The 56552-nt window shown below is 59.4% G+C and carries 53 protein-coding genes and 1 pseudogene (1 of these 54 running past the window's edge); 27 read left to right on the top strand and 27 right to left on the bottom strand.

Annotation, left to right across the window (positions count from 1 at the left end):
• From ASD95_RS17565 to ASD95_RS17550, 3 genes are all read right to left on the bottom strand, one after another.
• Positions 1-1241, bottom strand: partial view of an MFS transporter gene (locus ASD95_RS17565; protein ID WP_056726166.1) — the 5' portion only. The gene continues 76 nt to the left of window position 1, outside the view; only the first 1241 of its 1317 coding nucleotides appear in the window; its start codon is at positions 1239-1241; the stop codon falls past the left edge of the window.
• A gap of 262 nt (positions 1242-1503) precedes the next feature.
• On the bottom strand, positions 1504-2736 hold the full coding sequence (locus ASD95_RS17555; RefSeq protein ID WP_056726164.1) for a transporter associated domain-containing protein: 1233 nt from the start codon (positions 2734-2736) through the stop codon (positions 1504-1506).
• A gap of 12 nt (positions 2737-2748) precedes the next feature.
• Positions 2749-3561, bottom strand: coding sequence for a cytochrome C assembly family protein (locus tag ASD95_RS17550; protein WP_056726163.1), 813 nt, complete (start codon positions 3559-3561; stop codon positions 2749-2751).
• Between the two features lie 210 nt (positions 3562-3771).
• Between ASD95_RS17550 and ffh the strand changes: the two genes are divergently transcribed.
• The 5 genes from ffh to rplS all read left to right on the top strand — a co-directional run bounded on the left by ffh (position 3772) and on the right by rplS (position 7343).
• Positions 3772-5148 (top strand): signal recognition particle protein, encoded by a 1377-nt coding sequence (gene ffh, locus ASD95_RS17545; protein WP_056726162.1) that lies wholly within the window; start codon positions 3772-3774, stop codon positions 5146-5148.
• Between the two features lie 250 nt (positions 5149-5398).
• On the top strand, positions 5399-5650 hold the full coding sequence (gene rpsP, locus ASD95_RS17540) for a 30S ribosomal protein S16 (protein WP_007972721.1): 252 nt from the start codon (positions 5399-5401) through the stop codon (positions 5648-5650).
• A gap of 5 nt (positions 5651-5655) precedes the next feature.
• Positions 5656-6192, top strand: a complete 537-nt coding sequence (rimM, locus tag ASD95_RS17535; protein ID WP_056726161.1) for a ribosome maturation factor RimM — start codon at positions 5656-5658, stop codon at positions 6190-6192.
• A gap of 2 nt (positions 6193-6194) precedes the next feature.
• On the top strand, positions 6195-6947 hold the full coding sequence (gene trmD / locus ASD95_RS17530) for a tRNA (guanosine(37)-N1)-methyltransferase TrmD (protein WP_007897583.1): 753 nt from the start codon (positions 6195-6197) through the stop codon (positions 6945-6947).
• Between the two features lie 45 nt (positions 6948-6992).
• Positions 6993-7343: a 50S ribosomal protein L19 gene (gene rplS / locus ASD95_RS17525; protein WP_003175895.1), complete on the top strand. Its 351-nt coding sequence runs from the start codon at positions 6993-6995 to the stop codon at positions 7341-7343.
• 203 nt (positions 7344-7546) lie between these two features.
• Here the strand turns inward: rplS and ASD95_RS17520 are convergent, their stop codons facing one another.
• Complete coding sequence (locus tag ASD95_RS17520; RefSeq protein ID WP_056726160.1) at positions 7547-9358, bottom strand: cation:proton antiporter; 1812 nt, start codon at positions 9356-9358, stop codon at positions 7547-7549.
• Positions 9359-9465: 107 nt separating this feature from the next.
• Between ASD95_RS17520 and xerD the strand changes: the two genes are divergently transcribed.
• The 6 genes from xerD to ASD95_RS17490 all read left to right on the top strand — a co-directional run bounded on the left by xerD (position 9466) and on the right by ASD95_RS17490 (position 16099).
• Positions 9466-10362 (top strand): site-specific tyrosine recombinase XerD, encoded by an 897-nt coding sequence (gene xerD / locus ASD95_RS17515; protein WP_056726159.1) that lies wholly within the window; start codon positions 9466-9468, stop codon positions 10360-10362.
• A 167-nt stretch (positions 10363-10529) separates the two neighbouring features.
• Complete coding sequence (gene dsbC / locus ASD95_RS17510; RefSeq protein ID WP_056726158.1) at positions 10530-11261, top strand: bifunctional protein-disulfide isomerase/oxidoreductase DsbC; 732 nt, start codon at positions 10530-10532, stop codon at positions 11259-11261.
• 133 nt (positions 11262-11394) lie between these two features.
• Positions 11395-12699, top strand: coding sequence for a homoserine dehydrogenase (locus tag ASD95_RS17505; RefSeq protein ID WP_007998527.1), 1305 nt, complete (start codon positions 11395-11397; stop codon positions 12697-12699).
• Between the two features lie 66 nt (positions 12700-12765).
• Positions 12766-14175, top strand: a complete 1410-nt coding sequence (gene thrC, locus ASD95_RS17500; RefSeq protein WP_056726157.1) for a threonine synthase — start codon at positions 12766-12768, stop codon at positions 14173-14175.
• Between the two features lie 119 nt (positions 14176-14294).
• Complete coding sequence (locus ASD95_RS17495) at positions 14295-15650, top strand: transporter substrate-binding domain-containing protein (RefSeq protein ID WP_056726156.1); 1356 nt, start codon at positions 14295-14297, stop codon at positions 15648-15650.
• A 161-nt stretch (positions 15651-15811) separates the two neighbouring features.
• Positions 15812-16099, top strand: a complete 288-nt coding sequence (locus ASD95_RS17490) for a DUF3509 domain-containing protein (RefSeq protein WP_056726155.1) — start codon at positions 15812-15814, stop codon at positions 16097-16099.
• A 169-nt stretch (positions 16100-16268) separates the two neighbouring features.
• On the opposite strand, the gene ASD95_RS17485 is transcribed toward ASD95_RS17490, so the two are convergent.
• A complete protein-coding gene (locus ASD95_RS17485) occupies positions 16269-17237 on the bottom strand; it encodes a TIGR02285 family protein (RefSeq protein ID WP_056726154.1) in 969 nt (322 codons plus the stop codon).
• Positions 17191-18390 (bottom strand): CaiB/BaiF CoA transferase family protein, encoded by a 1200-nt coding sequence (locus ASD95_RS17480; protein WP_056726153.1) that lies wholly within the window; start codon positions 18388-18390, stop codon positions 17191-17193. Before ASD95_RS17480 ends, ASD95_RS17485 begins: the two co-directional genes overlap by 47 nt.
• A gap of 147 nt (positions 18391-18537) precedes the next feature.
• On the opposite strand from ASD95_RS17480, the gene ASD95_RS17475 reads away from it, so the two are divergent.
• The 3 genes from ASD95_RS17475 (at position 18538) to ASD95_RS17465 (ending at position 22229) form a co-directional block, all read left to right on the top strand.
• Complete coding sequence (locus tag ASD95_RS17475; protein WP_007971297.1) at positions 18538-19080, top strand: YaeQ family protein; 543 nt, start codon at positions 18538-18540, stop codon at positions 19078-19080.
• 66 nt (positions 19081-19146) lie between these two features.
• Positions 19147-20856, top strand: a complete 1710-nt coding sequence (gene recJ, locus ASD95_RS17470; RefSeq protein ID WP_056726152.1) for a single-stranded-DNA-specific exonuclease RecJ — start codon at positions 19147-19149, stop codon at positions 20854-20856.
• Positions 20857-21122: 266 nt separating this feature from the next.
• The gene (locus ASD95_RS17465; RefSeq protein WP_056726151.1) at positions 21123-22229 is read left to right on the top strand and encodes an NADH:flavin oxidoreductase/NADH oxidase; all 1107 of its coding nucleotides are present in this window, start codon (positions 21123-21125) and stop codon (positions 22227-22229) included.
• A gap of 67 nt (positions 22230-22296) precedes the next feature.
• Here ASD95_RS17465 and glpD read toward each other — a convergent pair whose 3' ends face one another.
• The 4 genes from glpD to ASD95_RS17445 all read right to left on the bottom strand — a co-directional run bounded on the left by glpD (position 22297) and on the right by ASD95_RS17445 (position 27322).
• A complete protein-coding gene (gene glpD / locus ASD95_RS17460; RefSeq protein WP_056726330.1) occupies positions 22297-23835 on the bottom strand; it encodes a glycerol-3-phosphate dehydrogenase in 1539 nt (512 codons plus the stop codon).
• A 204-nt stretch (positions 23836-24039) separates the two neighbouring features.
• Positions 24040-24795: a DeoR/GlpR family transcriptional regulator gene (locus ASD95_RS17455; RefSeq protein ID WP_056726150.1), complete on the bottom strand. Its 756-nt coding sequence runs from the start codon at positions 24793-24795 to the stop codon at positions 24040-24042.
• Positions 24796-24890: 95 nt separating this feature from the next.
• Complete coding sequence (gene glpK, locus ASD95_RS17450) at positions 24891-26396, bottom strand: glycerol kinase GlpK (RefSeq protein WP_056726149.1); 1506 nt, start codon at positions 26394-26396, stop codon at positions 24891-24893.
• Positions 26397-26470: 74 nt separating this feature from the next.
• Positions 26471-27322 (bottom strand): MIP/aquaporin family protein, encoded by an 852-nt coding sequence (locus tag ASD95_RS17445; protein WP_056726148.1) that lies wholly within the window; start codon positions 27320-27322, stop codon positions 26471-26473.
• A gap of 347 nt (positions 27323-27669) precedes the next feature.
• Between ASD95_RS17445 and ybaK the strand changes: the two genes are divergently transcribed.
• Both ybaK and ASD95_RS17435 read left to right on the top strand, forming a co-directional pair.
• Entirely contained in the window at positions 27670-28140 is a 471-nt protein-coding gene (ybaK, locus tag ASD95_RS17440) for a Cys-tRNA(Pro) deacylase (RefSeq protein WP_007971306.1), read from the top strand.
• Positions 28141-28246: 106 nt separating this feature from the next.
• Positions 28247-29029 carry a PhzF family phenazine biosynthesis protein gene (locus ASD95_RS17435; protein WP_056726147.1) on the top strand — a complete coding sequence of 261 codons (783 nt, stop codon included), beginning with the start codon at positions 28247-28249 and terminating at the stop codon, positions 29027-29029.
• 116 nt (positions 29030-29145) lie between these two features.
• Here the strand turns inward: ASD95_RS17435 and ASD95_RS17430 are convergent, their stop codons facing one another.
• Entirely contained in the window at positions 29146-30255 is a 1110-nt protein-coding gene (locus tag ASD95_RS17430; protein WP_056726146.1) for an ABC transporter ATP-binding protein, read from the bottom strand.
• Entirely contained in the window at positions 30252-31172 is a 921-nt protein-coding gene (gene argF / locus ASD95_RS17425; RefSeq protein WP_032829900.1) for an ornithine carbamoyltransferase, read from the bottom strand. Before argF ends, ASD95_RS17430 begins: the two co-directional genes overlap by 4 nt.
• Before the next feature lie 574 nt (positions 31173-31746).
• Here argF and ASD95_RS17420 point away from each other — a divergent pair.
• Both ASD95_RS17420 and grxD read left to right on the top strand, forming a co-directional pair.
• Positions 31747-33855 carry a molybdopterin oxidoreductase family protein gene (locus tag ASD95_RS17420; RefSeq protein WP_056726145.1) on the top strand — a complete coding sequence of 703 codons (2109 nt, stop codon included), beginning with the start codon at positions 31747-31749 and terminating at the stop codon, positions 33853-33855.
• Positions 33856-33952: 97 nt separating this feature from the next.
• Positions 33953-34294 (top strand): Grx4 family monothiol glutaredoxin, encoded by a 342-nt coding sequence (gene grxD / locus ASD95_RS17415; protein WP_046042012.1) that lies wholly within the window; start codon positions 33953-33955, stop codon positions 34292-34294.
• A gap of 161 nt (positions 34295-34455) precedes the next feature.
• On the opposite strand, the gene bfr is transcribed toward grxD, so the two are convergent.
• Together bfr and ASD95_RS17405 are read right to left on the bottom strand one after the other, a co-directional pair.
• The gene (bfr, locus tag ASD95_RS17410) at positions 34456-34929 is read right to left on the bottom strand and encodes a bacterioferritin (protein WP_056726144.1); all 474 of its coding nucleotides are present in this window, start codon (positions 34927-34929) and stop codon (positions 34456-34458) included.
• A 198-nt stretch (positions 34930-35127) separates the two neighbouring features.
• Entirely contained in the window at positions 35128-35346 is a 219-nt protein-coding gene (locus tag ASD95_RS17405) for a bacterioferritin-associated ferredoxin (RefSeq protein ID WP_008053520.1), read from the bottom strand.
• Between the two features lie 310 nt (positions 35347-35656).
• Between ASD95_RS17405 and ASD95_RS17400 the strand changes: the two genes are divergently transcribed.
• Positions 35657-36259 (top strand): peroxiredoxin, encoded by a 603-nt coding sequence (locus ASD95_RS17400; protein WP_056726143.1) that lies wholly within the window; start codon positions 35657-35659, stop codon positions 36257-36259.
• A 119-nt stretch (positions 36260-36378) separates the two neighbouring features.
• Here the strand turns inward: ASD95_RS17400 and rnt are convergent, their stop codons facing one another.
• Together rnt and pyrC are read right to left on the bottom strand one after the other, a co-directional pair.
• A complete protein-coding gene (rnt, locus tag ASD95_RS17395) occupies positions 36379-37056 on the bottom strand; it encodes a ribonuclease T (protein ID WP_046043606.1) in 678 nt (225 codons plus the stop codon).
• Positions 37053-38099 (bottom strand): dihydroorotase, encoded by a 1047-nt coding sequence (pyrC, locus tag ASD95_RS17390; protein WP_056726142.1) that lies wholly within the window; start codon positions 38097-38099, stop codon positions 37053-37055. Before pyrC ends, rnt begins: the two co-directional genes overlap by 4 nt.
• A gap of 159 nt (positions 38100-38258) precedes the next feature.
• Here pyrC and ASD95_RS17385 point away from each other — a divergent pair, with 159 nt between their 5' ends.
• Both ASD95_RS17385 and ASD95_RS17380 read left to right on the top strand, forming a co-directional pair.
• Entirely contained in the window at positions 38259-39164 is a 906-nt protein-coding gene (locus ASD95_RS17385; protein ID WP_056726141.1) for a flagellar protein MotY, read from the top strand.
• 129 nt (positions 39165-39293) lie between these two features.
• Positions 39294-40511 (top strand): argininosuccinate synthase, encoded by a 1218-nt coding sequence (locus tag ASD95_RS17380; RefSeq protein WP_007985864.1) that lies wholly within the window; start codon positions 39294-39296, stop codon positions 40509-40511.
• Positions 40512-40661: 150 nt separating this feature from the next.
• Here ASD95_RS17380 and ASD95_RS17375 read toward each other — a convergent pair whose 3' ends face one another.
• Positions 40662-41360 (bottom strand): hypothetical protein, encoded by a 699-nt coding sequence (locus tag ASD95_RS17375; protein ID WP_056726140.1) that lies wholly within the window; start codon positions 41358-41360, stop codon positions 40662-40664.
• Positions 41361-41905: 545 nt separating this feature from the next.
• Here ASD95_RS17375 and ASD95_RS17370 point away from each other — a divergent pair.
• Positions 41906-42532, top strand: a complete 627-nt coding sequence (locus ASD95_RS17370; protein ID WP_056726139.1) for a response regulator transcription factor — start codon at positions 41906-41908, stop codon at positions 42530-42532.
• 81 nt (positions 42533-42613) lie between these two features.
• On the opposite strand, the gene ASD95_RS17365 is transcribed toward ASD95_RS17370, so the two are convergent.
• The 8 genes and pseudogenes from ASD95_RS17365 to metG form a co-directional block, all read right to left on the bottom strand.
• Positions 42614-42793 (bottom strand): PA3496 family putative envelope integrity protein, encoded by a 180-nt coding sequence (locus ASD95_RS17365; RefSeq protein WP_007972325.1) that lies wholly within the window; start codon positions 42791-42793, stop codon positions 42614-42616.
• A gap of 106 nt (positions 42794-42899) precedes the next feature.
• Positions 42900-43538: an endonuclease III gene (gene nth, locus ASD95_RS17360; protein ID WP_008053529.1), complete on the bottom strand. Its 639-nt coding sequence runs from the start codon at positions 43536-43538 to the stop codon at positions 42900-42902.
• Positions 43539-43563: 25 nt separating this feature from the next.
• Complete coding sequence (locus ASD95_RS17355) at positions 43564-44148, bottom strand: Rnf-Nqr domain containing protein (RefSeq protein WP_056726138.1); 585 nt, start codon at positions 44146-44148, stop codon at positions 43564-43566.
• Positions 44141-44752 carry an RnfABCDGE type electron transport complex subunit G gene (locus ASD95_RS17350; RefSeq protein ID WP_056726137.1) on the bottom strand — a complete coding sequence of 204 codons (612 nt, stop codon included), beginning with the start codon at positions 44750-44752 and terminating at the stop codon, positions 44141-44143. Before ASD95_RS17350 ends, ASD95_RS17355 begins: the two co-directional genes overlap by 8 nt.
• The gene (locus ASD95_RS17345; RefSeq protein WP_056726136.1) at positions 44749-45735 is read right to left on the bottom strand and encodes an RnfABCDGE type electron transport complex subunit D; all 987 of its coding nucleotides are present in this window, start codon (positions 45733-45735) and stop codon (positions 44749-44751) included. The genes ASD95_RS17350 and ASD95_RS17345 overlap by 4 nt, the downstream gene beginning before the upstream one ends.
• A 607-nt stretch (positions 45736-46342) precedes the next feature.
• Positions 46343-46714 (bottom strand): annotated as a pseudogene (rsxB, locus tag ASD95_RS30375) (electron transport complex subunit RsxB); the annotation flags it as partial.
• Between the two features lie 17 nt (positions 46715-46731).
• On the bottom strand, positions 46732-47301 hold the full coding sequence (locus ASD95_RS17335; RefSeq protein WP_056726134.1) for an electron transport complex protein RnfA: 570 nt from the start codon (positions 47299-47301) through the stop codon (positions 46732-46734).
• A 200-nt stretch (positions 47302-47501) separates the two neighbouring features.
• Complete coding sequence (gene metG, locus ASD95_RS17330; protein WP_056726133.1) at positions 47502-49553, bottom strand: methionine--tRNA ligase; 2052 nt, start codon at positions 49551-49553, stop codon at positions 47502-47504.
• Between the two features lie 175 nt (positions 49554-49728).
• Between metG and apbC the strand changes: the two genes are divergently transcribed.
• On the top strand, positions 49729-50823 hold the full coding sequence (gene apbC, locus ASD95_RS17325; RefSeq protein ID WP_056726132.1) for an iron-sulfur cluster carrier protein ApbC: 1095 nt from the start codon (positions 49729-49731) through the stop codon (positions 50821-50823).
• A 102-nt stretch (positions 50824-50925) separates the two neighbouring features.
• On the opposite strand, the gene ASD95_RS17320 is transcribed toward apbC, so the two are convergent.
• Complete coding sequence (locus ASD95_RS17320; RefSeq protein WP_056726131.1) at positions 50926-51684, bottom strand: SDR family oxidoreductase; 759 nt, start codon at positions 51682-51684, stop codon at positions 50926-50928.
• 163 nt (positions 51685-51847) lie between these two features.
• Here ASD95_RS17320 and ASD95_RS17315 point away from each other — a divergent pair, with 163 nt between their 5' ends.
• The 4 genes from ASD95_RS17315 to groL all read left to right on the top strand — a co-directional run bounded on the left by ASD95_RS17315 (position 51848) and on the right by groL (position 55360).
• Complete coding sequence (locus tag ASD95_RS17315) at positions 51848-52579, top strand: HugZ family pyridoxamine 5'-phosphate oxidase (RefSeq protein ID WP_056726130.1); 732 nt, start codon at positions 51848-51850, stop codon at positions 52577-52579.
• 66 nt (positions 52580-52645) lie between these two features.
• Positions 52646-53122: an FxsA family protein gene (locus ASD95_RS17310; RefSeq protein WP_056726129.1), complete on the top strand. Its 477-nt coding sequence runs from the start codon at positions 52646-52648 to the stop codon at positions 53120-53122.
• Between the two features lie 248 nt (positions 53123-53370).
• Entirely contained in the window at positions 53371-53664 is a 294-nt protein-coding gene (locus ASD95_RS17305; RefSeq protein ID WP_056726128.1) for a co-chaperone GroES, read from the top strand.
• Positions 53665-53713: 49 nt separating this feature from the next.
• Entirely contained in the window at positions 53714-55360 is a 1647-nt protein-coding gene (groL, locus tag ASD95_RS17300) for a chaperonin GroEL (protein WP_008053540.1), read from the top strand.
• Between the two features lie 230 nt (positions 55361-55590).
• Here groL and ASD95_RS17295 read toward each other — a convergent pair whose 3' ends face one another.
• Positions 55591-56334, bottom strand: coding sequence for a phosphatase PAP2 family protein (locus tag ASD95_RS17295; protein ID WP_056726127.1), 744 nt, complete (start codon positions 56332-56334; stop codon positions 55591-55593).
• Positions 56335-56552 lie beyond the last annotated feature (218 nt).

The raw sequence follows: 56552 nt of genomic DNA, 5'->3' as shown, positions 1-56552 counted from the left end.
CCGGACACGTAACCGCCGACGTAACTCAACCCGCCCATCGCCACCAGTTTCTGGGCGAAGAACGGTGCTGCGGACGCGCCGACGATACCGCCCAGGTTGTAGGCCGCTGAGGCGCCGGTGTAGCGCACGTGGGTGGGGAACAGCTCCGGCAGCAGCGCACCCATCGGTGCAAACGTCACGCCCATCAGAAACAGTTCGATGCACAGGAACAGCGCCACACCCCAGGTCGAGCCTTGGGTCAGCAGCGGCTCCATGAGGAAGCCGGACAGGATCGCCAGCACTCCGCCGATGATCAGCACCGGTTTGCGCCCGTAACGGTCGCTGGCCCAGGCCGACAGCGGGGTGGCGGCAGCCATGAACAGCACCGCGAAGCACAGCAGGCCGAGGAAGGTTTCGCGGCTGTAGCCGAGCGTTGCCACGCCGTAACTCAGGGAAAACACGGTGGAGATGTAAAACAGCGCATAGCACACCACCATCGCGCCGGCACCCAGCAATACGGGCATCCAGTATTGGCCGAACAGCTCGAACAGCGGGATCTTCACTCGTTCCTGGCGTGCCACGGCGTTGGCGAATACCGGGGTCTCATGCAGCTTGAGGCGCACATACAGGCCGACCATCACCAGTGCGGCGCTGAGCAGGAAGGGAATACGCCAGCCCCATGAGCGGAACTGTTCATCGTCCAGCACCACGGCCAAGGTCAGGAACAGGCCGTTGGCCGCCAGAAAGCCGATGGATGGACCCAGTTGCGGGAACATGCCGAACCACGCGCGCTTGCCTTTCGGCGCATTCTCCGTGGCCAGCAATGCCGCGCCACCCCATTCACCGCCCAACCCAAGGCCTTGGCCGAAGCGCAGGACGCAAAGCAGGATCGGTGCCCAGGCGCCAATGCTGTCGTATCCCGGCAGCACGCCGATCAACGTGGTGCACACGCCCATCAGCAGCAGCGAGGCGACCAGGGTCGACTTGCGGCCGATACGGTCGCCGAAGTGGCCGAACAGGGCAGAACCCAAGGGGCGCGCAAGGAAGGCGATGCCGAACGTGAGAAACGCCGAAAGCATCTGGGCGGTGCCGGATGTCTGCGGAAAGAACACCGGGCCGATCACCAGCGCGGCGGCGGTGGCATAGACGTAGAAGTCGTAGAACTCGATGGCGGTACCGATGAAGCTCGCGGTGGCCACGCGGGTGGCGGAGTTCGTCGGTTGTGCAGGTGTGGAGTCGCTGTAAGTCGTGCTGGTCGTCATGCGGTTATCCCTGACTGTCATGTGCTCCAGTGGAGCGAATTATTATGGTCGAGAACCCAGGGATGTGGGTGGAGGCACGGTCGCTGTTCAAGGTAGGAACAGTCGGCGGTCTGTTGCGGGCTTTGCTGATGGACGGGCCGGAAGCTGCGAAGTGCGGGGTAAGCACGGGGGCCGGCGAGGCTTGGGTAAGCGCTTCGATTATAGAAAGGTGGCTAACGATCGAACAAGTGGCTTGAGTGGCCACGAAAGATTTGCCTGGCAGTTAGATAACAACCGGCATCGAGCTGGTCTGCCAGATCAGCACCCGCGTGACCCGGTTGTCTTCGGTCTCGAGAATTTCCAGGCGATACCGGCCGATCTTCAGGCACACCGCGCTTTCGGGAATGGTTTCCAGGGCCTCGGTAACCAGGCCATTCAGGGTTTTCGGGCCATCGCTGGGCAGGTGCCAGCCGAGGCTCTTGTTCAGTTCGCGAATGGACGCGGCACCGTCGATCACCAGGCGTCCGTCGGCTTGCGGATGAATGTGCGGATTGTCCAGGCTCTGCTGGCTTTCGAACTCGCCGACGATTTCTTCGAGAATGTCTTCCAGGGTGACGATGCCCAGCACTTCGCCGTATTCGTCGACCACCATGCCCAGGCGCCGCTGCTGCTTGTGGAAGTTGAGCAGTTGCAGCTGCAGCGGGGTGCTTTCCGGCACGAAGTACGGTTCGTGGCTGGCCGCCAGCAACGCTTCCCTGGTCAGGCTGGCATCGGGCAGCAAGTGAAGGATGTGCCGGGTGTTGAGGACGGCTTCGACCTGGTTGATATCGCTGTGGAACACCGGCAGGCGAGTACGCCTGTTGTGGCGCAACTGTTCGATGATTTCTTCGATGGAGTCATCGAGATTGATGCCGTCCACGTCACTGCGCGGTACCAGGATGTCATTGACGGTGATGTTGTCCAGCGCGTGGATGCCTGGCAGCGGGTGAGGGCGGCTGACGGTTTCGGAGGGCGCATGCCGTTCCGTCAGCGTTTCGTCCTCACTCTGTTGCACCACTTTGGCTTTACGGGCGAATGGCCGCGTCAGCAAATGGCTGATGCTATTGAGCAGCCATGCCGCGGGATAGATGATTTTCAGCGGTAGCCGCAGCAGGTTGTTGCCCTGGGCCAGGATCGCATCCGGATAGCGAGCGGCCAGGGCGCGTGGCAAGTAGTCGGAAAACACCAGCAACATGGTGCCCGCCCCGAGGCAGGCGACCCACGGACCGTTCTCCGCCCAAGTGAAAATGGCCAGCAAGGTGCTGATGACCACCACGAGTGCGCGGCACAGGGTGTTGCAAAAAATCAGGCTGGCCAGGGGGAAGTTGAGTTTCGCCACCGGTTTGTCGCTGGAGCGCGTTGCGGTGCGCTGGGCCAGCAAATGCTGATGCGCCGCTTCGATGGCGGTAAACAGCCCCGACCATAAAACCAGCAGGGTCACTACCGCGAGCATCGGCCCTATGGGCAAGTCGTCCATTAATGCCGCCCGTCAGATATGCAGGATGTATTCACGAACCAGCTTGCTGCCGAAATACGCCAGCATCAGCAGGCAAAAACCGGCCAGGGTCCAGCGAATGGCTTTGTGCCCGCGCCAGCCGAGGCGATTGCGTCCCCACAGCAGTACGCTGAAAACGATCCAGGCCAGGCAGGCCAGCAGGGTTTTGTGCACCAGATGCTGGGCGAACAGATTCTCGACGAACAACCATCCGGAAATCAGCGACAGCGACAACAGCGTCCAGCCGGCCCAGAGGAAGCCGAACAGCAGGCTTTCCATGGTTTGCAGCGGCGGGAAGTTCTTGATCAGCCCGGAGGGGTGCTTGTGCTTGAGCTGGTGGTCCTGGATCAGCAGCAGCAAGGACTGGAACACCGCGATGGTGAACATGCCGTAGGCCAGGATCGAAAGCAGGATGTGGGCGAGGATGCCCGGCTCCTCATCGATGACCTGTACCGTGCCGGCAGGGGCAAAATGCGCCAGCATCACGGTCAGGGCTCCAAGCGGGAGCAGCAGGACCAGCAGGTTCTCCACCGGAATCCGCGAGCAGGCCAGCAGGGTCAGCGCGATGACCGCCACGGCAATGAGGCTGGCGGCACTGAAGAAGTCCAGGGCCAGGCCGGTCGGGGTCAGCAGGTGGGTGAGCAGGCTGACGCTGTGGGCCAATACGGCGAGCACGCCGAGCATGACCAGCAGGCGTTTGTTGACCTTGGCGCCGGACGCCAGGCGAGTGCCCTGGTAAATGGTCGCAGCGGCATACAAGCAGGCGGCGGCGAGGGTAGTTAGCAAGCTGGGTGACAAGGGGAGCATAAATCCTGTTAGGCAAGCCCGAAAGTCGCTGAGTTTGGCATAGAACCCCCGCCGCACGAAAGACTGCGCAACCTGACAGCGAGGTGTCCGCCGGCCACAGTCTTCGCTATAATCCGCGACCTGCCCACGCCGCAGGCTCGCCGAGCACACGTTTAGTCCGGTCCGGGCCGCCATTATCCCGGTCTACACAGGGCCTGAAAGGATCGCGCAATGTTTGAAAACTTAACCGACCGTCTCTCGCAGACGCTGCGCCATGTCACCGGCAAGGCCAAGCTGACCGAAGACAACATCAAAGACACCCTGCGTGAAGTGCGCATGGCGTTGCTCGAAGCCGACGTCGCCCTGCCGGTGGTCAAGGACTTCGTCAATTCGGTCAAGGAACGCGCCGTAGGCACCGAGGTATCTCGCAGCCTGACGCCGGGCCAGGCCTTCGTGAAGATCGTCCAGGCCGAACTCGAAAGCCTGATGGGCGCGGCCAACGAAGATTTGAACCTGAGCGCCGTTCCGCCCGCCGTCATCCTCATGGCCGGTTTGCAGGGCGCGGGTAAGACCACCACCGCCGGCAAGCTCGCGCGCTTCCTTAAAGAGCGCAAGAAGAAGTCGGTCATGGTTGTGTCCGCGGACGTTTATCGTCCAGCGGCGATCAAGCAGCTGGAAATGCTCGCCGGTGAAGTCGGCGTTACCTTCTTCCCGTCCGACCTGAGCCAGAAGCCGGTCGAGATCGCGCAAGCGGCTATTAAAGAAGCGAAACTCAAATTCATCGACGTGGTCATCGTCGATACCGCCGGTCGCCTGCACATCGATGAAGAGATGATGGGCGAGATCAAGGCCCTGCATGCGGCGATCAACCCGGTCGAAACCCTGTTCGTGGTCGACGCCATGACCGGCCAGGACGCCGCCAACACGGCCAAGGCCTTCGGCGATGCATTGCCGCTGACCGGTGTGATCCTGACCAAGGTCGACGGCGACGCCCGTGGCGGTGCCGCCCTGTCGGTGCGCGCCATCACCGGCAAGCCGATCAAGTTCATCGGTATGGGCGAGAAGAGCGAAGCGCTCGATCCGTTCCACCCTGAGCGTATCGCCTCGCGCATCCTCGGCATGGGCGACGTGCTCAGCCTCATCGAGCAGGCGGAAGCGACCCTCGACAAGGACAAGGCCGACAAGCTTGCAAAGAAATTAAAGAAGGGCAAGGGCTTCGATCTCGAAGACTTCCGCGATCAGTTGCAACAGATGAAGAACATGGGCGGCCTCGGCGGGCTCATGGACAAGCTGCCGAACATGGGTGGCGTGAACCTGGCTCAAATGGGCAATGCCCAGGGCGCGGCAGAGAAACAATTCAAACAGATGGAAGCCATCATCAACTCCATGACCCCGGCCGAGCGCCGCGACCCTGAGATGATCAGCGGTTCGCGCAAGCGCCGGATCGCCATGGGGTCCGGCACCCAAGTGCAGGACATCGGCCGCTTGATCAAGCAGCACAAGCAGATGCAGAAGATGATGAAGAAGTTCTCTGCAAAAGGCGGAATGGCCAAGATGATGCGCGGCATGGGCGGAATGTTGCCCGGCGGCGGCATGCCAAAGATGTAAAGAATCCGCGCCGGTCATCGCACCGGCGCAGACCCGCAAGGAAGCGGGATCTCCAGCAAACCCGCACTTGGCGGGAGCTGACCGGCCGTTTTCAACGACGGCTCTATAGCAAATCTGCATGGCGGCCGATAGACCGCCGGAAAAAGTCATTTGCAAAAGTCCGGATATTCCTTAGAATATGCGGCCTTTCGGGCACCTATGCCCGCTGTGCCTTTAGATTTGCAGCACCGACTACAGGAACGATGTTCACATGCTAACAATCCGTCTTGCCCTTGGCGGCTCCAAAAAGCGCCCGTTTTACCACTTGACCGTAACCGACAGCCGCAACCCGCGCGACGGTTCGCACAAGGAACAGGTTGGCTACTTCAACCCTGTTGCCCGTGGTCAGGAAGTTCGTCTGTCCGTGAACCAAGAGCGCGTAGCCTACTGGCTGAGCGTTGGTGCACAACCTTCTGAGCGCGTTGCTCAGTTGTTGAAGGAATCTGCTAAGGCTGCGGCCTGAGCAATATGAACGCGACGCCAGCCATTGCTGATGATTTGATCGTTATCGGCAAGATTTATTCTGTTCACGGCGTTCGCGGCGAAGTAAAGGTGTACTCCTTTACTGATCCGATCAAAAACCTGCTGGAATACAAGACCTGGACGCTCAAGCGTGACGGTAATGTAAAGCAGGTAGAGCTGGTCAGCGGACGCGGGAACGACAAGTTCCTGGTCGCAAAGCTCAAGGGTCTTGATGATCGCGAAGAAGCTCGTCTTCTGGCCGGTTATGAGATCTGCGTGCCGCGCAACCTGTTCCCTGAACTCACCGACGGCGAGTACTACTGGTACCAGCTGGAAGGTCTCAAGGTCATCGACACCCTCGGACAACTGTTCGGGAAAATCGATCACCTGCTGGAGACCGGCTCGAACGATGTCATGGTGGTCAAGCCTTGCGCTGGCAGCCTGGATGATCGCGAACGCCTGTTGCCCTATACGGAGCAATGCGTGTTGGCCGTCGACCTGGCAGCGGGCGAGATGAAGGTGGATTGGGACGCGGATTTCTAAGCGTGGCTAACTTGCGCGTAGAAGTGATCAGTCTGTTTCCCGAGATGTTTTCCGCCATCAGCGAGTACGGCATCACCAGTCGGGCGGTGAAACAGGGGCTCTTGCAGCTCACCTGTTGGAATCCGCGAGACTACACGACGGATCGACATCACACTGTGGACGATCGCCCGTTTGGCGGTGGTCCGGGCATGGTGATGAAGATCAAGCCCCTGGAAGATGCTCTGGTTCAGGCCAAGGCAGCAGCCGGGGAGGCGGCGAAGGTAATTTACCTGTCCCCCCAAGGCCGTCAACTGACTCAGTCGGCGGTACGCGAGTTGGCGAATCTGGATGCATTGATCCTGATTGCCGGCCGCTATGAAGGCATTGACGAGCGTTTTATTGATGCTCATGTCGATGAAGAGTGGTCGATTGGCGACTATGTACTGTCTGGCGGCGAGCTGCCGGCGATGGTCCTGATCGATGCGGTTACACGACTGCTGCCTGGAGCTTTAGGGCATGCGGACTCCGCCGAGGAAGATTCCTTTACGGATGGTTTGCTGGATTGCCCGCACTACACCCGACCGGAGGTGTATGCGGATCAGCGTGTTCCCGACGTATTGCTAAGTGGCAATCACGCGCACATCCGGCGTTGGCGTTTACAGCAGTCCCTTGGTCGGACCTTTGAACGACGCGCCGATCTTCTGGAAAGCCGCTCGCTTTCTGGAGAAGAGAAGAAGCTGCTCGAGGAATACATCCGCGAGCGGGACGATAGTTAACAACGTATCGATGGTAGATCCGACGATTTACCTTAGGAGCACAGCATGACTAACAAAATCATCCTTGCACTCGAAGCAGAGCAGATGACCAAAGAGATCCCTACCTTTGCCCCGGGCGACACCATTGTCGTTCAGGTGAAAGTGAAGGAAGGCGACCGTTCGCGTCTGCAAGCGTTCGAAGGTGTTGTTATCGCCAAGCGTAACCGCGGCGTAAACAGTGCATTCACCGTTCGTAAAATCTCCAACGGTGTTGGCGTAGAGCGTACTTTCCAGACTTACTCCCCGCAAATCGACAGCATGGCTGTCAAGCGTCGCGGTGACGTACGTAAAGCCAAGCTGTACTACCTGCGTGACCTGTCGGGTAAAGCAGCTCGCATCAAGGAAAAACTGGCTTAAGTCCAGCTTCCGATGCAAAAAAAAGCAGCCTGCGGGCTGCTTTTTTGTTGTCTTCGATTTAATGAGTTCTCCGGTTCGCGGCCTGGCGCAAGACCGAGTCGCGGCCATCGCGAGCAGGCTCGCTCCCACAGTGGATCCTCAGTGGATGCAATATCTGTGAGCACCAAAGATCATTGTGGGAGCGAGCTTGCTCGCGATGCGTTTTAGCCGGCGCCAACAGTCTCCGGCTGAATCAACGCCAACAACGTCCACCCCGCCGCAGGCTTGATCGTGCTTTCCGGTGTCACTACATGCACCCAACCGCTGCCGTCGCGCACGAACAGCAAGGTCGCACGCTCGCCATGCAACGCACGGTAGTCGTCCCAGCTGAAACCATCCGTCAACGTTGTGCTGTACAACTCGGCGCCCTGGCTCAGTTGACTGGCGAGCTTGGCGTAGGTCAGCGCTTCGCTGCCCAGTTGATTGCCGCGATGTTCCAGGCTGGTGCGGTGCTTGTCGGTGCGGCGGTTTTCCTGGCCGCTGGCCAGGCCGAACATGCGCTGATGGCCCAGCTCATGACGAAAGCGCATCAGCGCCAGGGTGTTCATCTCGCCGGAGGGCGACAACGCCAGCAAATGCCCGAGGCCGACCAGGTCCAGGTGCGCATCGGCATGTTGCGACGCCGGGTTGCCAAAATAGGTCGGCAAGCCTTCCATCCGCGCTGCGCGAATGTTTTCCCAGCTCGAATCCGTCAGCAGTACGCGACTGCCCAATTGTTGCAGGGCCTTGCCCAGCGTGCGCGCAGGTCCGTTGGCGCCGATGATCAGGAAGCCGCTCGGTGCCGGTTCCGCCACCTTTAGCAGGCGAGCCAGCGGTCGTGCCGTCGCGCTTTGCAACACCACCGTGCCGATGATCACCGCAAAGGTGAGCGGCACCAGCAGCAATGCTCCCTGGTGACCTGCCTCATGCAGGCGAATGGCGAAGATCGCCGACACTGCCGCTGCCACGATGCCCCTTGGGGCAATCCACGCCAGCAACGCTCGCTCGCGCCAACCCAGGCTGGAGCCCGCCGTGCTCAGTAGCACATTCAATGGTCGGGCGATGAACTGAATGACCAGCAGCAAAATCAGCACCAGAGGCCCGAGGCCGATCATGGCGTTCAGGTCCAGCCGGGCCGCCAGCAGAATGAACAGGCCGGAGATCAGCAGTACGCTGAGGTTCTCCTTGAAGTGCAGGATGTGCCGCACGTCCACGCCTTTCATGTTAGCCAGCCACATGCCCATCAAGGTCACGGCCAGCAACCCGGATTCGTTGGTGACTTCATTGGAGCCAATGAAAATACCCAGGACTGCCGCGAGCGCTGCCAGGTTGTGCAGGTATTCCGGCAGCCACTGGCGGCGAATCAGTGTACCGAGCAACCAGCCACCCAAAACACCGAACAGGCTGCCGCACAAAATCACGCCGCCGAAGGTCAGCAGGCTTTCCTCGAGACCGTTACCTTTGGAGCTGGCGATGATGAAGCTATAGACGACCACCGCCAGCAGGGCACCGATGGGGTCGATGGCAATGCCTTCCCAGCGCAGGATGTTGGCAATCGACGCTTTCGGGCGCACGACGCGCAGCATCGGTACGATCACGGTCGGCCCGGTCACCAGGGTCAGGCTGCCGAACAGGATGGCCAGCATCCAGTCGAAATCCAGCAGCCAGTGAGTGGCGACAGCAATGACCACCCAGGTAGAGAGGGCGCCAATGGTGACCAGCCGATGGACAACGCTGCCGATTTCGCGCCATTCGGACAGATGCAGGGTCAGGCTGCCCTCGAACAGGATCAGCGCCACCGCCAGGGACACCAGCGGCATCAACAGTGGGCCGAACATTTCCTGCGGGTCGAGCAAGTGCAGCACGGGGCCGGCCAGGATGCCGGCCAACAGCAGAAAAAGAATCGCCGGCAGTTTCAAGCGCCAGGCCAGCCATTGGCAAAGCAGCGCCGCCGCGCCTATCCCGCCAAATGCCAATAAAATCTGCTGCTCGCTCATTGCTGCTCCCTGTTCCTTGAAATGGCGGCCTATGAAAGACTAGCGGCCGTTTCCATGTCCAATTTTAATTTTGCGCGCGGCCTCAAGGTTGCGTGATTCGAGTGCCCATGCCTGCCATCGATCACCCGCTGATAGACCAATTCCTCGATGCCCTGTGGCTGGAGAAAGGCCTTTCCGATAACACCCGCGATGCCTATCGCAGTGACCTGGCGCTGTTCAACGGCTGGCTGCAGGACAAAGGGCTGGAGCTGGTCAATGCCGGGCGCGAGTTGATACTCGACCACCTGGCCTGGCGTCTGGAGCAAAACTACAAGCCTCGTTCCACTGCGCGCTTTCTCTCGGGGGTGCGTGGCTTTTATCGTTACCTGCTGCGGGAAAAGATGATCTCGGTCGATCCGACATTGCGCGTTGATATGCCGCAACTCGGCAGGCCGCTGCCAAAGTCCTTGTCCGAGGCGGATGTGGAAGCCTTGCTGAAGGCGCCCGATTTGAGCGAGGCCATCGGCCAGCGCGACCGGGCCATGCTTGAAGTGCTGTATGCCTGTGGTTTGCGGGTGACCGAGCTGATCAGCCTCACCCTGGAGCAAGTCAATTTGCGTCAAGGCGTGTTGCGAGTGATGGGCAAGGGCAGCAAGGAGCGGCTGGTGCCGATGGGCGAGGAGGCGATTGTCTGGGTCGAGCGCTATATGCGTGATGCCCGCAGCGAACTGCTTGGCGGGCGTCCCAGCGATGTGTTGTTCCCGAGCCAGCGTGGCGAGCAGATGACCCGCCAGACCTTCTGGCACCGGATCAAGCACCAGGCCAAGGTGGCGGGGATCGGCAAGTCGCTGTCGCCACACACCTTGCGCCATGCCTTCGCCACGCACCTGCTCAACCACGGCGCAGACCTGCGGGTGGTGCAGATGCTGCTGGGGCACAGCGATTTATCGACGACGCAGATCTACACCCATGTTGCCCGAGCGCGTTTGCAGGATCTGCATGCCAGGCATCACCCCCGGGGTTGACCGAAAAACCTGTGGGATTGTGCAGCCACAAATGTCTTGCATCAGGTGCATTCGGCCCTGCGGACCTTATGTGATAGGCTGGGCCGGTTTGCACGATGGGCGGTTATGACCCGGTGTTTCGGCACGGGCGTTCTGATCGTCCCATATGTTCGCCTTCAGGAGTTCTCATGCGTCTGACCCAGATTTTCGCCGCCGCAGCCATTGCGTTGGTCAGCACCTTTGCCGTCGCCGATGACGCGGCCGACAAAGCCATTCGTAAAAGCCTGGAAAACCTCCAGCTCGAAGTGCCGGTAGAGACCATCACCGCCAGCCCGTTGCCAGGCCTGTACGAAGTCAAGCTCAAGGGCAGCCGTGTGCTGTACGCCAGCGCCGACGGCCAGTACGTGGTCCAGGGCTACCTGTTCGATCTCAAGGACGGCAAGCCGGTCAACCTGACCGAGAAGACCGAGCGCCTGGGCATCTCCAAACTGATCAACAACATTCCGGTTGCCGAAACCGTTGTCTACCCGGCCATTGGCGAAACCAAGTCGCACATCACCGTATTCACCGACACCACCTGCCCGTACTGCCACAAGCTGCACGCCGAAGTGCCTGAGCTGAACAAGCGCGGCATCGAAGTGCGTTACGTCGCGTTCCCGCGCCAGGGCCTGGGCTCGCCGGGTGACGAGCAACTGCAAGCGGTGTGGTGCTCGAAAGACAAGAAAGCGGCCATGGACAAAATGGTCGACGGAAAGGAAATCAAGGCCGCCAAGTGCGATAACCCGGTTTCCAAACAGTTCGCACTCGGCCAGTCGATCGGCGTGAATGGCACACCGGCCATCGTTTTGGCCGACGGTCAGGTCATTCCGGGCTACCAGCCTGCGCCACAAGTCGCCAAACTGGCGCTGGGCGCGAAGTAAATTCGCATCGTCACGGCGAGCCTTGACGATCATGGTCCGGCAGCGACATTCGCCGGGCCATCAATAGAGAGCCGCGAGCATGCGGTTGTTTTCACGGCCGGCCTCGAGTCGGCCGTTTTATGGGGAGTTCACAGTGAAACCGGTCAAAGTAGGCATCTGTGGGTTAGGAACCGTCGGTGGCGGTACCTTCAACGTACTTCAGCGCAACGCCGAGGAAATTGCTCGTCGTGCCGGGCGTGGGATCGAAGTGGCACAAATTGCCATGCGCACGCCAAAGCCTCAGTTCCAAACGACCGGTATTGCGATTACCAACGATGTCTTCGAAGTGGCCACGAACCCTGAGATCGACATCGTTATAGAGCTGATGGGCGGCTACACCGTTGCCCGCGAGCTGGTACTCAAGGCCATCGAGAATGGCAAGCATGTGGTCACCGCGAACAAGGCGCTTATCGCCGTTCACGGTAATGAAATTTTCGCCAAGGCCCGCGAGAAGGGCGTGATCGTTGCGTTCGAAGCGGCGGTGGCCGGTGGCATCCCGGTGATCAAGGCGATCCGCGAAGGCCTGTCCGCCAACCGCATCAACTGGGTGGCCGGCATCATCAACGGCACGGGCAACTTCATCCTCACGGAAATGCGCGAGAAGGGTCGCACCTTCGAAGACGTATTGGCCGAAGCCCAGGCCCTGGGTTACGCCGAAGCCGATCCGACCTTCGACGTCGAGGGTATCGACGCGGCTCACAAGTTGACGATCCTGGCTTCGATTGCGTTCGGTATTCCGCTGCAATTCGACAAGGCCTACACCGAAGGCATCACCAAGCTGACCACCGCCGACGTGAACTACGCCGAAGCGCTGGGTTACCGCATCAAGCACCTGGGCGTGGCGCGCAGCACCGCGGCCGGTATCGAACTGCGCGTGCACCCGACGCTGATCCCGGCCGATCGCCTGATCGCCAACGTCAACGGCGTGATGAACGCGGTGATGGTCAACGGCGATGCTGCCGGTTCGACCCTGTTCTACGGCGCTGGCGCCGGCATGGAGCCGACTGCTTCGTCGGTGATCGCCGACCTGGTGGACGTGGTCCGCGCCATGACCTCCGACCCGGAGAACCGCGTGCCGCACCTGGCGTTCCAGCCGGACTCGCTGTCGGCTCACCCGATCCTGCCGATCGAAGCCTGCGAAAGCGCCTACTACCTGCGTATCCAGGCCAAGGACCATCCGGGCGTATTGGCTCAGGTCGCGAGCATCCTCTCGGAGCGCGGCATCAACATCGAGTCGATCATGCAGAAGGAAGCCGAGGAGCACGACGGCCTGGTGCCGATGATCCTGCTGACCCACCGCGTGCTGGAACAGCACATCAACGATGCCATCGCTGCTCTGGAAGCTTTGGCGGGTGTGGTCGGTCCGGTTGTACGGATCCGTGTCGAGCACCTGAACTAAGCCGATATCGTTGACCGGGCTCGCTTGCGGGCCCGGCACTACGAACACTGTCCATTGGAGTCAGTCATGCGTTACATCAGTACCCGCGGCCAGGCACCGGCCCTGAATTTCGAAGACGTCCTGCTGGCAGGCCTTGCCACCGACGGCGGTCTGTACGTCCCGGAAAACCTGCCACGTTTCACCCAGGAAGAAATCGCCTCCTGGGCCGGCCTGCCATATCACGAGCTGGCTTTTCGCGTCATGCGCCCGTTCGTCACCGGCAGCATTCCGGACGCCGATTTCAAAAAGATTCTTGAAGAAACCTACGGCGTGTTCGCCCACAGCGCTGTTGCGCCGCTGCGTCAGCTGAACGGCAACGAATGGGTGCTGGAGCTGTTCCACGGCCCGACCCTGGCGTTCAAGGACTTCGCCCTGCAACTGCTGGGTCGCCTGCTCGACTACGTGCTGGAAAAGCGCGGCGAGCGCGTGGTGATCGTCGGTGCAACCTCCGGTGACACCGGTTCGGCCGCCATCGAAGGCTGCAAGCACTGCGAAAACGTCGACATCTTCATCCTGCACCCGCACAACCGGGTGTCCGAAGTGCAGCGTCGGCAGATGACCACCATCTTCGGTGAGAACATCCACAACATCGCCATCGAAGGTAACTTCGATGATTGCCAGGAAATGGTCAAGGCGAGCTTCGCCGACCAGGGCTTCCTCAAGGGCACTCGCCTGGTCGCGGTGAACTCGATCAACTGGGCGCGGATCATGGCCCAGATCGTTTACTACTTCCACGCAGCGCTGCAACTGGGCGGCCCGGCGCGTTCGGTGTCGTTCTCGGTGCCGACCGGCAACTTCGGCGACATCTTCGCCGGTTACCTGGCGCGCAACATGGGCCTGCCGATCAACCAGTTGATCGTCGCCACCAACCGCAACGACATCCTGCACCGCTTCATGAGCGGCAACCAGTACGTCAAGGAAACCCTGCACGCCACGCTGTCGCCATCCATGGATATCATGGTGTCGTCGAACTTCGAACGCCTGCTGTTCGACCTGCACGGTCGCAACGGCGCGGCCATCGCCGGGCTGATGGATTCGTTCAAGCAGGGCGGCGGTTTCAGCGTCGAGCAAGAACGCTGGACCGAAGCCCGCAAGTTGTTCGACTCGCTGGCCGTGGATGACGCGCAAACCTGCGAAACCATCGCCGAAGTCTACGAGCAGACTGGCGAAGTGCTGGATCCGCACACTGCCATTGGCGTGAAAGCTGCGCGGGAATGCCGTCGCAGCCTGGACATTCCAATGGTGATCCTGGGCACCGCCCACCCGGTCAAATTCCCGGACGCGGTGGAAAAAGCCGGTGTAGGAAAAGCTCTTGAACTGCCAGTACATCTTTCTGATTTGTTTGAGCGAGACGAACGTTGCACCGTATTGCCAAATGACCTGAAGGCCGTGCAGGCCTTTGTCAGCAAGCATGGCAACCGTGGCAAGCCCCTGTAACCGGTCAGCGCTGTTACATTTTGAAGCCCGTCTCCTGACGGGCTTTTTCATTTCTGCATGCACACTTGTCGTGTTATCGCCGCGAAGGGACAGGCGAATGGATCACCAAGGACGTGGGAATGCTGTTTACAAGTGTGTTCAAGCCAGTCGCGCGCTGGCTGATTTTATTCGGCATGCTGGGAATCGCCGAATGGGGCGGGGCGAACCCTGCGTCGATTCAGGAGCGTGGAAAGCCTGTCGCACGCTCAATGGTCGTGCTGGATGACCAGGAGTTGCAGTGGATGGCCAGCCATCCACGGGTCGTGGTCACGGCACTGGAATACCCGTTGTACCTGTTCAAGGATGAACAAGGCCAATGGACGGGCTTGAACAGTGACCTGCTCAAGCGCATCAGTGAGATGACGGGGTTGCAGTTCGTTTACCAGGAGTCTTTCTCCACCGACCAGATGCTGGCCCATCTGGAAAACGGCGCTGCGGATTTGAGTACGACGCTGGCGATGAATGACGAACGCAATGCGTTTCTCGATTTCAGCCATGCATTCGGCGGTGCAGGATGGGTCTTTGTCGGGCGGGCCGGGGCACCGCCGGTGCAAACGCTGGAGGATATGGCGAAGCGGGTACTGGTGCTGCCGACCCGGCATGCACTGGAAGCGGTGATCCGTCGCGATTATCCAGCCATCGAATTGCGTTCGGTTAAAACCCACGCCGAAGCCCGTGCATGGGTTGAAAGCGATGAAGCCTACGTCACCATCGAGAACGAAATCGGCGCCCGGCTTTTTCCGTCGGGGCGGTTGCAGGTCGGGGCTGTGGTACCGGGTAAATGGGATGCGGATTATCTGACGTTGCGCAAAGGCCAGCCGCAGCTGTTGAGTATCCTCAATAAGGCGCTTGAGGCGTTTTCTGAACAGGAGTTGCGCGGCCTTCGCCTGAAGTGGTTCGGCGGCGCTACCGTGCCACAGGCGCCTGACCTCTGGCAGCGGATTGACCAGTGGGTTTGCTGGGGCGTGTTGGTGGTCGGCCTGTTCGGTCTGTTGTCCCTGCTCTGGAACCGACGGTTGGCGGTGGTGGTCAGGCAACGGGTCGAGGCCCAAAGCAATCTGCGCGATCAACTCGCTTTCCAGCATGCCCTGATGGATGCCATGCCTGACCCGATGTTTGTCCGTGATCTGCAAGGGTGCTTGATCATGTGCAACAAAAGTTATGAGGACGCCTTGTCGACGCGTTTTGACCGGATGCAGGGGCGGCAGTTGATTGAGGTCGACGCCATGCCCAGGCAAACCGCGGAACTGCTGCATGCCGAGTACATGGCGCAATTGAGTTCACGCAGGACGCGCTTTTTCGAGCGTCAATTGATGTTCAAGGACGGAGTCAGGGATATCTACCAGTGGACGGTGCCGTTTTACACGGCCGATGGCCAGCTACGGGGATTGCTGGGGGGATGGGCCGACATCGCCCGGCGCACCCGACAGGCGTGATGATGGCGTTTTTTCTCTGTCATGTTCGCCGTGCATGCTCACTTGACTGGGTTGCAGGTTCGCCTGCGGTCAGTATCCAGAACTTTCTTCTCGGGCCAGCGGTCATTTGTTGTAGGCATGCCCCAGGCACGTTGTTTTCGGACTATTGAGTGGTGATCGGGATGGAAAGTATCAGTCTGTTGCTCGGTGAGGCGCTGAGCCCGTATCAGGTTACGTTGACCCCGTCAGGCATTCGTGGCGAATGCCGGGTGACCCTGAAGAATGCTATGGGCGCCACCGTTGTCGAGCGCGAGTTCAATCAGGCCCAGTTGAATGACAAACGCTTGCTGACGGATGTGGTCGACGGTTTGCATCGCGACGTGCTGATTGCTGAAGGACGTCTTGAGCCTTGTGTCATTGCGGCATTGCGTAATGCGGCGCAGGACAAGCTGCTGGCCAGTCGCAACTGAAAGGTTATTTGCGGGAACCTTCCCGCGCCCAGGTCAGTCAGACTTTGTAACAGCAGGATCAAGCATTGTGCTCCGGTGCTTGTAGCTTGCTGCTACTGGTCTCCAAACAGACCACGTTTAACCCCGAGTCGTCTCCCCACTTCTCGGGGTTTCTTTTGCCCGGGATTTGTCAGGGGGATGCCAGGTCGTCGAAAAACGCCTTGGTATCTTTCAGGTAATCGTTGCGACTCTCCGGATCCAGCCAGGCGGCGTAGGCCTCGTCAAGGCGTTCACGGGGAAGGGTGCGCAGCACCTGGTTGATCTCGACAATGGCCTGCCGGCCCTTTGGCGTGTCGGTGCAACCGATGTAACCGGACAGGTATTTGCCCGCGCCACGGATCGGATAGAACTGCAATTCATCCTCGGCAATGCCTTGCAGAGAGGCCTGGTAGCGAATTTCCGGGCGATAACCCAACAGCAGGCGCAAGCGTCCCAGGCGCTGCATCTGCAGCAGGCTGCCCAAGGCGTCGTTACCGTAATGAGCGGTCAGCGCGTCGGCCGGCGCTTGCTTGAGCAGTGCGTCGAGGTATTCGCCGTAATTGCGCTCGGCAATGATCCCCAGTTTTTCGCTGCCGCTGGCGAGCAGTGCTGCCAGGTCCACTTCGCCGTCCTTGATAAAAGGGGCCAGCGCTTTCTGGTCGACGCGCCGCACGGCCAGGCCATTACTCATGGCACGGAAGACCGGGATGGAAAAGGCGATCCACTGTTCCCGTTCCTTGCTCCAGTTCAGCGCCGCATCGCAGACGAGGGACGGCTCGTGGAGCATTTGCAATCCGCGTGCGCGATTGACCCTCATCACGCTGTGCTGGTATTGCGGCATGCTGGCAATCAACAGTGGAAGCAGTTGATCGATTACGCCCTGGCCTTTTTTCGGCCCCTCGAAGATCGTCAGTGGCGGCAGGTCGCGCTTGAGCCAGATCAGGGTTTCCCTGGTTTGCGCCAGGGCTGAGGGGACCGGTTCAAGGAGCAGAAGCGAAATCGCCAGCACGCACAGCAGCCACCCGCCGCGTGACGGGCAGGGTCCAATGTCCCATGCAGGCAGGCGCCTCAGTTCAGATGGCTCCGTCTTTGCGCAATTGTGCGATCTGCGTCGCGTCATAGCCAAGTTCCTGGAGTACCTGTGCGTTGTGCTCACCCAGTTGTGGCCCGACCCATTCACATTCCCCGGGTGTCTCTGAGAGTTTCGGCACAATGCCCGGCATCTTGAAGTCTTTGCCGTCCGGCAGCTTGGCTTGCAGGAACATTTCCCGTGCCAGGTACTGAGGGTCATTGAACATGTCTTCGGCGCTGAAGATCCGGCTGGCCGGCACTTCGGCCTGATTGAGCTGCGCCAGCACCGTGTCGAGCGGCAGCGAATTGACCCAGCGATCGATGACGCCATAAATCTCGTCGCGTCGGGCATCGCGGCCATCGTTGCTGGCAAGCTGGGTGTCGTTGGCCAGGTCTTCGCGGCCAATGATCAGCATGAAGCGTTTGAAAATCGCGTCGCCATTGGCGCCTATCTGCACGTGCTTGCCATCGGCACTGGTGTGGATCGAGGACGGAGTGATGCCGGGCATGATATTGCCCGTGCGTTCGCGGATGAAGCCGAACACGTCGAACTCCGGGACCATGCTTTCCATCATCGCGAAGATGGCTTCGTACAGCGCCACGTCCACCACTTGCCCCTGGCCGCCGTTGACTTCACGATGACGCAGGGCCATCAACGCGCCGATCACGCCCCAGAGCGCGGCAATCGAGTCGCCGATGGAAATGCCGGTGCGCACCGGTGGGCGGTCTTCGAAGCCGGTGATGTAGCGCAGCCCCCCCATGGATTCACCGACAGCGCCAAAGCCGGGCTGATCCTTCATCGGGCCGGTCTGGCCGAAACCCGACAGCCGCACCATGACCAGCTTCGGGTTCAGGGCGTGCAGGACGTCCCAGCCCAGGCCGAGTTTTTCCAGGACGCCGGGGCGAAAGTTTTCGATCAGGATGTCTGCCTCACCCAGCAGCTGTTTCAGGATCGCCTGACCATCGGGATGCTTGAGATTGAGGGTCAGGGACTTTTTGTTGCGAGCCTGGACGAACCACCACAACGAAGTACCTTCATACAACTTGCGCCATTTGCGCAATGGATCACCGCCGTCCGGGGATTCGATCTTGATCACGTCGGCACCGAATTCAGCGCAAATGCGCGAGGCAAACGGGCCGGCAATCAATGTGCCCAATTCGATGACTTTCAGACCGGAAAGCGGTTTGGCGGTGAACGGCATGCTGGATCCTGTGGGGCAAAGGTTGGGCGAATAGAGCGTTTTAGCATAGCCGACTGTCCGACGCTCCAGCTTGATGGTGTTCAATTCGTGGATTGCCCGTTGCATCGGTTAGACTTGCCGCCTTTCCTCGTATCAAGAAGCCCGTTCATGGCCCAGCCGTCCACGACCTACAAGTTTGAACTGAACCTCACCGACCTCGACCGCAGCGTCTATGAGAGCGTGAAGCAGACCATCGCCCGTCATCCTTCGGAAACCGAAGAGCGCATGACCGTGCGCCTGCTGGCCTACGCCCTCTGGTACAACGAGCAGCTGTCTTTTGGCCGTGGTCTGTCAGAAGTGGATGAACCGGCCTTGTGGGAAAAAAGCCTGGATGACCGCGTCCTGCACTGGATCGAAGTCGGCCAGCCGGATGCCGAGCGCCTGACCTGGTGCTCGCGCCGCACTGAGCGTACCAGCCTGCTGGCCTATGGCAGCCTGCGTGTGTGGGAGGGCAAAGTGGTGCCGGCGGTGAAAAACCTGAAGAACGTCAACATCGCTGCCGTGCCTCAGGAAGTCCTGGAAACCCTGGCCAAAGACATGCCCCGCGTCATCAAGTGGGACGTGATGATCAGCGAAGGAACGATTTTCGTCACCGACGACCGTGGTCAGCACGAAGTCCAGCTGCAGTGGCTGGCCGGTGAGCGCGGCTGATTTTTCGCTGCTGCACCGCGTCACCCGGTCTTATCCTACGTATTGAAGAGAAGCATCTTTCACCCCATGCGCATCGAACCTCGCCAGCTGCCCGACACCCTGCCATTCCTCGGTGATATTCCGCCGCTGTTGACCCGCCTGTACGCGGCTCGGGGCGTGCTGTCCGAGGCGGAACTGGACAAGAGCCTGGCGCGGTTGATTCCGTTCCAGCAACTCAAGGGCATCGATGCGGCGGTGGATTTGCTGGTCACGGCACTTGAGCAGCGTCAGCGCATCCTGATCGTCGGCGACTTCGATGCCGACGGCGCGACGGCCAGTACCGTGGGCACGCTGGGCCTGCGTTTGCTGGGTGCGGCACATGTCGATTACCTGGTGCCCAACCGATTCGACTACGGCTACGGCCTGACGCCGGAAATCGTCGCGGTGGCGCTCGAGCGTCAGCCGTATTTACTGATTACCGTCGACAACGGCATCTCCAGCGTCGAAGGCGTGGCAGCGGCGAAAAAGGCCGGGCTCAAGGTGCTCGTCACCGATCACCACTTGCCCGGTGACGAACTGCCGCTGGCCGATGCCATCGTCAATCCGAACCAGCCCGGTTGCGAGTTTCCGAGCAAGGCGCTGGCCGGCGTCGGGGTGATTTTCTACGTGCTGATGGCCCTGCGCGCGCGGCTGCGCGAGCTGGGCTGGTACACAAGCACGCCGCAGCCGAATATCGGCGAACTGCTCGACCTGGTGGCTCTGGGCAGCGTGGCCGATGTGGTGCCGCTGGATGCCAACAACCGGATTCTGGTGCATCAGGGCCTGGAACGGATTCGCGCCGGACGTGCCCGGCCGGGGATCAAGGCGATCCTGGAAGTGGCCAAGCGCGATCATGCGCGCATCACCTCCACTGACCTGGGTTTCATTGTCGGGCCACGCCTGAACGCTGCAGGGCGCCTTGACGATATGAGCCTGGGCATCGAGTGCCTGCTGACCGAAGACGCCGGTCTGGCCCGTGAGATGGCGGCGCAACTGGACGGCATGAACCAGGATCGCAAATCCATCGAGCAAGGCATGCAGCGCGAAGCGCTGGCACAGCTCAAGGATCTGCCGGTGGAGTCGATGCCGTTCGGCTTGTGCCTGTTCGATCCCGAGTGGCACCAGGGGGTCATCGGTATCCTCGCGTCACGGATGAAAGAGCGCTATTTCCGCCCGACCATCGCCTTTGCCGATGCCGGGGATGGTTTGCTCAAGGGCTCGGGGCGTTCGGTCCAGGGCTTTCACATCCGCGACGCCTTGAGCGTGGTGGCGGCGCAGCATCCGAATCTGATCACCAAATACGGTGGGCACGCGATGGCGGCCGGCCTGACGCTGCCGGAAGCGAATTTCCCCTTGTTCGCCGAAGCCTTCGACGCTGAAGTGCGCCGGCAACTGCGCGAAGAAGACCTGACGGGCCGTCTGTTGTCGGACGGCACCCTGGCGGTGGAAGAGTTCCACCTGGAACTGGCACGTGCCCTGCGGCATGCCGGCCCTTGGGGTCAGCACTTCCCGGAGCCGTTGTTTCATGGGGTATTCCAGTTGGTCGAGCAGCGTGTCGTTGGCGAGCGGCACCTTAAAGTCGTGCTCAAAAGTGAGTGTGGTTCGGTGAAACTCGACGGCATTGCCTTCGGGATCGACCGCGACATCTGGCCGAATCCGACCATCAAGTGGGTGGAACTGGCCTACAAGCTCGACCTCAACGAGTTTCGTGGCAACGAGACGGTTCAATTGATGATTGCCCACATCGAACCGCGATAGTGCGTTAAAGATCAAAAGATCGCAGCCTTCGGCAGCTCCTACAAAGGCATGACGTACACCTGTAGGAGCTGCCGAAGGCTGCGATCTTTTCTTGAACCCTCCACTGATCTCCGATGTCGACTAGGCTCTAAGCACTGCTTGATTTTGGCCTTGTGACGTCTTGTCGAATTTTTTGCCCGCGGGGGCGGGTGTTGTACCTTTTTCCTGTCACTCGTCGACTATTCAAACAGAACCTGGAGCCTGCCCACTGATTCGAGAGGTGCCCCATGAGTCTGCTGCTTGAACCCTTTACCCTTCGCCAATTGACCCTGCCCAACCGCATCGCGGTATCGCCGATGTGCCAGTACTCCAGTGCCGATGGCCTGGCCAATGACTGGCACCTTGTCCACCTCGGCAGCCGCGCTGTCGGCGGGGCCGGGCTGGTGTTTACCGAAGCCACGGCGGTCACCGCCGACGGGCGTATCACGGCCGAGGACCTCGGTCTTTGGAATGACGAACAGATCGAACCCCTGCAACGTATCACCCGCTTTATCACCGCCCAGGGCGCCGTTGCCGGCATTCAGCTGGCTCATGCCGGGCGTAAGGCAAGCACCTACCGGCCGTGGCTCGGCAAGCATGGCAGCGTCAAGCCCGATGAAGGCGGCTGGGTGCCGGTCGGCCCTTCACCGATTGCATTCGATCCACAGCACACCCAACCCAGGCAACTCGATGACGGCGAGATCGCCAAGGTCATCCAGGCCTTTGTCGATGCGGCAAAGCGCTCACTGACGGCCGGTTTCAAGGTGGTCGAAGTGCATGCGGCCCATGGTTACCTGCTGCATCAGTTCCTGTCGCCGTTGAGCAATCAGCGTCGCGATCAATATGGCGGTTCGTTCGAAAATCGCATTCGGCTGGTGCTGCAAGTCACCGAAGCGGTGCGTGCGGTGTGGCCTGAAGAGTTGCCGGTGTTTGTCCGGGTATCGGCCACCGACTGGGTGGAAGACGGCTGGAACCCCGATGAAACCGTGGAGCTGGCACGACGCCTCAAGGCCCTGGGGGTCGACCTGATCGACGTCTCGTCGGGCGGGACGGCGGTGAATGCGGAGATTCCCACAGGGCCGGGTTACCAGACCCGCTTCGCCGAGCGGGTGCGCAAGGAGTCGGGCATGGCCACCGGTACGGTCGGCATGATCACCGAGCCGGCCCAGGCCGAGCACATCCTGCGCACCTGTCAGGCGGACATCATCTTCCTCGCTCGTGAGTTGTTGCGCGATCCGTACTGGGCGCTGCACGCGGATGACGATCTGGGCGGGCACAAGGCTGTATGGCCGGCGCAGTATCAGCGGGCGACTCACCGTGAGCAGCCGATTCATGAATCGGATTTGCGCGACTGAAATCCAACGATACGAAAAAGCCCCTGAATCGCGAGATTCAGGGGCTTTTGTTTATGCCGGTGACCGATCAGGCCGCTTCGATCTTGCTGCGGTTCTTTTCGACCTGGCTCAGGTAGCCCTTGAGCTTTTCCTGTTCGGCCGTCGTCGTGAACAAGCCGAGCTTGCTGCGACGCCAGAGGATGTCGTGGGCGCTGGTGGCCCATTCTTCGCTGCACAGATAGTCGACTTCGCGGGTGTAGAGACCGCCGCCGATGTGCTCGCCCATATCGCCGAGGTCCTGTACGCCTTCGAGCATGCGCCAGGTACGGCTGCCGTAGGTGGTGGCCCAGCGGCGCGCGATCTCGCTCGGTACCCAGTCGAATTTGTCGCGGATACGCGAGCTCAAGGCTTGCGGGGTGGTCATGTCTTCACCGCCCGGCAGCGTGGCGCTGGCGGTCCAGCTTGGCTTGATGTGCTTGAAGTAGGGTGCCAGTTGCGCCAGTGCCGACTCAGCCAGTTTGCGATAGGTGGTGAGCTTGCCGCCGAACACCGACAGCAACGGAGCCTCTTCGCCAGTGCCAGACAGCGCCAGGGTGTAATCGCGGGTCACGGCCGACGGGTTGTCGGACTCGTCGTTGCACAGCGGACGCACACCTGAATAGCTGTGCAGAATGTCGTCGCGGCTAATTTGCTTTTTGAAATGGGCGTTGACTACGTTCAACAGGTAATCGGTTTCGCCGTCGGTAATTGCCACTTTCGCCGGATCGCCGGTGTATTCGCGGTCGGTGGTGCCGATCAGGGTGAAGTGATTCAGGTACGGAATGGTGAACACGATGCGCTGATCTTCGTTTTGCAGGATGTGCGCGTGTTCGCCTTCGTACAGTTTCGGCACGATCAGGTGGCTGCCCTGGATCAGGCGGATGCCGTATGGCGACTCCATCTTCAAGTCATCACGAATGAACCTGGCGACCCATGGCCCGGCCGCGTTCACCAGTGCCTTGGCGCGGATCGAAAACAGGCTGCCGTCGGCGCGTTCCAGGTGCAGGTGCCACAGACCCTTGGTGCGGCGTGCGCTGACGCAGCGGGTCTGGGTATGAACGTGGGCGCCTTTTTCCCTGGCGGCCATGGCGTTCAACACCACCAGGCGCGCGTCATCGACCCAGCAATCTGAGTATTCGAAGCCCTTGGTGATCTCGCTTTTGAGCGCGCTGTCGGGGCCGAACTTCAGGCTTTTCGAACCTTGCAGTTGCTCGCGCTTGCCCAGGTTGTCATAGAGGAACAGACCGGCACGAATCATCCAGGCAGGGCGCAGGTGCGGGCGGTGCGGCAACACGAAACGCATTTGCTTGACGATGTGCGGAGCCTTCGCCAACAGCACTTCACGTTCGGCCAGGGCTTCGCGCACCAGGCGGAATTCGTAATGTTCGAGGTAGCGCAGGCCGCCGTGGATCAGCTTGCTGCTGGCCGACGAGGTATGGCTGGCCAGGTCATCCTTTTCACAAAGGAACACCGAAAGACCGCGACCGGCGGCATCCGCTGCGATCCCCACGCCATTGATCCCGCCACCGATGACGGCGATATCGTAGACCTCGGCGAGAGGGGGCGTAGGCAAGGTGGAAGTGGGCATCGGCACGGCCTCGGAATTCTTTGATGTTCTGTATTTGAATTCGAACATTAATGTTCATTTGCGAAAATACTAGCCCATAAAGACGCGCACAGCCAGTCAGCTTCGATTGAAAATACTCATCGAAGGGCGGTTAAAGGAAAATTTACGAACATAAAAGCAAAAGATCGCCCGAGCGCGGGGCGATCTTTTAAGACTGGGAAGGGGTTAAACGACTTCCAGCCGAACCTTGTGCTGGTTCAACAACTGCGCCAGCGCCGGGGAAGGCTGCTGATCGGTGACCAGGCAATCAACCAGGCTGATCGGCCCCAAGCGAATCATGGCGTTGCGCCCGAACTTGCTGGAGTCGGCCGCGAGGATCACTTGCCGGGCATTGGCGATGATCGCCTGGGATACCCGCACTTCCTGATAGTCGAAGTCCAGCAGGCTGCCGTCTTCATCGATGCCGCTGATGCCGACCAGGGCGAAGTCGACCTTGAACTGGTTGATGAAGTCGACACTGGCCTGACCGACCACGCCGCCGTCACGCCGTACATTGCCACCGGTCAGCAGTACGTCGAAGTCGTCCTTGGCACTGAGCATGGAGGCGACGTGCAGGTTGTTGGTGATGATTTTCAGGTGGCTGTGGTTGAGCAGTGCCCGGGCAATGGACTCGGTGGTCGTGCCGATGTTGATGAACAACGAGGCATGGTCGGGAATCTGTGTGGCAATGGCTTCGCCGATACGCTGTTTCTCGTCGCGCATCTGATCGGCGCGCATGGCGTAGGCGGTGTTTTCAACGCTGGAGTCGTAAGCCGCGCCGCCGTGGTAGCGACGCAACAAATTGGCTTCCGCGAGCTGATTGATGTCGCGGCGAATGGTCTGCGGGGTTACTACGAACAGAGTGGCCATTTCCTCGATGCTGACATAGCCGCGTTCGCGGACCAGTTCGAGGATTTGCTGCTGACGGGGAGGCAGATTCATGGGGCGTCCTTTGGGCTGCCGTGCAAAATTTGCCCATGATGCCGCAGGAATCCCCTCCCTACCAGTTACATACAGATACGGGAACTGGAGTTCGCTTATTCAGCCTCGTCTTCAGCCGCCCAATTTCGGGTGCGGCTGACCGCTTTTTTCCATCCTGCGTAGAGTTTTTCCTTCGCCGTTTCATCCAGCGTCGGCTCGAACTGGCGCTCGATCACGGCCTTGCCGCGCAACTCTTCCAGGCTACCCCAGAAGCCACAGGCCAGGCCTGCCAGGTAAGCCGCGCCCAGTGCCGTGGTTTCGCGCATTTGCGGACGCTCGACCTGCGTGCCGAGGATGTCGGCCTGGAACTGCATGAGGAAGTTGTTGGCCACAGCGCCGCCATCCACGCGCAGGGCCTTGAGGCGTTCGCCGGAGTCCTGCTGCATGGCGTCGAGCACGTCGCGGGTCTGGTAGGCAATCGACTCCAGCGCGGCACGAATGATGTGATCCACGCGTACGCCGCGGGTCAGGCCGAACAGTGCTCCACGGGCGTACGGGTCCCAGTAGGGAGCGCCAAGACCGGTAAAGGCCGGCACCAGGTACACGCCGTTGCTGTCCTTGACCTTGTTGGCGAAGTATTCGGTGTCGTGGGCGTCGTTGATGATTTTCAGTTCGTCACGCAGCCACTGCACGGTAGAACCGCCGTTGAACACTGCGCCTTCCAGCGCGTAAGCGACTTCGCCACGTGGGCCGCAAGCGATGGTGGTGAGCATGCCATGTCGGGATTTCACCGCTTTGTCGCCGGTGTTCATCAACAGGAAGCAGCCAGTGCCGTAGGTGTTTTTCGCCTGGCCTGGCTCGACGCACATCTGGCCGAACAGGGCGGCTTGCTGGTCGCCAGCGATGCCGCCGATGGCGATTCCGCTTTTGGTGCGGCCATAAATTTCCGAGGACGATTTAACTTCCGGAAGCATTTCGCGCGGAATATCCAGCACTTCCAGCATCTTCGCGTCCCACTCCAGGGTGTGGATGTTGAAGAGCATGGTGCGCGAAGCGTTGGTGTAGTCGGTGACATGCACCTTGCCGCCGGTAAATTTCCAGATCAGCCAGCTGTCGACCGTGCCGAATAGCAGCTCACCGTTGCGCGCGCGTTCGCGGCTGCCTTCGACGTTGTCGAGGATCCACTTGAGCTTGGTGCCGGAGAAGTATGGGTCGGTGACCAGGCCGGTGGTATCGCTGATGTATTGCTCGTGGCCATCGCGCTTGAGTTGCTGGCAGATCTCGGTGCTGCGGCGGCACTGCCAGACGATCGCGTTGTAGATCGGGCGGCCGGTGTTCTTGTCCCAGACCACGGTGGTTTCGCGCTGGTTGGTGATGCCGATGGCTGCCACCTGGTCGTGGTGCAGGCCGGCTTGCGCCAGGGCCTCGACCATCACGGCGCTTTGGGTGGCGAAGATTTCCATCGGATCGTGTTCGACCCAACCGGCTTGCGGGTAATGCTGCGCGAACTCCCGTTGGGCGGTGCAGACCACGTTCGCGTCGCGGTCGAAAATGATCGCGCGGGAGCTGGTCGTACCCTGATCGAGGGCAATGATGTAGTTCTTATTCTGTGTGTCGGTCATGTCGATTGCCTTGGACGAAATAAGGGAGTGAGGTCTGGCGCGCGATCAAAGGGCAGTGGCACGCGCCAACGGTATCAAGAAGTTCTGGGTTTGCCGTCAATGGCAGCTGTTGCATCCTTTGTAGCAGGTACGGCGCTGGGCAGATGGCGGGCAATCAACCCGCGATAGGCGGCGGCACCGAGGCAGGCACCGACAATCGGTGCAAAAACAGGAATCAGGAAATACGGGATATCGCGTCCGCCGGTGAAGGAAATTTCACCCCAGCCAGCGAAGAAAGTCATCAGTTTCGGACCGAAGTCCCGCGCAGGGTTCATGGCAAAACCGGTCAGCGGTCCCATCGAACTGCCGATCACCGCAATCAGCAGGCCGATCAGCAGCGGTGCCAACGGGCCTTTGGGCAGGCCATTATTGTCATCGGTCAGGGACATGATCACGCCCATCAGGATGGCCGTGATGATCACCTCGACCAGAAATGCCTGGGCGGTGGTCAGCACAGGATTCGGAAAGGTGGAGAACACGGAGGCCAACTCAAGGCTGGCTTGAGTGCCGCGAACCATGTGGTGTGTTTGTTCGAATTCGAAAAATAGATTGCTGTAGAGGGTGTAGACCAACAACGCTCCACAGAAAGCGCCCGCCACCTGGGCAAGTACGTAGAAAGGCAGTTTACGTTTTTCGAAGTCCGCGAAAATGCTCAGGGCAATGCTGACGGCGGGGTTCAGATGAGCACCGGAAACTCCGGCGGTAAGGTAGATCGCCATGCTGACGCCGACGCCCCAGATAATGCTGATTTCCCACAAGCCAAAACTGGCACCCGCGACCTTGAGCGCGGCAACACAACCTGTACCAAAAAAAATTAGCAGCGCCGTACCCAGGAACTCGGCCATGCATTGGCTCGAGAGCGACGGTTGTTGTAAAGCAATTGTCATTGAAACCTCTTTTTTTTGTTGTCTGGCGCTTTTATCCATCATGGTCGGAGCGCGTTTTTCGCCGAGGCAGGATCCCCATCCTGGTCGCGGTTTACTGCTGGGTGCAGCGGTAGGACGTTTCGTACAGTTTCATAAACGAAAAAATATAGACAAGAAACGCTGCTGTCAAAGGTCGAAAGTGAACCGTCGGTCACAAAAAAACTATTCGCTGTATGAATGAACGGGTTGTTGAGGAATGGGATGGCCAGGCAATGGCGTTATGGATACGCCGCCGTAGAGCCTTTTAATGATCAATGTCCTAGAATCGGGCGCAGTATTTTTCTACTGTCGCCCAGTCTGGAGCTGTCATGACCCCCGCATTGGATTTGTTGAAAAAGGTTCGGGCCGAACATCGCGTACACAGTTACGAACATGACCCGAAGGCCGCCTCCTACGGATTGGAAGCGGCGGAAAAACTCGGGCTCGATCCGGCTCAGGTGTTCAAGACCTTGCTGGCGGCCAGTGAAAAGGGCGAGTTGCTGGTGGCCGTGGTGCCGGTTGTCGGCAGCCTGGACTTGAAAGGACTGGCCCACGCCGCGGGCGTGAAAAAGGTCGAAATGGCCGACCCTGCAGCGGCGCAGCGCTCCACTGGATATCTGTTGGGCGGGATCAGTCCGCTGGGGCAGAAAAAGCGTTTGCGTACCTTCATTGATAATTCGGCCCAGCCCTTCGCCAGCATTTTTGTCAGTGCGGGTCGACGTGGGCTGGAAGTCGAGCTGGCACCGGCAGTGCTGGCCGAACACACCCAGGCGAAGTTTGCCGATATCGGCCGTGCGTGAGCCTCTAAGCGGGTGCAGCTCTGTATGGTGAAAATCAGCCTGCTCTGTCACTGGTGCCAGTTGGGCCAGCGCGGCATGCTCGACGGTCTGACAAAGGGAGAAGGTTATGCAGCTTGAGTTTCATCAGGTCGACGCGTTCAGCAATCAGTCATTCAGCGGCAATCCGGCAATGGTCTATCGGCTCGATACCTGGCTCGCCGATGAGCTGATGCAAAAGATTGCCGCTGAGCACAACCTCGCCGAGACGGCGTTTGTCGTGCGTGAAGGGCAGGGCTGGCACATCCGTTGGTTTACGCCGACCACCGAGGTGCCATTGTGCGGTCACGCGACGCTGGCTAGCGCCCATGTGCTGTTCGAGATCTATAAAGAGCCCGTCGAGCGACTGGACTTCACCTGCAAGTCCGGCCCGTTGAGCGTGACCCGTGAAGGTGGGCGCCTGTGGCTGGATTTCCCGGCGATCACTGCGTCGCCGGTGAACGTAATCCCGGACATCGAGCGTGCACTGGGCGTGAAAGCTCTCGAGGTACTGGCTTCGAATGAGCTATTCGTGGTGCTGGAGTCCGAGCAAGCCGTGCTCGACTGCAAGCCGGACATGGTGGCCCTGGCGAAACTGCCATGGCTGGGCGCCATCGTGACGGCGCGGGGCGAGCAGCACGATTTCGTGTCCCGTTATTTCGCGCCGGCAATCGGCATCAACGAAGATCCGGTCACCGGATCGACCCATTGCCTTCTGATTCCGTACTGGTCAAAGCGTTTGGGTAAATCGAGCCTGACGGCTTTTCAGCGTTCGGCGCGGGGTGGGGCGTTGTTCTGCCAACTGGAAGGCGATCGGGTGAAGATCGGCGGGCATGCGACACTCGTAGCAAGCGGAACGCTGATGCTGGGTTAACGCAAATCCAGTGTGGGAGCGGGCTTGCTCGCGAATGCGGACTGTCAGTCAACATCATCATTGGCTGACACACCGCCTTCGCGAGCAAGCCCGCTCCCACAATTGTTTCGTGTGTATCAGTTGGCGGTGCTGTAGCGGCGGACACCGGATTCAGCCACCGGAATCTGCGCCGCCGTGCTGCCGGAAGCCTGGAACAGCACCAGGTGTTCAGCCGCGACACGAATACCCACTTGCGCTCCAACCTGACGATCGACATGGCTCGGGAAGATCGATTCCAGCTGTGCGCCAGTCGGCAGTTGCAATCGATACAGGGTCGATGCACCCAGGAACGTCTTGCCGGAAATTCGCGCCTTCAGTGCGCTGTCCGGCGCATAGACGATATCGTCCGGGCGCAGCAGCACGTCCACGGCGCCGCCTACCGGCCAGGTGTAGGCCCGATTGCCGCGCAACTCACCCAGCTCGGTTTGCACCGACTCGGGGCTGCTCAACTGACCGCGAATGAAATAGCCCTGGCCGATGAAACTCGCGACAAAGGGTGTCAGGGGTTCGTGATACAGGTTGTAGGGCGTATCCCACTGTTCCAGGCGACCTTCCTTGAACACGCCAACGTGGTCGCTGACCGCGAAGGCTTCCTCCTGGTCGTGAGTCACCAGAATCGCGCTGGTGCCACGGGCCTTGAGGATGTCGCGTACTTCATGGCTGAGCTTGCGGCGCAATTCGCCATCAAGGTTGGAGAACGGTTCGTCGAGCAGCAGCAGTTGCGGTTCTGGCGCCAGGGCGCGGGCCAGGGCGACACGTTGCTGCTGACCACCGGAAAGCTCGTGGGGGAAACGCTTGCCGAGGTTCTTCAGGTTGACCAGTTCCAGCAGTTCTTCGGTCACGCGATCCTTTTGCGGATGCTTGCGAATGCCGAAGGCGATGTTGTCGGCCACGCTCAAATGCGGAAACAGCGCGTAGTCCTGGAACACCATGCCGATACGACGTTTCTCCGGCGCGAGGGTGAAACCGGCGCTGGAGATGGTTTCGCCAGCCAGCTGGATTTCGCCTTCGTGAACGGGTTCGAAACCGGCAATCGCCCGCAGGGTGGTGGTCTTGCCGCAGCCAGAAGAGCCCAGCAGGCAACCGATGTCGCCTGCGTTCAGGTGCAGGTTGAGGTTCTGCACCACGCGCTGGTCTTGATAGCCGCAGGCGAGGTTGCGCAGGTTAAGCAGTAATGGCTGGCTCATGCGTGATGGTACGAAGGCGGAACGAGGAATTCGAGCAAGGCCTTTTGCGCATGTAGACGGTTTTCGGCTTGATCCCAGGCCACGGAGCGCGGGTCGTCGAGCAGGTCGACACTGATTTCCTCGCCACGGTGCGCCGGCAGGCAGTGCATGAACAGCACGTCCTCAGCGGCCAGATCGAGTAGGGCGCGGTTGACCTGATACGGTGCGAACAGTTGCAGGCGCTTGGCGGTTTCCTCTTCCTGGCCCATGGAGGTCCAGACGTCGGTGCTCACAAGGTGCGCACCACGCACGGCTTCCTTCGGATCGCGAACGATGGTGACCCGATCGCCGGCCTTGGCCAGGAACACCGGGTTGGGCTCGTAGCCTTCCGGACAGGCAACGCGCAACTGGAAGTCGAACTGGATCGCCGCTTCTATATAGCTGTTGCACATGTTGTTGCCGTCGCCGATCCAGGCCACGGTCTTGCCCTGGATGGAGCCGCGGTGTTCGAGGAAGGTCTGCATGTCTGCCAGCAACTGGCACGGGTGCAGGTCATCGGACAGGCCATTGATCAGCGGGACGCGCGAATTGGCGGCGAATTCGGTCAGGGTGCTGTGTGAAAACGTACGGATCATCACCGCATCAAGCATGCTCGACATGACAATGGCGGCGTCGCCGATCGGCTCGCCACGGCCCAGTTGGGTGTCACGGGGTGACAGGAAGATCGCCTGGCCACCGAGCTGGATCATGCCGGCTTCGAAGGAGATCCGGGTGCGGGTCGAGGATTTCTCGAAAATCATCCCGAGCACGCGGTTTTTCAGAGGCTCGAACAGTACGCCGCGGTTACGCAGGTCCTTGAGCTCAACGCCTCGACGGATCACGCTGACCAGCTCTTCGGGCGTGCAATCCATCAGGGAGAGAAAGTGCCTTGCGCTCATCATTGACTACCTTTTGCTACAATCCGCAGATGCTCAAAGCCTTGTTTAACGGAACAACGGGCGAGACCTGCGGCGTAAGCCGCACGGGGCGACGAAATAGGGGGAGGCGCGATCTTATAATTAAATGTCGCGTCTTACCAATAGGGCTACAGTTTTTAGGGAGTTTCAGAGGTGCTACGGGTTTACCGAGGTAGCGCATTTGAAGCCTGTTTCCTGATAGCAGCGGTTCATTTGTACACCGGCCCCTCGGGGCTTGGCAATCAGGCTGGGCGGCAATGGTGCGCTGACAGTCGGTTTCTGACCTGTCATTCATCAGCGCCGGGCTCGACGAGCACTGGCGCCTGATCGGCGAGCTGACCGGAGTGCATGGCCCTCACGGGCCGATTGAAACCCTTCAGGAAATCCAGTTGCAAGCGCCGCCCAGGCTGCCTTCGAACTGAACCCGGACGGCCATCGGCTGGCCTGATAACCCTCGATTCACAAGATGAACGTCGCTGGCGTGGCGGCGGCTCTGGCGCCATAGTTTTGTTTCCGCGGCCAACGTTGCCCGCCCAAAACAAGACAGAGACTGGCCATGACCAAGACTCTCCATCACCGTGCTTGCCATTTGTGCGAAGCCATCTGTGGCCTGACCATCGAAACCACCGAGGTCGAAGGCGGTAACGTCCAGATCACTTCGATCAAGGGCGACCCCCAGGATGCGTTCAGCCGTGGGCACATCTGCCCCAAGGCCGTGGCGTTGCAAGACATACAGAGCGATCCGGATCGCCTGCGTCAACCGATGCAGCGAGTGGGTAATGAATGGCAGCCCATCGAGTGGGAAGCGGCATTCAATCTGGTCGCCGATCGTCTCGCCGCCATTCAGGAGCATCACGGGCAAAACGCCGTGGCGGTCTATCAGGGCAACCCGAGCGTGCACAATTACGGGCTGATGACCCACAGCAATTACTTCCTTGGCCCGCTGAAAACCCGCAACCGGTTTTCCGCCACCTCGGTCGATCAATTGCCCCATCACCTGACCAGTCATTTGATGTACGGCCACGGTTTGCTGTTGCCGATCCCGGACATCGATCACACCGATTTCATGCTGATCCTGGGCGGCAACCCGCTGGCTTCGAATGGCAGCATCATGACCGTGCCGGATGTGGAAAAACGCTTGAAGGCGATACAGGCCCGTGGCGGCAAAGTGGTGGTAGTCGATCCGCGTCGTAGTGAGACGGCGGCGATTGCCGACCAGCACTTGTTCGTGCGCCCGGGGGGGGATGCCGCGCTGTTGTTCGGCCTGCTCAATACCTTGTTCGCTGAAGGTCTGACCCGCGACAGCCATCTGCCGGTGGACGGCCTTGAGGACGTGCGGGAGGCCGTCGCGCCGTTCACCGCCGAGGCCATGAGCCCGTTGTGCGCCGTGCCGGCCGAACAGATCCGCCAGTTGGCGCGGGACTTTGCCGCGGCGCCCAGTGCTGTCTGCTATGGCCGCATGGGCGTTTCGACCCAAGCCTTCGGTACGCTGTGCCACTGGGTGGTGCAGTTGATCAACCTGGTCACCGGCAATCTCGACCGCGTGGGTGGTGCCCTGTGTACGGAGCCAGCAGTGGACCTGGTGGCGACGACTTCGGGCGGGCATTTCAATCTGTGGCAGAGCCGGGTCTCCGGGCGTCCGGAGTACGCCGGAGAACTACCTGTCTCGGCGTTGGCCGAGGAGATGCTCACCGAAGGGGAAGGGCAAGTCCGTGCGTTGATCACCGTGGCAGGCAATCCGGTACTGTCCACACCCAATGGCCGAAAGCTTGAGCAGGCGCTGGACGGGCTGGAGTTCATGGTCAGTATCGACCTGTACATCAATGAAACCACGCGTTACGCCGACCTGATCCTGCCGTCCACATCGGCGCTGGAAAACGATCATTACGACACCACGTTCAACCTGTTCGCGGTGCGCAACGTCAGCCGTTTCAACCGCGCCATCCTCGCCAAGCCCGAAGGTGCCTTGCACGACTGGGAGATTTTCGTCGGCCTGGCCAAGGCATTTGCCGCCAGGACCGGCAAAGAATTGAAGCCCACCATTGCCCCGGCGCAAATGATCGATCGTGGCCTGCGCATGGGAATGTACGGTGACAACTCAGAGCACAAGCTATCGCTGGCGACCTTGTTCGATCATCCCCATGGCGTCGATCTGGGCGCGCTCAAGCCTAACCTGACGCCCCGCCTGAAGACTGCCAATCAACGCATCCAGGCCGCACCGGCCGCGATTCTCGCTGACCTTGCGCGCTTCGCGGCCTTACAGGCGCCGGCTGCCGACGAGTTGTTGATGATTGGCCGCCGGCATGTACGCAGCAACAACTCATGGATGCATAACTATCATCGGTTGGTGAAAGGCAAGCCACGTCACCAGTTGCTGATGCATCCGGACGACCTGGCCAGTCGCGGGCTCAGCGACGGACAGCGTGTTCGGGTCAGCTCGCGGGTGGGCGTGATCGAAGTCGAGGTGCTTGGCAGTCTGGACATGATGAAAGGTGTGGTCAGCCTGCCTCACGGCTGGGGACACGCGCGGCCGGGCGTGCAAATGACGATTGCCAGCAGCCAGCCGGGATCGAGCGCCAACGATCTGACCGACGACTGCCAGCTTGACGAGTTGTCGGGAAATGCTGCACTCAATGGTGTGCCGGTGACCGTGGCGGCGGCTTGAATCAGTCAGACGGAGAGACCGAGCAGGGCGCTCGGCTTTCCGTTACAATGCGCCACCGTGCCGACCCATGAGTCGGAAAGTTCAGTCGAGGTGCTCCATGGATATCATCGAAACGATTAAAGAGCAGATTGCCAACAACACCATTCTGCTTTACATGAAAGGCTCGCCGAATGCCCCGCAGTGCGGCTTCTCCGCGAAAGCCGCGCAGGCCGTGATGGCATGTGGCGAAAAGTTTGCGTACGTGGACATCCTGCAGAACCCGGAAATCCGCGCCAACCTGCCTAAATACGCCAACTGGCCAACCTTCCCGCAACTGTGGGTCGGCGGTGAGCTGGTCGGCGGCAGCGACATCATGACTGAAATGGCTGCTGACGGTTCGCTGCAGAGCCTGATCAAGGACGCCGCCGCCAAGGCTGCTGCTCCAAAGACCGAAGCCTGATTTCCTTGGCTCCCCTGTAGGAGCTGCCGCAGGCTGCGATCTTTTGATCTCCAGCAATAAAAAGCCCCGCTACTCGAAAGAGTGCGGGGCTTTTTATCAAGTTCGAAAAGTTACTGCATAGTTGCCGCTGTAATCGCCAGGATCGCAGCCTGCGGCAGCTCCTACTCTTCGCCCATCTGCGATTGCAGGTAGTTCTCAAGACCCACTTTATCGATCAGGCCCAATTGGGTTTCCAGCCAGTCGATATGTTCTTCTTCGGACTCGAGGATATCTTCAAGCAGCTCACGGCTACCAAAGTCGCCAACTTTTTCGCAATGAGCGATAGCCGCTTTGAGATCGGCATGGCCGGTTTTCTCGATACGCAGGTCGCACTCCAGCATTTCCTTGGTGTGCTCGCCGATGTGCAGCTTGCCCAGGTCCTGGACGTTCGGCAGGCCTTCAAGGAACAGGATGCGCTTGATCAGCTTGTCCGCGTGCTTCATCTCGTCGATGGATTCGTGGTACTCGTGCTTGCCGAGCTTGTTCAGGCCCCAATCTTCATACATGCGCGCATGCAGGAAGTATTGATTGATCGCGACCAGCTCATTGGCAAGGATCTTGTTGAGATGCTGGATGACTGTAACGTCGCCTTTCATGATGGGGTCCTGCCCTGTATTAGCTGTCAATAGAGCTGAGTTTGAGCCGGGTATTTAATAGTGTCAAACCTAAGTTATTGAAACTTAAATGAAAATTAATCGGAATAAGAATGTTTGTGTTCCGCGTCTAGGGCATAACTAGTTGATTTTGAGGCATAAAAAAACCGGACATATGTCCGGTTCTTTGAAATTCGATATTCAAGCTGCTGTAAATTCTGCTGGAAAAGGAATCGCAGCCTGGGCCGTTTGCAGCTTGGTCAGGGTCTCGCGGACCACTTCCTTGGCGAGGCAGGCACATTTGCCGCACTGGCTGGCAACGCCGGTGGCCACACGGACTTCCTTGTAGCTGCAGCATCCTTCATAGATCGCATCGCGGATTTGACCGTCGGTGACACCAGTGCAGAGGCAAACATACATAGGGAAGGACCGTCGCTGATTGTGACTCAATTGCGATGGATCTTAATGTTAACGAGAATGATTGTCAAAGTGGTTTCAGGGCACTTTTCGTCATAAAAGGGTATGGCTGACGAACGGTCTACCTGGCAAATCGGTGAAACAAAACCGTCGGCGATTTCATCGTATGGGGAAAAACAGCTAAGCCAGCTCAAACACGCGGTGTATGATGGCCGGTCTTTTGCGACCGGGGATCGTGTCACAGGGCTGTCGCCTCAGGGTGGCAGGCTGATGCGAAACCTGTTTCTCACGTTATTACACCAGGAGATATCCAATGAGCGTACTCGTAGGCAAACAAGCCCCTGACTTCACCGTACCGGCCGTACTCGGCAATGGCGAGATCGTTGACAGCTTCACCCTGTCCTCGGCGATCAAAGGCAAATACGGCCTGGTGTTCTTCTACCCACTGGACTTCACCTTCGTTTGCCCGTCCGAGCTGATCGCTCTGGACAACCGCATGTCTGACTTCAAGGCCCGCAACGTTGAAGTGATCGCTGTTTCGATCGACTCGCACTTCACCCACAACGCATGGCGCAACACTCCAGTGAACAATGGCGGTATCGGCCAGGTTCGCTACACCATGGCTGCCGACATCAAGCAGGACATCATGAAGGCCTACGACGTTCAGTCCGCTGACGGCGTGGCTTTCCGTGGCGCGTTCCTGATCGACGACAAGGGTGTTGTCCGTTCGCAGATCATCAACGACCTGCCGCTGGGCCGTAACATGGAAGAGCTGATCCGTCTGGTCGACGCTCTGCAATTCCACGAAGCGAACGGCGAAGTCTGCCCTGCCAACTGGAAAAAAGGCGACAAAGGCATGAACGCTTCGCCAGAAGGCGTTGCCGCTTACCTGACCGAGCACGCTGCCGCTCTGTAAGGCGCACGCTCCAGCTATAAAAAGCAGGTACAAAAAAACCGGCCATCGAGGCCGGTTTTTTTATGGGCGGGATAACGCCGGGACTGTGCAGGAGCGAGCAAGCTCGCTCCTGCAACACATCAGTCGTCGAAATCTTCCCAGCCACCCATCTGTTTCCAGCGATTGACGATGCCGCAGAACAGCTCTGCCGTCTTCTCGGTGTCATAGCGAGCCGAGTGAGCCTCGCGACCGTCGAAGTCGATGTCTGCTGCCTGGCAAGCCTTGGCCAGCACGGTCTGGCCGTAAGCGAGGCCGGCGAGCGTTGCGGTATCGAAACTGGAGAACGGATGGAATGGATTGCGCTTCATGTCCAGCCGCGCAACCGCCGCATTGAGGAAGCCCAGGTCGAAGCTGCTGTTATGCCCGACCAGGATCGCCCGTTTGCAGCCATTGGCCTTGAGGGCCTTGCGCACGCCGCGGAAGATATCGTTCAGGGCAGACTCTTCACTCACGGCCATGCGTAGCGGGTGATCGAGCTTGATCCCGGTGAACTCCAGGGCCGCCGCTTCGATGTTCGCGCCTTCGAACGGCTCGACACGGAAGAAGTAGGTGTGATCGGGGTAAACAAAACCCTTTTCATCCATGGCGATGGTGGTCGCGGCGATCTCCAGCAGGGCGTCGGTGGCCGAATTGAAGCCACCGGTTTCTACGTCGACGACTACCGGCAGGTAACCACGGAACCTGGCCGCCATTGGATGACGCGGGCCGCCTCCGCCGCCATTGCCTTCCAGTTCGTCGTCGAAATGGTCTTCACTCACGCGTGTTCCTCCAGCAGGCGCCAGCGCAGTTTTTCACCGGCGCGCAGCGGGATAACGGTCAGCTCGCCAAATGGCAGGCTGGTCGGGGCGGTCCACTCTTCGCGGACCAGGGTGATGCGATCGGTGTTGGCCGGCAGGCCATAGAACCGAGGGCCATTGAGGCTGGCAAAGGCCTCGAGCTTGTCCAGCGCATTGCGCTGTTCGAAGGCTTCGGCATACATCTCGATGGCCGCATAGGCGGTGTAGCAACCGGCGCAACCGCAGGCCGCTTCCTTGGCGTGCTGGGCGTGGGGGGCCGAGTCGGTGCCGAGGAAGAACTTCTCGCTGCCGCTGGTGGCCGCGTCGAGCAGGGCTTCCTGGTGGGTATTGCGCTTGAGGATCGGCAGGCAATAGAAGTGCGGCCGGATCCCACCCACCAGCATGTGGTTGCGGTTGTACAACAGGTGATGCGCGGTAATGGTCGCGCCCACGTTGGCCGAAGCCGAGTTGACGAACTGCACGGCATCGGCGGTGGTGATGTGTTCGAAGACCACTTTGAGGGCCGGGAAACGCTCGACCACGCGACGCATGTGCTCGTCGATGAAGATTTTTTCGCGGTCGAACACGTCGACATCGCCCCGGGTGACCTCACCGTGGATCAACAGCGGCATCCCGACTTCGGCCATGGCCTCGAGTGCAGGGAAGATCTTGTCGATGCTGGTGACGCCAGAATCCGAGTTGGTGGTCGCGCCGGCCGGGTACAACTTGGCGGCGTGAATGAATCCGCTGGCCTTGGCCTCGCGAATTTCTTCGGGCTGGGTGCGGTCGGTCAGGTACAGGACCATCAGTGGCTCGAACAGGCTGCCGGCCGGGCGAGCAGCGAGAATCCGCTGGCGATAGCCGTCGGCTTCGGCCGCATTGCGCACCGGTGGAACCAGGTTGGGCATGATGATGGCGCGGCCAAAGGTGCGCGCGACATCCGCGACGGTATTGGTCAACACGGCACCATCGCGAAGATGAATATGCCAGTCGTCGGGACGCAGCAGGGTCAGGCGGTCGGACATGAGGGGATTCCAGGCGGGTCAAACTCAAGGGAATGCTACCGGAAAAGACTCTTGCAGGCACTCGCTATCAAGTTTTGCAGGAAGCTTCCGATATCCAACAGGTATGCCGTAAACATGTGTGTGTCGGTCTTTTTGTTGTAGAAACCAGTGGAGCCTCCCGTGCGCCAGCGTTATTTAGCCTTGCTCAGTGTGTTTGCCAGCCTTCCGGCGATGGCGCTCACTTTCCAGACACGTCTGGAGAACATTGAGTGGACGGTCGAAGGCGACAAGTTCGAATGCCGCCTGACTCAGCCGGTTACCGACTTCGGCTCTGGCGAGTTCGTGCGTCGTGCCGGCGAGCAGGCGACGTTTCGTCTGAAAGCCTACAACCCGATGATCGGCGGTGGTTCGGCGACCTTGCTGGCCGCTGCCGCGCCGTGGCAGCCGGGCCGTGACGATATCAACCTGGGCACGGTGAGAATCGGCAGTGGCAACATATTGTTCAACAGCTCACAGGTTCAGGCCGGGCGTCTGATCAGTGGCCTGATGGACGGTCGCAGCCCGGTGGTTCGACATTCTTCGGGGGATGGGCGGGTGTCGGAAGTACGCTTGTTACCGGTCAGGTTCACCCAAGCGTTTGCCGACTACCAGGGTTGTGTGGCGAAACTGTTGCCACAGAATTTCGAACAGGTGAAGCAATCCGAAATCGGCTTCCCCGGCGGCGGAATCGAACTCGACAGCGCCGCAAAAGCCAAACTGCAGGTGATGCTGGAGTACATGAAGGCCGATCCGACGGTCTATCATATTGAACTCGACGGGCACTCCGACAACAGCGGCAACCGCCTGACCAATCGCGACCTGTCGCGGCGCCGAGCCCTGGCAGTGATGGAGTTCTTCAAGGCCAACGGCATCCAGGAGTCGCAAATCACCCTGCGTTTCCATGGCGAGCGTTATCCGGTGGCGCCTAACACCAACAACATCAACCGTGCGAAGAACCGTCGAGTAGCGGTACGCCTGGAGCGCGGAGCACCCGTGGAACAAGTCGCCCCGCAAGCGACGAAAGCGGCCACATCGGCAACTTCCTGACTCTTTGGTCATCGTCGCCCTCTCGACATAATCTGTCGCTTCGTCGTCATAAGCTGTCGCGCCACTGTAAATTATTCTGCATGAGCGGTAGACTTCCCGGCTTTCCGTAGAACCCCGTGGAGTGATGGCATGGCGGACGTAAACAAGGTCGTTCTGGCGTATTCCGGCGGCCTGGACACTTCGGTGATCCTCAAGTGGCTGCAGGATACTTATAACTGTGAAGTGGTGACCTTCACCGCTGACCTGGGGCAGGGCGAAGAGGTCGAACCTGCACGCGCCAAGGCTCAGGCCATGGGCGTCAAAGAGATCTACATCGACGACTTGCGCGAAGAGTTCGTGCGCGATTTCGTTTTCCCGATGTTCCGCGCCAACACCGTTTACGAAGGCGAGTACCTGCTGGGTACTTCCATCGCTCGTCCGCTGATCGCCAAGCGCCTGATCGAAATCGCCAACGAAACCGGTGCAGACGCCATTTCCCATGGCGCCACCGGCAAGGGTAACGACCAGGTTCGTTTCGAACTCGGTGCGTACGCCTTGAAGCCAGGTGTGAAAGTGATCGCTCCGTGGCGCGAATGGGACCTGCTGTCCCGTGAAAAGCTGATGGACTATGCCGATAAGCACGCGATCCCGATCGAGCGCCACGGCAAGAAGAAGTCCCCGTACTCCATGGATGCCAACCTGCTGCACATCTCCTATGAGGGCGGCGTGCTGGAAGACACCTGGACCGAGCACGAAGAAGACATGTGGCGTTGGACCGTTTCTCCGGAAAACGCTCCAGACAAGCCGCAGTACCTGGAACTGACCTACCGCAACGGCGACATCGTCGCGCTGGACGGCGTCGAAATGACTCCGGCCACCGTGCTGGCGACCCTGAACCGTATCGGTGGTGAGCACGGTATCGGCCGTCTCGACATCGTCGAGAACCGCTACGTGGGCATGAAGTCCCGTGGCTGCTACGAAACCCCTGGCGGTACCATCATGCTGCGTGCCCACCGTGCGATCGAATCGATCACCCTGGACCGCGAAGTGGCTCACCTCAAAGACGAGCTGATGCCCAAGTACGCCAGCCTGATCTACACCGGCTACTGGTGGAGCCCTGAGCGTCTGATGCTGCAACAGATGATCGATGCGTCCCAGGTCAACGTGAACGGCGTTGTGCGCCTGAAGCTGTACAAGGGTAATGTGATCGTCACTGGCCGCAAGTCCGACGACTCGCTGTTCGACGCCAATATCGCGACCTTCGAAGAAGATGGCGGCGCGTACAACCAGGCGGATGCAGCGGGCTTCATCAAGCTCAACGCCCTGCGCATGCGCATTGCGGCGAACAAAGGCCGGAAGCTGTTCTGAGACCTTTGAAATCGTGATGGTTACCTGGCCTCGTCCTCGACGAGGTCAGGTACCTGAAAACGGGGTGTGACGCCAGTTACTGCGTTGTCGGGTGTTTTCGTATCCGATGATGATTTCCTGTTTTTCTCCTGCTCAATGGCCTGACCTGTACTAAACGTTGTTGTTCGCCGGTTGCTCGGCCTGATCAATGACCGACAGCCTGTGCGAGTCTGGATTGTAGGTCACATAAAAGGCGTCACTGCGCTTGCTGGCCTGCCTTGAATGTTCATGCGCACCGGCTTTCAGTAATTTCTCCGAAACGGCACAAGTGACAAACACAATCACATACGCCGCCTTTTCCCGTGGCCTCTGGATTTTTTCCAGCAGCGCTCCAAACTCGACCTCTCTGTTCATCCAGCGTACATCGACGATGTAGAGGTCTTTTACCTGTTCCGGCAGCTGAAGGTGATGCTGGACGGATACGGTGGTTTGCAGACCGATCCCGGTTGGCGGGTCCTGTGCGCCACAGGGCGTTCGGGTTGACTGGCAGTCATTCGTTGACGTCTCCAGTGCGGGGTTTTCAGATGGCTTTGCGGAGGCTTTCTTTTCCGAACGCCCAACATCATCCATGACCTTCATGAAGTGCTTGCCCTTTTCAAAATCGGAAGGCGCATAAAGTGATTTATAGTTGAAGTTGAGTGTCGCGAAAAAAAGTAAAATTAAATAGAACGGAAAGCTGATCAGGAACCAGACGTAGAGTTCTCTTTCCTCCTGATCAAGGAAGGGTAGAGAGACGGCTGCCGAAGTTTCAGATAGCGCTGCGAATATCGCGATAATTGTCATTGGGTTGGTGACTCGTTTGTTTATCATGTTTTGTACTCATGTCGGATTGTCTGTTCTCGAGTGGTTTATGAGGTTGGTTTGATGTGGTGGTTATTGTAATGTTTTTTAGTGTCTGCTGGTTTTTGGCGGGTTATTATTTGTTTGTTGTATTGCTCTTAGGGTTCTTGAGTTTTTGGCATGTTTTAATGATTGCTCAAAAAATATTATTTGCTGTAAGAGTAAATGGATGCTGGGTGTGTGATATTTCCGGTGTGAGTGTTGAATACGTAAATATCAGTTACGTTTTGACGGAGAGGTAGAGGCTAGTGTTTTTCAGGGCGCGGCCGATCAAGCTGGTACTCGGAAAATTTTGGTCGTAAATCGACAGGGGTGGCTGCTGGAAAGTGCGACACACTGACGCTGATACAGTTTTCAATTCATTCCGTTCGAGGGATTTTTGTAGGAGAAATCCGTGTTGTTTGTAGGGTATGTCTCTTGGTGTGGGTGGCCGGGAGGGGCGACATGCCATGGGTGAAACGACTAGGCTATTGTGCGGGCTCTAAAAATTCGAACAGCGAAAATTGGACTTGCCCATGAATAAAGTGCTGATCGTGGATGATCACCCCGTCATTCGTCTTGCGGTACGTATGCTAATGGAGCGTCATGGCTACGAAGTTATTGCAGAAACCGATAATGGTGTGGACGCACTGCAACTAGCCCGTGAACTTATGCCGGACATTGTCATTCTGGATATCGGGATTCCGAAGCTGGACGGATTGGAAGTCATCGCGCGTTTGTCTTCGGCCTCAATGCCGATGAAAGTGCTGATCTTGACTTCCCAGGCACCGGGACATTTTTCGATGCGTTGCATGCAGTCCGGTGCAGCCGGTTACGTCTGCAAGCAACAAGACCTCACGGAGTTGCTCAGTGCAATAAAGGCCGTGTTGTCAGGTTACAGTTACTTTCCTAATCAAGCCTTGCATACCGTGCGTTGCAGTTTGGGGAATGCCAGTGAGGCCGATATGGTTGATCGGTTGTCGGGGCGGGAAATGATGGTCCTGCAACAGTTGGCCCGAGGAAAGACCAATAAAGAGATTGCCGATGGAATGTTTCTCAGCAATAAAACAGTCAGTACTTACAAGACCCGCCTGTTGCTCAAGCTCAATGCGCGGTCTCTGGTCGATCTGATCGAACTGGCACAACGCAATGGTCTGGTGTGATGACATAATTGCGCGACAAGGGGCGCCTACCGGGGTATGGCACTTAGAAAAAAAGCCTCCGTTTCGGGAGGCTTTCAGGTGTCATAAATCAAAATCGTAATCGGCCAATTGCTTTTGCAGTCGGCGCTCCTCCAGCAGGTTGTCGATGGTGCGGCGTTTGCTCAGATTAGTTTTCGCCACTTCAACCACCGGCTCGGCGTCATCGGTTTCGGCGGTGGTGAAATCGTCTTCTACGTCCAATTGCTCTTTGCCAGTACTCATTTAGTTGCTCCAGGCTAAGAAGGCCTTTGGCGCTCCTTATATCGACAATCTCCCGGCGGGTAAAAAAGATTTTTTCAATCGACAATTCAATAAACCTAATAGCGCCTCAATCGTCGGAGGTTTTGTGCTTGTATTCGCACAAGTCCTCGATCCGGCAGCTTCCGCATCGGGGCTTGCGGGCCAGGCAGACATAGCGGCCGTGAAGAATCAGCCAGTGATGGGAGTCGAGCAGGTACTCCCTGGGCACGAATTTCATCAGTTTTTTCTCGACTTCCACCACATTCTTGCCGGGAGCAATACCCGTCCGGTTGCTGACCCTGAAAATATGCGTGTCGACGGCCATGGTCAGCTGACGGAATGCCGTATTGAGTACCACATTGGCGGTCTTGCGGCCGACGCCGGGCAGTGCCTCCAGCTCTTCGCGGGTTTGTGGCACTTCACCGGCGTGACGCTCGACCAGCAAGCGGCAGGTTTCGATCACGTTTTTCGCTTTGCTGTTGTACAGCCCGATGGTCTTGATGTACTCCGAGAGCCCTTCGACACCCAGGGCATGGATCGCTGCCGGGGTATTGGCGACCGGGAACAGCCTGGCCGTGGCCTTGTTGACGCCCACATCGGTCGACTGCGCCGAGAGAATCACGGCGATCAGCAATTCGAAGGGTGAGGAATAGGCCAGCTCGGTCTTTGGTTCCGGGTTGTCCTCGTGCAGTCTGCGGAAGATTTCCAGACGTTTTGCGGCATTCATGGGTAGTACGTTTCCTCGAAGGCAATCAGTGTGTGGGCGTGGGGCGCCAGGCCTGCCAGGCGGCGATCAGCAGCCCGAGCAGGATGAACCCGCCAGGGACCAGGGTGGCCAGGCGCAGGCCATCGTCAGCCATCAGTACCCAGCCTTGCCAGTCAGTTTGTGTTGCGCCGGACAGCCACGATAGAGGGTTTCCAAGTGCTCCGTTGCCGATGAGTTCGCGCAGCAGGCCCAACGCGATCATCAACGTGGCAAACAGGGCATTGAGTCGCCGGCGTTGGCGCCAACCGTTCTGAAAGAACCCGGTGTGTTCCAGTACGACGCATTGCAAGGCGATCAGGGCGCCGTAAAACCCCAGATGCTGCTGCCATTGAAGCGACCAGACTTGTGCCATGAGTTCCGCGCAACTGGTGAGCGTGGCCGCCAACAGGATGCTGGCCAGCAAGCAGGTCGCCGGGACCAGTCGGGATCGCAGGACGCCCATGGCCAGGCTGAACAACTCGGTCACCACCATGAACATCAGGCATAGGCCAAGTGCGGCCATCAGCGAGTGGGTGGCGCCGATCAGCGGTGTCAGCATCAAGGCGTTACGCAGAGTCGAGGAGCTATCCATGGGCAGGGATTCCGAGCAGTTGTTGCCGGTGTTCATCGAAGTAGCGCAAGGCATCGTGGATGGCATTGATCACCGCTCTTGAGGTGATGGTCGCGCCTGCGATCTGATCGAACTGCCCTTGATCCTTTTTCAGCGCCCAGCCGCTGTCACCGGGTTCTGTTCGAGACTTGCCGGAAAAAACCCGGAGCCAGGCATTGGGCCAGTCGGCGATCTTTGCCCCCAGCCCTGGTGTTTCCAACTGTTTGAGGGTTTTGACGCCCAGCAACCTGCCGTTGGCGTCGACAGCGATCAACAGGTCGATGGCACCGGCGTAGCCAAGGGTTTGACTGCGCAGCAACACCGCGACGGGTTGATCGCCCCGGGTCGCCAGATAACCACCGAGCAAGGTGCTGTTGGTCAGTGGGGTTGCTTCAATCGTTATGGGGTGTTCGAGTGGTTGATTGTCGTAGCTGTCCGGCGCGATCAGGTCCAGCAGATGACCGCTGTCGATCAGGCGCTGTTCGGCTGCAATGCGCGGCGCGCTGCCGAGTTGCACGAAGTAGGTCATGCCGAGGCCCAATGCGGCCAAAAGCACCACAAGTGCGATGCTTGATGTCCGGTTCATGGCGCCTCCGGCTGTTGCCTGGCTGCTACGAACCGCTCCAGCGCCGGCACGCACAGGTTCATCAACAGCACCGCGAAGGCGATGCCGTCCGGATAACCACCCCAGGTACGAATCAGATAAGTCAGGAGCCCGACGCCGACGCCGAACAGCAATTTCGCGCCAGGGCTTCTGGGGCCGGACACCGGTTCGGTGATGATAAAGAACGCCCCCAGCATGGTCGCGCCACTCAGCAGGTGAAACAATGGCGAGCCATGGGAGTCGGAGCCCGAACCGTTCCAGCACAGCAGGCTGATGATGAACAGGCTGGCCAGCATGCCAACCGGTGCATGCCAACTGATCACCTTTCGTTGCAGGAGAAACATTCCACCCGCCACAAAGGCCAGGTTCACCCATTCCACCCCCCGGCCGCCAAAGTGGCCGAATGCCGGGTTGCCGGCAAACAGTTCATCAATGGTCAGGCTTTTGTTGATCCGCAGACTGTCCAGTGCGGTGGCCTGCACCCACGCATCCGGCATTTGGCCGATGCCGAACACGTGCTGCAAGCCGCTCGGTAGATCCATGCCATGGGGCGATGGCCAAAGGGTCATTGGGTAGGGAAAGGTCACCAGAACCAGCGCCAAACCGAGCATCGCCGGGTTGAAGGGATTCAAGCCGACGCCGCCATACAAGTGCTTGCCGAATACCATCGCAAAAGCGGCTGCACTGAGGGTCAGCCACCATGGGCAGTAAGGTGGCAGCGCCAGAGCCAGCAGTGCGGCACTGACCAGCGCGCTACCGTCACTCAAGGTTGGCCCCGGCGGTCGCTGGCGCAAATGCATGACAGCGGCCTCGACGGCCAACGCGGCAGTGGCCGCCAGAACCAGATTGATCAACATGCCCCAGCCATACAGCCAGAACGCCGCCAGCATTCCCGGCAGCGTGGCCAACAGCACCAGTTTCATCGCCTGTTGCAGGCGATCATCCACCACGTCAAGGGCTGGCATGGGCGTCTACCAGGCGTTCGGCTTCACCGAGTGCGCGCTCCAGGGCTTCGATTTGCTCCGCCGGTGCCTCGTTGGCCTGAGCCTTCTTGAGTTCGGCGCGGCGCATGGCCAACTGGATCTTGGCCCGTTTCAGATCGGCATCATTTGACGACACAGCTGCGACCGTCGGTGCAGGGGCCGATGGGGCGACACTTTCCAGGTGCGCGAGGTTTTTCTCGGCGGCTTCGAACTGCTGTTGCAGGGCAATCAACTGCGATTGCTGTTCGAAGGTTGGCGGGTGCCCAAAGGCCTTCAGCGATTTGTGCAACTGCGCCCGACTCATCGCAACATCGATCCTGGCCTTTTTCAGTTCGCCATCGGCATTGGCGGTTTTCTGTGCGCGGACGCGTTCGAGGGCCGCCTGCACCGGGTCGGCTGTCGTCTCGGCAGGTTGCGCGGCTCGCTGCCTTGCCTGGCGCTCGGCGACTTTCTGTTGTTCCTCACGCAGCAGGCGAGCATTGCGTTGTTCGAAGCGGCGCCGTGCGTGGTCGCGCTTGATAGTGCGGGCCTGCCGCGCCTGTGGTGTGAGGGCCAGGCCCCCGACAACGGGCAGTACCGTGTTCGGCAGCAACGGGCGCATTTCGATGCAGTCCACCGGGCACGGTGCCACGCAGAGGTCACAACCGGTGCACTCATCGATGATCACCGTGTGCATCAGTTTGGCCGCGCCGACGATGGCATCGACCGGGCAGGCCTGGATGCACTTGGTGCAACCAATGCACTCGGCCTCGCGGATATAGGCGATCTGCGCCGGGGCCGAGCCACGGCTGACATCCAGCTCCAGCACCGGCACCTTCAGCAAATCGGCCAGGGCCGCGATGGTTTCGTTGCCGCCTGGCGGACACTTGTTGATCGGCTCGCCATTGGCGATGCCTTCGGCGTACGGTTTGCACCCGGGGTGGCCGCACTTGCCGCATTGGGTTTGCGGCAAGAGAGCGTCGATGATTTGAATCAGACTCATGTTTTGATCAGTCCACTGAATCCGAGAAAAGCCACTGCGATCAGGCCGGCACCGATCAGGTCGATCGGCAAGCCGCGAAAGGGCAGGGGAACATCGTTGTCGGCCGTGCGTTCACGCAAATCAGTGAACAGGCTCAACACCAGCCAGAAGCCCAGCCCTGCACCGAGGCTCAAGGCTGTGGCGTGAAAGAAACCCTTGTCTTGCTGAGCGTTGAGCAAGGCCACGCCGAGCACGCCGGCATTGCCCAGCAGTAACGGCCAGAGGCCTTCGAACGGCAATGTCGAAAACACCCGGGCCAACAACTTCAGCAACGGGCTGATCAGCAGCACGCTCAATGGCAGAAACACAAACAGACGCAGCGACGTCAATTGCAGTGGCACCAGCAGCCATTGAAAGAACGCATAGCCGAGCATGCCCACGACCAGCATCAGGCAGGTCGTCGCAATGCCCAGGGCATGGACCTGACGGCGCTGGCCGGCCAGCAGCGGATCGACGGCCAACGGCCAGTGCAACACGATGTTGTTGATCAGGGCGGCGCTGATAAGCGTAAGCAGGATTTCGGTCATGATCGTCCATATCCGATGCTGGATAACTCTGTAGGAGCTGCCGCAGGCTGCGATCTTTTGACTTTGCTCTTAAAGAAGCCAAGATCGCAGCCTGCGGCAGCTCCTACAAGATGAAGCCAGACCTGAGAGACAGTATGGGCCAGACATGAAAATCCCACAGCCGCGCCAGGCACGACTGTGGGATCGATTTGCCGCAGACCTTACTTGATGCGCTGGCCCGGCTTGGCGCCGCTGTCAGGGCTGAGCAGGTAGATCTCTTCACCGCCAGGGCCGGCCGCCATCACCATGCCTTCGGAGATACCGAACTTCATTTTCCGTGGCTTGAGGTTGGCAATCATCATGGTCAGTCGACCATCGAGCTTGGACGGGTCCGGATAAGCACTCTTGATCCCGGAGAACACGTTGCGTTGCTCGTCACCGATGTCCAGGGTCAGGCGCAGCAGCTTGTCTGCACCTTCCACGTGTTCGGCCTTGACGATCAGAGCGACACGCAGGTCGACGGCGGCAAAGGTGTCGAATTCGATTTCCGGCGACAGCGGATCCTTGGCCAACTCGCCGTTGCCGGCAGGCGCGGCTTCGCCGGTGTCGGTCTGGCTGGCAGTCAGGTCTTCTTTCGAGGCGTCGGTCATGGCTTGCACCTTGACCGGGTCGATACGGGTCATCAACGGCTTGAACTCGTTCAGCTGGTGATTGCCGAGCAAGGTCGCGTGGTCGTTCCAGGTCAGCGGCGCGACGTTGAGGAACGCCTCGGCATCAGCGGCCAGCAGCGGCAGCACTGGCTTGAGGAATATCACCAGTTGACGGAACAGGTTGACGCCGGTGGCGCAGATGGCCTGGACTTCATCCTGTTTGCCTTCCTGTTTGTTCAGCGACCACGGCGCCTTGTCGGCGATCCAGGCGTTGGCGCGGTCGGCCAGGCCCATGATCTCGCGCATGGCGCGGGCGAAGTCGCGGGCTTCATAGGCGTCGGCGATGCCTGGCGCGGCGGCCAGGAAGGCTTCGGTCAGCTCGGGCGCGGCGTTGGTGTCGACCATCACGCCGGCATTGCCCTTGTTGATGAAGCCGGCACAACGGCTGGCGATGTTGACGACCTTGCCCACGAGGTCGGAGTTGACCTTCTGCACGAAGTCTTCGAGGTTCAGGTCCAGGTCGTCGACGCCACGGCCCAGCTTGGCCGCATAGTAATAGCGCAGATATTCCGGCGACAGGTGGTCCAGGTAGGTCCGGGCCTTGATGAAAGTGCCGCGGGACTTGGACATCTTCTGGCCGTTGACGGTCAGGTAGCCGTGCACGTTGATCCCGGTTGGCTTGCGGTAGCCCGCGCCTTCGAGCATGGCTGGCCAGAACAGGGCGTGGAAGTTGACGATGTCCTTGCCGATGAAGTGGTACAGCTCGGCGGTGGAGTCCTTGCCCCAGAACGCGTCGAAGTCCAGCTCCGGCGTGCGGTTGCACAGGTTCTTGAAGCTGGCCATGTAACCGATCGGCGCATCCAGCCACACGTAGAAGTATTTGCCCGGCTCGTCGGGGATTTCAAAACCGAAGTACGGCGCATCGCGGGAGATGTCCCACTGTTGCAGGCCGGCATCCAGCCATTCGGCGATCTTGTTGGCCACGGCATCCTGCAGGGTGCCGCTGCGGGTCCAGGTTTGCAGCATTTGCTGGAAGTCTGGCAGCTTGAAGAAGAAGTGCTGGGAATCCTTGAGCACCGGGGTGGCGCCGGAGATCGCCGACTTCGGATCCTTCAGGTCGGTGGGTGCGTAGGTCGCGCCGCATTTTTCGCAGTTGTCGCCGTACTGGTCTTCGGTGCCGCATTTCGGGCAGGTGCCCTTGATGAAGCGGTCGGCCAGGAACATTTTCTTTTCCGGGTCGAAGTACTGGGTGATCGAACGCGTGGCGATATGCCCGGCGTCACGCAGCTTCAGGTAGATCTGGCTCGACAGCTCACGGTTTTCTTCGGCGTGAGTGGAGTGGAAGTTGTCGAAGTCCACCAGGAAATCGGCAAAGTCGGCGCTGTGTTCAGCCTGGACGTTGGCGATCAGCTGTTCCGGGGTGATGCCTTCCTTTTCCGCGCGCAGCATGATCGCCGATCCGTGGGCGTCGTCAGCACAGACATAAATGCATTGATTGCCGCGGTGCTTCTGGAAGCGCACCCACATATCGGTCTGGATGTATTCCAGCATATGGCCAAGGTGGATCGAACCATTGGCATAGGGCAGGGCGCTGGTGACGAGGATCTTGCGTGGCTCGGACATGGGGCTCGGCTACTTGATGAAACGGAGGTCGGCCACTATAAAGCGCCGGCGCATATTTTTCACCCTGTGAGCCTGTTTCATTGGATGAGTAACAGGTGAAGGTTCAACATCCCGCCGAACGCTTAGAACAGGTACGATACCCATCATCTTTCCAGTCCTGTTTTCGGAGTTGCCCATGAGCGCCGTCAATCGCGCAGCGGTGGAAGCCGTCCTTCGCCAATACACCGACCCTTACCTGAACCAGGACCCGGTCAGCGCCGGGTGCGTGCGCAACATCGAGATCCAGGGCGAGCGCGTCAGCGTTCAGCTTGAACTGGGTTATGCCGCCGGGCTGTTCAAGAGTGGCTGGGCGCAGATGCTGGAAATGGCCATTCAGGGTCTGGATGGCGTGGCCAGTGCCAAGGTTGAAATCACCAGTGTGATCGCTGCGCACAAGGCTCAGGCGCAGATTCCGGGCCTGGCGAACGTAAAAAACGTGGTGGCCGTGGCGTCCGGCAAGGGCGGCGTGGGTAAATCCACCACGGCGGCCAACCTGGCCCTGGCCCTGGCCCGCGAAGGCGCCAAGGTCGGGATTCTCGATGCAGACATCTACGGCCCGAGCCAGGGCATCATGTTCGGCATCCCCGAGCGCACCCGCCCTGAAGTGAAGGACCAGAAGTGGTTCGTGCCGCTCAAGTCCCATGGCGTCGAAGTGATGTCCATGGCCTTCCTCACCGATGACAACACGCCGATGGTCTGGCGCGGGCCGATGGTCTCCGGCGCCTTGCTGCAACTGGTGACCCAGACCGCGTGGGGGGACCTGGATTACCTGGTCATCGACATGCCGCCTGGCACCGGTGACATCCAGCTGACCCTGGCGCAGAAAGTGCCGGTGGCCGGCGCGGTCATCGTGACCACCCCGCAGGACCTGGCATTGCTGGACGCGCGCAAGGGTGTGGAAATGTTCCGCAAGGTCAACATTCCGGTGCTGGGCGTGGTGGAGAACATGGCCGTGCACATCTGCTCCAACTGCGGACATGCCGAGCATCTGTTCGGTGAGGGCGGAGGTGTGAAACTGGCCAACCAGTATGGCGTCGAGTTGCTGGCTTCGCTGCCGCTGTCGATGGTCATCCGCGAGCAGGCCGATAGCGGCAAGCCAACGGTGATCGCCGAGCCTGACAGCCAGATTGCGATGGTTTACCAGGAACTGGCCCGCCATGTGGGGGCGCGGATCGTGTTGCAGGAGGCTTTGACGCCGGCGATGCCGAATATCAGCGTCAGCGACGATTGATTCCGGTCGCCTGTTGAAAGATCGCAGCCTGCGGCAGCTCCTACAGGGTGAACATCAGTCCCATGTAGGAGCTGCCGCAGGCTGCGATCTTTTGATCTTGCTTTAGATCCGCAACCCACCATCCATCTCCAGGATCCGACCGGTGTAATAGTCGTTCTCGAAGATGTAGGCCGCCGAATGGGCGATTTCTTCAGGCTTGCCCATGCGTTTGAGCGGGATCCCGGCAGTCATCTTCTCCAGCGCTTCAGGCTTCATGCCCAGGGTCATTTCGGTTTCGATGAAGCCCGGTGCAATGCCGGCGACGCGAATTCCGTAGCGTGCCAGTTCCTTGGCCCAGGTCACGGTTGCCGCAGCGACACCGGCCTTGGCGGCGGAGTAGTTGGTCTGACCGACGTTGCCGGCGCGGGAAATCGACGAGATATTGATGATCGCGCCGCTGTTGTTCAGCTCGACCATTTTCGCCGCGACTTCACGGGTGCACAGAAACACGCCGGTCAGGTTGACGTCGATGACGGCCTGCCACTGGGCCAGGCTCATCTTGGTCATTTCGCCATCCTTGACCTTGAGCAACAGGCCGTCGCGCAGGATCCCGGCGTTGTTGATCAAGCCATGGATCGCGCCAAAGTCTTCAGCGACCCGGGCAACCATGTGGGTCACTTGCTCTTCGTTGGCCACGTTGCACAGGTAGGCGCGGGCCTCGACACCCTGGGCCTTGCAGGCGGTGACCGCGTCGTCGAGTTTTTCCTGGTTCAGGTCCACCAGCGCGAGTTTCGCGCCCAGGCCTGCGAAATACTCGGCCATGGAGCGGCCTAAACCCTGGCAACCGCCAGTGATAATGATTACTTTGTCAGTGAGTTGCATTCGCATGCCCCGGTAGCAGGTCTGAGTGTTTTCCTTGTAGAGAGCCTCTCGATCTGCGCCTGACGTGGCCCGGCTGCACATGAGAACTGCCCCGATGGCGTGCTGGGACTTTCACTAGCAGCTCGTCCGTTTTTCTGACGGATTCTATTTAAGGAGTCATAAATTGAGCGTTGAAGCGGCTAAGCATGCACGAGAATTGCTCCTCAAGGAATACCGTGGGGTGCTCTCGACGCACTCCAAATCGATGCCCGGTTTTCCGTTTGGCTCCGTGGTTCCTTACTGCCTGGACGAGCAGGGCCGGCCGCTGATCCTGATCAGCCGTATCGCCCAGCACACGCATAACCTGCAAAAAGATCGGAAATGCTCGCTCTTTGTCGGCGAACGTGGCGCCGAAGATGTCCAGGCCGTTGGTCGACTGACTTACCTGGCCGAGGCGCATCAACTCGAAGACGAAGCCGCCATCGAGGCTGCTTCCGAGCGTTACTACCGCTACTTCCCGGAGTCGCAGGGTTATCACAAGGCCCACGATTTCGATTTCTGGGTGCTCGAGCCTGTACGCCACCGATACATCGGCGGTTTTGGCGCGATTCATTGGGTCAACGAACTGACCCTGGCCAACCCGTTCGCCGGCAAGGCCGAAGTGAGCATGGTCGAGCACATGAACGCCGATCACGCCAAGGCCATCGCCCATTACGTCGATCTGGCCGGGCTGCCGAAAAACGTGCCGGCGCAAATGGTCGGTATCGATACCGAAGGCATGCACCTGCGTATCGGTCAAAGTCTGTACTGGTTGCCGTTTCAAGCGTCTTGTAATACGCCGACACAAGTTCGCGAAGCCTTGGTTTCTCTGGCCCACGCCGATCATTGGCCGAAAAATGAAGTGGCCGACGCTTGAATTCACGAAACGGCGACGTCATCTAAGGTGAACTGGCAAGGCATTCTTGCGTTGAGGAACCATTTGATGCGCCCTTTTTTGTTGCTCTTTCTGCTGTTCCCGGTGTTGGAGCTGTTCGTATTCGTCAAGGTGGCAGGGTCCATCGGGTTTTTCCCGGCCCTGCTGCTGATCATTCTCGGCTCGATGTTCGGCGTGTTTGTGCTGCGCATCGCCGGCCTGGCTACGGCCCTGCGTGCCCGTGAAAGCCTGAGCCGCGGCGAACTGCCGGCCCAGACCATGCTCGAAGGCCTGATGCTGGCATTGGCCGGTGGCCTGCTGATTCTTCCGGGTTTCATCAGCGATGTGATCGGCCTTTTCATGCTGTTGCCGTTCAGCCGTCGCCTGCTGGCCAATAAAATGCGCCAGCGCGCCGAAGAGCAGGCGCTGCGTCAGCGAGCGTTCGCCGACGATCTCCAGGCCCGTGGCGGCCCGGTGCCTCGCGAACCGCTGGGCCGTGAGCCCAACGTGATCGAAGGCGAGTTCGAACACCGCGATACCAAGTAATACGCACATCGACACGGCACCTGCGGGTGCCGTGTCCGTTTGCGGGGCAGCGAACAGAAAATTTTTCGAACTCCGCCCTTGTAATAAGCTTATGCGCCCTTATGTAACGGTCACCGCAAGGTTTCTGGCGATCACGCCAGACAGACTTCCGCGGTTCGCTTGACGAACCGCACCCGGCGCCGCCGGACTTTGTTAAACCCGCCGGGACTACACCGGCCGATGAAAACCACAATTAGGAGAGATCGACAATGAAGCTTCGTCCTCTGCATGACCGCGTCGTCATCCGTCGCAGCGAAGAAGAAAAGAAAACCGCTGGCGGTATCGTCCTGCCAGGTTCGGCTGCTGAAAAAGCCAACAGCGGCGAAATCCTCGCTGTAGGCCCAGGCAAAGCACTGGAAAGCGGTGAAGTGCGTGCACTGTCCGTGAAAGTGGGCGACAAGGTTGTGTTCGGTCCTTACTCCGGCAGCAACACTGTGAAAATCGACGGCGAAGACCTGCTGGTAATGAGCGAGAACGAAATCCTCGCTGTTATCGAAGGCTGATTACCCGCTCATTTTCCCGCTACTTCAAAGTATTTAAGGAATATCGATCATGGCTGCTAAAGAAGTTCTGTTTGGCGATTCCGCCCGCAAGAAAATGCTCAAAGGCGTTAACGTCCTGGCTGACGCGGTAAAAGCGACCCTGGGCCCGAAAGGCCGTAACGTGATCATCGAGAAGAGCTTCGGCGCTCCGACCATCACCAAGGACGGCGTTTCCGTCGCCAAAGAAATCGAACTCGAAGACCGTTTCGAAAACATGGGCGCGCAGCTGGTCAAAGACGTTGCCTCCCGTGCGAACGATGACGCTGGTGACGGTACTACCACCGCTACCGTTCTGGCTCAGTCGATCGTCAACGAAGGCCTGAAAGCCGTCGCTGCCGGCATGAACCCGATGGATCTGAAGCGCGGCATCGACAAGGCGACCATCGCCATCGTCAAAGAGCTGAAAAACCTGTCCAAGCCATGCGCTGACACCAAGGCAATCGCTCAGGTTGGCACCATCTCGGCCAACTCCGACAACTCCATCGGCGACATCATTGCCGAAGCCATGGAAAAAGTCGGTAAAGAAGGCGTGATCACCGTTGAAGAAGGCACTGGCCTGGAAAACGAACTGTCGGTTGTAGAAGGCATGCAGTTCGACCGTGGCTACCTGTCCCCGTACTTCGTCAACAAGCCGGAAACCATGGTTGCCGAGCTGGACAACCCGCTGGTTCTGCTGGTCGACAAAAAAATCTCGAACATCCGCGAAATGCTGCCAGTGCTGGAAGCCGTTGCCAAAGCCGGTCGTCCACTGCTGATCGTTTCCGAAGACGTTGAAGGCGAAGCCCTGGCGACTCTGGTCGTGAACAACATGCGTGGCATCGTTAAAGTCGCAGCCGTCAAGGCTCCAGGCTTCGGCGACCGCCGCAAGGCCATGCTGCAGGACATCGCCGTTCTGACCGGCGGTACCGTTATCTCCGAAGAGATCGGCCTGAGCCTGGAAGCAGCCACCCTGGAAAACCTGGGCAGCGCCAAGCGCGTGACCATCTCCAAGGAAAACACCATCATCGTTGACGGTGCTGGTGTAGCGGGCGACATCGAGTCCCGCATTGCTCAGATCCGTGCCCAGGTTGCCGAAACCTCCTCGGACTACGACCGTGAAAAACTGCAAGAGCGTCTGGCCAAGCTGTCCGGCGGCGTTGCAGTGATTAAGGTTGGCGCTGGTTCCGAAGTCGAAATGAAAGAGAAGAAAGCCCGCGTTGAAGACGCCCTGCACGCTACCCGTGCAGCCGTTGAAGAAGGCGTGGTACCTGGCGGTGGCGTTGCGCTGATCCGCGCTCTGCAAACCCTGAACGATCTGAAAGGCGACAACGCTGATCAGGACGTAGGTATCGCTGTTCTGCGCCGTGCCGTTGAAGCACCGCTGCGTCAGATCGCTGCCAACAGCGGTGACGAGCCAAGCGTTGTGGTCAACGAAGTCAAGAACGGCAAAGGTAACTTCGGTTACAACGCTGCGACTGGCGAATACGGCGACATGATCGAAATGGGCATCCTGGACCCAACCAAGGTTACCCGTTCGGCTCTGCAAGCTGCATCGTCGATCGGCGGTCTGATCCTGACCACCGAAGCTGCTGTTGCTGATGCACCGAAGAAAGACGGCGGTGCTGGTGGCGGTATGCCAGACATGGGTGGTATGGGCGGCATGGGCGGCATGATGTAAGCCAGCCTTACCCCTGTACGAAAAAACCCCGCCTGCGAAAGCCGGCGGGGTTTTTTATTGCCCGGATTTCAATGTTCACATCGATCCATTGTGGGAGCGGGCTTGCTCGCGAAGGCAGTGTGTCAGTCGACATAGATGCTGAATGACATTCCGCTTTCGCGAGCAAGCCCGCTCCCACAAGGAACTGCATAAATCCTGTGGGAGCGTGGCTTGCCCGCGATGACGTCAGATCAGGCGCCGACAGGTTCTGCAGTGGTCCCGCGTTCAGCCTTCAACGCCGGTCGGTACAGAACGTAGTAATACGACCCCAAACAGATCAGCCAGCAGAACACCGCCGTCCACACGTTGTGCGAGAAGAAGTGTGCGCCCTGCATCATTCGCCCGATGGAGAACACCGAGCCGAGGGCGAAGGCGAAGACAAACGCTGCGCGAGCCATGCGCGGGCGACGGTCACGCAGTACGAAAAACAGGGCAAACAGGGTGAAGCCGGTGGCCGCATGGCCGCCGGGCCAGCAACGCCCCGGTTTTTCGGTGTGCGGGCGAGGGCTCAACAGTTCGCTGTAGGTCTCGTGACCGCCGAATTGCTCGAGGCTCCATGGGCATTGCACCGCGGTCACCGCTTTCATGGGCGTGACAAACGAAGTCGCCAGGCCCAGGGACAGCACCAGGCAACCCAGTTCCCGCTTGAACGGTTTGAGCCTGGCCATGAAGAACGACGCGATGTAGCCGAAGATGGCAAACACCGAGAAGGCGATGACCAGTTGCTTGGCGCGATCGTGGAGGATGTCCTCGAGAAAGTAACTGTGGCGGCCAATGAATTGCCCGGCTACCGGGTCGTAAAACAGTTTGGCCAGGTCCATGTCCAGACTGGTCAATTCGAGCAATACCAGAATGATCGCTGCTACGGCGGGGACTCCAAGGCACACCCGGAAATTGAGCGGACGAGGGGTAGGGCGGGCAAGGGTCGAAACCATGCTAGTTCCTTGATCAGTGAAATGTTCTCAAATGCGCAGCCGCGCGGAGTTTGAACCCGATTCTGTCGCCAGTGTGTGAATCGCGGGTGAAAAACTTGTTAAGGCTGTAGTCGGTCAATTTCCACGCTTTTGCGCTTCACTCAGTCCTAGCCGTGAGCTGAACTTCGCCTTAAGCTGCGCGGGCCACGACGGCCGTTACTGTGGACGGAGAGATACCC

The organism is Pseudomonas sp. Root71 (assembly GCF_001429045.1).
Classification (GTDB): domain Bacteria; phylum Pseudomonadota; class Gammaproteobacteria; order Pseudomonadales; family Pseudomonadaceae; genus Aquipseudomonas; species Aquipseudomonas monachiensis.
This window is presented reverse-complemented; position numbering and strand designations above follow the sequence as displayed.

What these genes read in the sequence shown, in the direction of transcription:
- ASD95_RS17555 (WP_056726164.1), bottom strand. Translation starts at nt 2,736, where the DNA reads ATGGACGACTTGCCCATAGGGCCGATGCTCGCGGTAGTGACCCTGCTG.
- ASD95_RS17550 (WP_056726163.1), bottom strand. Translation starts at nt 3,561, where the DNA reads ATGCTCCCCTTGTCACCCAGCTTGCTAACTACCCTCGCCGCCGCCTGC.
- ffh (WP_056726162.1), top strand. Translation starts at nt 3,772, where the DNA reads ATGTTTGAAAACTTAACCGACCGTCTCTCGCAGACGCTGCGCCATGTC.
- rpsP (WP_007972721.1), top strand. Translation starts at nt 5,399, where the DNA reads ATGCTAACAATCCGTCTTGCCCTTGGCGGCTCCAAAAAGCGCCCGTTT.
- rimM (WP_056726161.1), top strand. Translation starts at nt 5,656, where the DNA reads ATGAACGCGACGCCAGCCATTGCTGATGATTTGATCGTTATCGGCAAG.
- rplS (WP_003175895.1), top strand. Translation starts at nt 6,993, where the DNA reads ATGACTAACAAAATCATCCTTGCACTCGAAGCAGAGCAGATGACCAAA.
- ASD95_RS17520 (WP_056726160.1), bottom strand. Translation starts at nt 9,358, where the DNA reads ATGAGCGAGCAGCAGATTTTATTGGCATTTGGCGGGATAGGCGCGGCG.
- xerD (WP_056726159.1), top strand. Translation starts at nt 9,466, where the DNA reads ATGCCTGCCATCGATCACCCGCTGATAGACCAATTCCTCGATGCCCTG.
- dsbC (WP_056726158.1), top strand. Translation starts at nt 10,530, where the DNA reads ATGCGTCTGACCCAGATTTTCGCCGCCGCAGCCATTGCGTTGGTCAGC.
- thrC (WP_056726157.1), top strand. Translation starts at nt 12,766, where the DNA reads ATGCGTTACATCAGTACCCGCGGCCAGGCACCGGCCCTGAATTTCGAA.
- ASD95_RS17495 (WP_056726156.1), top strand. Translation starts at nt 14,295, where the DNA reads ATGCTGTTTACAAGTGTGTTCAAGCCAGTCGCGCGCTGGCTGATTTTA.
- ASD95_RS17490 (WP_056726155.1), top strand. Translation starts at nt 15,812, where the DNA reads ATGGAAAGTATCAGTCTGTTGCTCGGTGAGGCGCTGAGCCCGTATCAG.
- ASD95_RS17485 (WP_056726154.1), bottom strand. Translation starts at nt 17,237, where the DNA reads ATGACGCGACGCAGATCGCACAATTGCGCAAAGACGGAGCCATCTGAA.
- ASD95_RS17480 (WP_056726153.1), bottom strand. Translation starts at nt 18,390, where the DNA reads ATGCCGTTCACCGCCAAACCGCTTTCCGGTCTGAAAGTCATCGAATTG.
- ASD95_RS17475 (WP_007971297.1), top strand. Translation starts at nt 18,538, where the DNA reads ATGGCCCAGCCGTCCACGACCTACAAGTTTGAACTGAACCTCACCGAC.
- recJ (WP_056726152.1), top strand. Translation starts at nt 19,147, where the DNA reads ATGCGCATCGAACCTCGCCAGCTGCCCGACACCCTGCCATTCCTCGGT.
- ASD95_RS17465 (WP_056726151.1), top strand. Translation starts at nt 21,123, where the DNA reads ATGAGTCTGCTGCTTGAACCCTTTACCCTTCGCCAATTGACCCTGCCC.
- glpD (WP_056726330.1), bottom strand. Translation starts at nt 23,835, where the DNA reads ATGCCCACTTCCACCTTGCCTACGCCCCCTCTCGCCGAGGTCTACGAT.
- ASD95_RS17455 (WP_056726150.1), bottom strand. Translation starts at nt 24,795, where the DNA reads ATGAATCTGCCTCCCCGTCAGCAGCAAATCCTCGAACTGGTCCGCGAA.
- glpK (WP_056726149.1), bottom strand. Translation starts at nt 26,396, where the DNA reads ATGACCGACACACAGAATAAGAACTACATCATTGCCCTCGATCAGGGT.
- ASD95_RS17445 (WP_056726148.1), bottom strand. Translation starts at nt 27,322, where the DNA reads ATGACAATTGCTTTACAACAACCGTCGCTCTCGAGCCAATGCATGGCC.
- ybaK (WP_007971306.1), top strand. Translation starts at nt 27,670, where the DNA reads ATGACCCCCGCATTGGATTTGTTGAAAAAGGTTCGGGCCGAACATCGC.
- ASD95_RS17435 (WP_056726147.1), top strand. Translation starts at nt 28,247, where the DNA reads ATGCAGCTTGAGTTTCATCAGGTCGACGCGTTCAGCAATCAGTCATTC.
- ASD95_RS17430 (WP_056726146.1), bottom strand. Translation starts at nt 30,255, where the DNA reads ATGAGCCAGCCATTACTGCTTAACCTGCGCAACCTCGCCTGCGGCTAT.
- argF (WP_032829900.1), bottom strand. Translation starts at nt 31,172, where the DNA reads ATGAGCGCAAGGCACTTTCTCTCCCTGATGGATTGCACGCCCGAAGAG.
- ASD95_RS17420 (WP_056726145.1), top strand. Translation starts at nt 31,747, where the DNA reads ATGACCAAGACTCTCCATCACCGTGCTTGCCATTTGTGCGAAGCCATC.
- grxD (WP_046042012.1), top strand. Translation starts at nt 33,953, where the DNA reads ATGGATATCATCGAAACGATTAAAGAGCAGATTGCCAACAACACCATT.
- bfr (WP_056726144.1), bottom strand. Translation starts at nt 34,929, where the DNA reads ATGAAAGGCGACGTTACAGTCATCCAGCATCTCAACAAGATCCTTGCC.
- ASD95_RS17405 (WP_008053520.1), bottom strand. Translation starts at nt 35,346, where the DNA reads ATGTATGTTTGCCTCTGCACTGGTGTCACCGACGGTCAAATCCGCGAT.
- ASD95_RS17400 (WP_056726143.1), top strand. Translation starts at nt 35,657, where the DNA reads ATGAGCGTACTCGTAGGCAAACAAGCCCCTGACTTCACCGTACCGGCC.
- pyrC (WP_056726142.1), bottom strand. Translation starts at nt 38,099, where the DNA reads ATGTCCGACCGCCTGACCCTGCTGCGTCCCGACGACTGGCATATTCAT.
- ASD95_RS17380 (WP_007985864.1), top strand. Translation starts at nt 39,294, where the DNA reads ATGGCGGACGTAAACAAGGTCGTTCTGGCGTATTCCGGCGGCCTGGAC.
- ASD95_RS17375 (WP_056726140.1), bottom strand. Translation starts at nt 41,360, where the DNA reads ATGATAAACAAACGAGTCACCAACCCAATGACAATTATCGCGATATTC.
- ASD95_RS17370 (WP_056726139.1), top strand. Translation starts at nt 41,906, where the DNA reads ATGAATAAAGTGCTGATCGTGGATGATCACCCCGTCATTCGTCTTGCG.
- ASD95_RS17365 (WP_007972325.1), bottom strand. Translation starts at nt 42,793, where the DNA reads ATGAGTACTGGCAAAGAGCAATTGGACGTAGAAGACGATTTCACCACC.
- nth (WP_008053529.1), bottom strand. Translation starts at nt 43,538, where the DNA reads ATGAATGCCGCAAAACGTCTGGAAATCTTCCGCAGACTGCACGAGGAC.
- ASD95_RS17355 (WP_056726138.1), bottom strand. Translation starts at nt 44,148, where the DNA reads ATGGATAGCTCCTCGACTCTGCGTAACGCCTTGATGCTGACACCGCTG.
- ASD95_RS17350 (WP_056726137.1), bottom strand. Translation starts at nt 44,752, where the DNA reads ATGAACCGGACATCAAGCATCGCACTTGTGGTGCTTTTGGCCGCATTG.
- ASD95_RS17345 (WP_056726136.1), bottom strand. Translation starts at nt 45,735, where the DNA reads ATGCCAGCCCTTGACGTGGTGGATGATCGCCTGCAACAGGCGATGAAA.
- ASD95_RS17335 (WP_056726134.1), bottom strand. Translation starts at nt 47,301, where the DNA reads ATGACCGAAATCCTGCTTACGCTTATCAGCGCCGCCCTGATCAACAAC.
- metG (WP_056726133.1), bottom strand. Translation starts at nt 49,553, where the DNA reads ATGTCCGAGCCACGCAAGATCCTCGTCACCAGCGCCCTGCCCTATGCC.
- apbC (WP_056726132.1), top strand. Translation starts at nt 49,729, where the DNA reads ATGAGCGCCGTCAATCGCGCAGCGGTGGAAGCCGTCCTTCGCCAATAC.
- ASD95_RS17320 (WP_056726131.1), bottom strand. Translation starts at nt 51,684, where the DNA reads ATGCAACTCACTGACAAAGTAATCATTATCACTGGCGGTTGCCAGGGT.
- ASD95_RS17310 (WP_056726129.1), top strand. Translation starts at nt 52,646, where the DNA reads ATGCGCCCTTTTTTGTTGCTCTTTCTGCTGTTCCCGGTGTTGGAGCTG.
- ASD95_RS17305 (WP_056726128.1), top strand. Translation starts at nt 53,371, where the DNA reads ATGAAGCTTCGTCCTCTGCATGACCGCGTCGTCATCCGTCGCAGCGAA.
- groL (WP_008053540.1), top strand. Translation starts at nt 53,714, where the DNA reads ATGGCTGCTAAAGAAGTTCTGTTTGGCGATTCCGCCCGCAAGAAAATG.
- ASD95_RS17295 (WP_056726127.1), bottom strand. Translation starts at nt 56,334, where the DNA reads ATGGTTTCGACCCTTGCCCGCCCTACCCCTCGTCCGCTCAATTTCCGG.